Annotated in this window: 53 protein-coding genes and 2 riboswitches (2 of these 55 running past the window's edge); of the genes, 19 read left to right on the forward strand and 34 right to left on the reverse strand. The window is 66.4% G+C overall.

What is annotated here, in order from left to right:
* The 4 genes in view from ydiJ to F9K07_RS19220 are tightly spaced (at most 43 nt apart) and all read right to left on the reverse strand, a layout consistent with a single transcriptional unit that may run on beyond the window.
* On the reverse strand, positions 1-953 hold the start of the coding sequence (gene ydiJ / locus F9K07_RS19205; RefSeq protein WP_201451451.1) for a D-2-hydroxyglutarate dehydrogenase YdiJ. The gene continues 2,149 nt to the left of window position 1, outside the view; 953 of the gene's 3,102 nt are visible here — the first part of the coding sequence; it begins with the start codon at positions 951-953; the stop codon falls past the left edge of the window.
* Entirely contained in the window at positions 950-1,705 is a 756-nt protein-coding gene (locus tag F9K07_RS19210; RefSeq protein ID WP_236581341.1) for a transporter substrate-binding domain-containing protein, read from the reverse strand. Before F9K07_RS19210 ends, ydiJ begins: the two co-directional genes overlap by 4 nt.
* Positions 1,706-1,715: 10 nt before the next feature.
* Complete coding sequence (locus tag F9K07_RS19215) at positions 1,716-2,699, reverse strand: Bug family tripartite tricarboxylate transporter substrate binding protein (RefSeq protein WP_159594951.1); 984 nt, start codon at positions 2,697-2,699, stop codon at positions 1,716-1,718.
* A gap of 43 nt (positions 2,700-2,742) precedes the next feature.
* Positions 2,743-4,380, reverse strand: coding sequence for a GMC family oxidoreductase (locus tag F9K07_RS19220; RefSeq protein WP_159594952.1), 1,638 nt, complete (start codon positions 4,378-4,380; stop codon positions 2,743-2,745).
* Positions 4,381-4,604: 224 nt separating this feature from the next.
* Here F9K07_RS19220 and F9K07_RS19225 point away from each other — a divergent pair, with 224 nt between their 5' ends.
* Together F9K07_RS19225 and F9K07_RS19230 are read left to right on the forward strand one after the other, a co-directional pair.
* Positions 4,605-6,083, forward strand: coding sequence for an aldehyde dehydrogenase (locus F9K07_RS19225; protein WP_159594953.1), 1,479 nt, complete (start codon positions 4,605-4,607; stop codon positions 6,081-6,083).
* 20 nt (positions 6,084-6,103) lie between these two features.
* The gene (locus F9K07_RS19230) at positions 6,104-7,276 is read left to right on the forward strand and encodes a mandelate racemase/muconate lactonizing enzyme family protein (RefSeq protein ID WP_159594954.1); all 1,173 of its coding nucleotides are present in this window, start codon (positions 6,104-6,106) and stop codon (positions 7,274-7,276) included.
* Between the two features lie 20 nt (positions 7,277-7,296).
* Here F9K07_RS19230 and F9K07_RS19235 read toward each other — a convergent pair whose 3' ends face one another.
* From F9K07_RS19235 to F9K07_RS19260, 6 genes are read right to left on the reverse strand one after another with little or no spacing between them, the layout of a single operon-like run.
* Positions 7,297-8,475 (reverse strand): 2-methylaconitate cis-trans isomerase PrpF family protein, encoded by a 1,179-nt coding sequence (locus tag F9K07_RS19235; RefSeq protein WP_159594955.1) that lies wholly within the window; start codon positions 8,473-8,475, stop codon positions 7,297-7,299.
* A complete protein-coding gene (locus F9K07_RS19240; protein ID WP_159594956.1) occupies positions 8,475-9,458 on the reverse strand; it encodes a tripartite tricarboxylate transporter substrate binding protein in 984 nt (327 codons plus the stop codon). Before F9K07_RS19240 ends, F9K07_RS19235 begins: the two co-directional genes overlap by 1 nt.
* A complete protein-coding gene (locus tag F9K07_RS19245) occupies positions 9,455-9,976 on the reverse strand; it encodes a LeuD/DmdB family oxidoreductase small subunit (protein ID WP_159594957.1) in 522 nt (173 codons plus the stop codon). The genes F9K07_RS19240 and F9K07_RS19245 overlap by 4 nt, the downstream gene beginning before the upstream one ends.
* A gap of 25 nt (positions 9,977-10,001) precedes the next feature.
* Positions 10,002-11,270 carry a 3-isopropylmalate dehydratase large subunit gene (locus F9K07_RS19250; protein ID WP_159594958.1) on the reverse strand — a complete coding sequence of 423 codons (1,269 nt, stop codon included), beginning with the start codon at positions 11,268-11,270 and terminating at the stop codon, positions 10,002-10,004.
* Complete coding sequence (tcuA, locus tag F9K07_RS19255; protein WP_159594959.1) at positions 11,267-12,820, reverse strand: FAD-dependent tricarballylate dehydrogenase TcuA; 1,554 nt, start codon at positions 12,818-12,820, stop codon at positions 11,267-11,269. Before tcuA ends, F9K07_RS19250 begins: the two co-directional genes overlap by 4 nt.
* Positions 12,821-12,872: 52 nt before the next feature.
* A complete protein-coding gene (locus tag F9K07_RS19260) occupies positions 12,873-13,862 on the reverse strand; it encodes a Bug family tripartite tricarboxylate transporter substrate binding protein (RefSeq protein WP_159594960.1) in 990 nt (329 codons plus the stop codon).
* 133 nt (positions 13,863-13,995) lie between these two features.
* Here F9K07_RS19260 and F9K07_RS19265 point away from each other — a divergent pair, with 133 nt between their 5' ends.
* The 5 genes from F9K07_RS19265 to F9K07_RS19285 all read left to right on the forward strand — a co-directional run bounded on the left by F9K07_RS19265 (position 13,996) and on the right by F9K07_RS19285 (position 18,457).
* Complete coding sequence (locus tag F9K07_RS19265) at positions 13,996-14,934, forward strand: CysB family HTH-type transcriptional regulator (protein WP_159594961.1); 939 nt, start codon at positions 13,996-13,998, stop codon at positions 14,932-14,934.
* Positions 14,931-15,848, forward strand: a complete 918-nt coding sequence (locus F9K07_RS19270; protein WP_159594962.1) for a LysR family transcriptional regulator — start codon at positions 14,931-14,933, stop codon at positions 15,846-15,848. The genes F9K07_RS19265 and F9K07_RS19270 overlap by 4 nt, the downstream gene beginning before the upstream one ends.
* Before the next feature lie 118 nt (positions 15,849-15,966).
* The gene (locus F9K07_RS19275; RefSeq protein WP_159594963.1) at positions 15,967-16,869 is read left to right on the forward strand and encodes an NAD(P)-dependent oxidoreductase; all 903 of its coding nucleotides are present in this window, start codon (positions 15,967-15,969) and stop codon (positions 16,867-16,869) included.
* A 34-nt stretch (positions 16,870-16,903) separates the two neighbouring features.
* Positions 16,904-17,485, forward strand: coding sequence for an amino acid synthesis family protein (locus F9K07_RS19280; RefSeq protein ID WP_159594964.1), 582 nt, complete (start codon positions 16,904-16,906; stop codon positions 17,483-17,485).
* 18 nt (positions 17,486-17,503) lie between these two features.
* On the forward strand, positions 17,504-18,457 hold the full coding sequence (locus F9K07_RS19285) for a 2-hydroxyacid dehydrogenase (protein WP_159594965.1): 954 nt from the start codon (positions 17,504-17,506) through the stop codon (positions 18,455-18,457).
* Between the two features lie 46 nt (positions 18,458-18,503).
* Here the strand turns inward: F9K07_RS19285 and F9K07_RS19290 are convergent, their stop codons facing one another.
* Positions 18,504-19,487 (reverse strand): Bug family tripartite tricarboxylate transporter substrate binding protein, encoded by a 984-nt coding sequence (locus tag F9K07_RS19290; RefSeq protein WP_159594966.1) that lies wholly within the window; start codon positions 19,485-19,487, stop codon positions 18,504-18,506.
* Positions 19,488-19,496: 9 nt separating this feature from the next.
* Positions 19,497-20,600, reverse strand: a complete 1,104-nt coding sequence (locus F9K07_RS19295; protein ID WP_201451452.1) for an adenosine deaminase family protein — start codon at positions 20,598-20,600, stop codon at positions 19,497-19,499.
* Between the two features lie 83 nt (positions 20,601-20,683).
* Between F9K07_RS19295 and F9K07_RS19300 the strand changes: the two genes are divergently transcribed.
* A complete protein-coding gene (locus F9K07_RS19300; protein WP_159594968.1) occupies positions 20,684-21,661 on the forward strand; it encodes a LysR family transcriptional regulator in 978 nt (325 codons plus the stop codon).
* A gap of 37 nt (positions 21,662-21,698) precedes the next feature.
* On the opposite strand, the gene F9K07_RS19305 is transcribed toward F9K07_RS19300, so the two are convergent.
* Positions 21,699-23,327, reverse strand: a complete 1,629-nt coding sequence (locus F9K07_RS19305) for a DUF2130 domain-containing protein (RefSeq protein ID WP_159594969.1) — start codon at positions 23,325-23,327, stop codon at positions 21,699-21,701.
* Between the two features lie 256 nt (positions 23,328-23,583).
* Positions 23,584-24,216 carry a CDP-alcohol phosphatidyltransferase family protein gene (locus F9K07_RS19310; protein ID WP_159594970.1) on the reverse strand — a complete coding sequence of 211 codons (633 nt, stop codon included), beginning with the start codon at positions 24,214-24,216 and terminating at the stop codon, positions 23,584-23,586.
* A 381-nt stretch (positions 24,217-24,597) separates the two neighbouring features.
* Between F9K07_RS19310 and F9K07_RS19315 the strand changes: the two genes are divergently transcribed.
* Positions 24,598-24,777 (forward strand): hypothetical protein, encoded by a 180-nt coding sequence (locus F9K07_RS19315; protein WP_159594971.1) that lies wholly within the window; start codon positions 24,598-24,600, stop codon positions 24,775-24,777.
* 10 nt (positions 24,778-24,787) lie between these two features.
* Here F9K07_RS19315 and F9K07_RS19320 read toward each other — a convergent pair whose 3' ends face one another.
* The 7 genes from F9K07_RS19320 to F9K07_RS19350 all read right to left on the reverse strand — a co-directional run bounded on the left by F9K07_RS19320 (position 24,788) and on the right by F9K07_RS19350 (position 31,887).
* Positions 24,788-25,900: an amidohydrolase family protein gene (locus F9K07_RS19320; protein WP_159594972.1), complete on the reverse strand. Its 1,113-nt coding sequence runs from the start codon at positions 25,898-25,900 to the stop codon at positions 24,788-24,790.
* A 19-nt stretch (positions 25,901-25,919) separates the two neighbouring features.
* The gene (locus F9K07_RS19325; protein WP_159594973.1) at positions 25,920-26,654 is read right to left on the reverse strand and encodes an ABC transporter ATP-binding protein; all 735 of its coding nucleotides are present in this window, start codon (positions 26,652-26,654) and stop codon (positions 25,920-25,922) included.
* A 2-nt stretch (positions 26,655-26,656) separates the two neighbouring features.
* Positions 26,657-27,424, reverse strand: coding sequence for an ABC transporter ATP-binding protein (locus F9K07_RS19330; RefSeq protein WP_159594974.1), 768 nt, complete (start codon positions 27,422-27,424; stop codon positions 26,657-26,659).
* Entirely contained in the window at positions 27,421-28,488 is a 1,068-nt protein-coding gene (locus F9K07_RS19335; protein WP_159594975.1) for a branched-chain amino acid ABC transporter permease, read from the reverse strand. The genes F9K07_RS19330 and F9K07_RS19335 overlap by 4 nt, the downstream gene beginning before the upstream one ends.
* A complete protein-coding gene (locus F9K07_RS19340; protein WP_159594976.1) occupies positions 28,488-29,348 on the reverse strand; it encodes a branched-chain amino acid ABC transporter permease in 861 nt (286 codons plus the stop codon). The genes F9K07_RS19335 and F9K07_RS19340 overlap by 1 nt, the downstream gene beginning before the upstream one ends.
* 31 nt (positions 29,349-29,379) lie before the next feature.
* Positions 29,380-30,564, reverse strand: a complete 1,185-nt coding sequence (locus F9K07_RS19345; RefSeq protein WP_159594977.1) for an ABC transporter substrate-binding protein — start codon at positions 30,562-30,564, stop codon at positions 29,380-29,382.
* Positions 30,565-30,645: 81 nt separating this feature from the next.
* Entirely contained in the window at positions 30,646-31,887 is a 1,242-nt protein-coding gene (locus F9K07_RS19350; protein ID WP_159594978.1) for a LysR family transcriptional regulator, read from the reverse strand.
* 94 nt (positions 31,888-31,981) lie between these two features.
* Here F9K07_RS19350 and F9K07_RS19355 point away from each other — a divergent pair, with 94 nt between their 5' ends.
* Positions 31,982-32,737, forward strand: a complete 756-nt coding sequence (locus F9K07_RS19355; RefSeq protein ID WP_159594979.1) for a class II aldolase/adducin family protein — start codon at positions 31,982-31,984, stop codon at positions 32,735-32,737.
* Between the two features lie 45 nt (positions 32,738-32,782).
* Positions 32,783-33,796: a Bug family tripartite tricarboxylate transporter substrate binding protein gene (locus F9K07_RS19360; protein WP_159594980.1), complete on the forward strand. Its 1,014-nt coding sequence runs from the start codon at positions 32,783-32,785 to the stop codon at positions 33,794-33,796.
* A 23-nt stretch (positions 33,797-33,819) separates the two neighbouring features.
* Here F9K07_RS19360 and F9K07_RS19365 read toward each other — a convergent pair whose 3' ends face one another.
* Positions 33,820-34,602 (reverse strand): SDR family oxidoreductase, encoded by a 783-nt coding sequence (locus F9K07_RS19365; protein ID WP_159594981.1) that lies wholly within the window; start codon positions 34,600-34,602, stop codon positions 33,820-33,822.
* Positions 34,603-34,799: 197 nt separating this feature from the next.
* Here F9K07_RS19365 and F9K07_RS19370 point away from each other — a divergent pair, with 197 nt between their 5' ends.
* The gene (locus tag F9K07_RS19370) at positions 34,800-36,485 is read left to right on the forward strand and encodes an electron transfer flavoprotein-ubiquinone oxidoreductase (protein WP_159594982.1); all 1,686 of its coding nucleotides are present in this window, start codon (positions 34,800-34,802) and stop codon (positions 36,483-36,485) included.
* Between the two features lie 36 nt (positions 36,486-36,521).
* Here F9K07_RS19370 and F9K07_RS19375 read toward each other — a convergent pair whose 3' ends face one another.
* Positions 36,522-37,541 (reverse strand): zinc-binding alcohol dehydrogenase family protein, encoded by a 1,020-nt coding sequence (locus F9K07_RS19375; protein ID WP_159594983.1) that lies wholly within the window; start codon positions 37,539-37,541, stop codon positions 36,522-36,524.
* 287 nt (positions 37,542-37,828) lie between these two features.
* Here F9K07_RS19375 and F9K07_RS19380 point away from each other — a divergent pair, with 287 nt between their 5' ends.
* On the forward strand, positions 37,829-38,638 hold the full coding sequence (locus F9K07_RS19380) for a glutathione S-transferase family protein (protein WP_159594984.1): 810 nt from the start codon (positions 37,829-37,831) through the stop codon (positions 38,636-38,638).
* 39 nt (positions 38,639-38,677) lie between these two features.
* Here F9K07_RS19380 and F9K07_RS19385 read toward each other — a convergent pair whose 3' ends face one another.
* From F9K07_RS19385 to F9K07_RS31925, 4 genes are all read right to left on the reverse strand, one after another.
* Positions 38,678-38,995, reverse strand: a complete 318-nt coding sequence (locus tag F9K07_RS19385) for an NIPSNAP family protein (protein WP_201451453.1) — start codon at positions 38,993-38,995, stop codon at positions 38,678-38,680.
* A gap of 29 nt (positions 38,996-39,024) precedes the next feature.
* Entirely contained in the window at positions 39,025-39,954 is a 930-nt protein-coding gene (locus tag F9K07_RS19390; RefSeq protein WP_236582034.1) for a tripartite tricarboxylate transporter substrate binding protein, read from the reverse strand.
* Between the two features lie 153 nt (positions 39,955-40,107).
* A complete protein-coding gene (locus F9K07_RS19395; RefSeq protein WP_236581348.1) occupies positions 40,108-40,866 on the reverse strand; it encodes an enoyl-CoA hydratase/isomerase family protein in 759 nt (252 codons plus the stop codon).
* A gap of 34 nt (positions 40,867-40,900) precedes the next feature.
* On the reverse strand, positions 40,901-41,227 hold the full coding sequence (locus F9K07_RS31925) for a hypothetical protein (RefSeq protein WP_236581349.1): 327 nt from the start codon (positions 41,225-41,227) through the stop codon (positions 40,901-40,903).
* On the opposite strand from F9K07_RS31925, the gene F9K07_RS19400 reads away from it, so the two are divergent.
* Positions 41,127-42,026, forward strand: a complete 900-nt coding sequence (locus F9K07_RS19400; protein WP_442907446.1) for a LysR family transcriptional regulator — start codon at positions 41,127-41,129, stop codon at positions 42,024-42,026. The two genes, F9K07_RS31925 and F9K07_RS19400, sit on opposite strands and share 101 nt — an antisense overlap.
* Before the next feature lie 124 nt (positions 42,027-42,150).
* On the forward strand, positions 42,151-42,309 hold the full coding sequence (locus tag F9K07_RS19405) for a hypothetical protein (protein ID WP_159594988.1): 159 nt from the start codon (positions 42,151-42,153) through the stop codon (positions 42,307-42,309).
* 5 nt (positions 42,310-42,314) lie between these two features.
* Here the strand turns inward: F9K07_RS19405 and F9K07_RS19410 are convergent, their stop codons facing one another.
* Genes F9K07_RS19410 through F9K07_RS19435 form a run of 6 tightly spaced genes read right to left on the reverse strand, consistent with a single transcriptional unit; the run spans position 42,315 to position 48,037 of the window.
* On the reverse strand, positions 42,315-43,289 hold the full coding sequence (locus tag F9K07_RS19410) for a Bug family tripartite tricarboxylate transporter substrate binding protein (protein WP_159594989.1): 975 nt from the start codon (positions 43,287-43,289) through the stop codon (positions 42,315-42,317).
* A gap of 34 nt (positions 43,290-43,323) precedes the next feature.
* Positions 43,324-44,313 (reverse strand): Bug family tripartite tricarboxylate transporter substrate binding protein, encoded by a 990-nt coding sequence (locus F9K07_RS19415; protein WP_159594990.1) that lies wholly within the window; start codon positions 44,311-44,313, stop codon positions 43,324-43,326.
* Between the two features lie 46 nt (positions 44,314-44,359).
* Positions 44,360-45,007, reverse strand: coding sequence for a 2-dehydro-3-deoxy-6-phosphogalactonate aldolase (locus F9K07_RS19420; RefSeq protein WP_159594991.1), 648 nt, complete (start codon positions 45,005-45,007; stop codon positions 44,360-44,362).
* The gene (locus tag F9K07_RS19425) at positions 45,004-45,924 is read right to left on the reverse strand and encodes a 2-dehydro-3-deoxygalactonokinase (protein WP_159594992.1); all 921 of its coding nucleotides are present in this window, start codon (positions 45,922-45,924) and stop codon (positions 45,004-45,006) included. The genes F9K07_RS19420 and F9K07_RS19425 overlap by 4 nt, the downstream gene beginning before the upstream one ends.
* Positions 45,921-47,108: a mandelate racemase/muconate lactonizing enzyme family protein gene (locus tag F9K07_RS19430; RefSeq protein ID WP_159594993.1), complete on the reverse strand. Its 1,188-nt coding sequence runs from the start codon at positions 47,106-47,108 to the stop codon at positions 45,921-45,923. The genes F9K07_RS19425 and F9K07_RS19430 overlap by 4 nt, the downstream gene beginning before the upstream one ends.
* A complete protein-coding gene (locus F9K07_RS19435) occupies positions 47,105-48,037 on the reverse strand; it encodes a dihydrodipicolinate synthase family protein (protein WP_159594994.1) in 933 nt (310 codons plus the stop codon). Before F9K07_RS19435 ends, F9K07_RS19430 begins: the two co-directional genes overlap by 4 nt.
* 151 nt (positions 48,038-48,188) lie before the next feature.
* Between F9K07_RS19435 and F9K07_RS19440 the strand changes: the two genes are divergently transcribed.
* The 4 genes from F9K07_RS19440 (at position 48,189) to gcvP (ending at position 54,891) form a co-directional block, all read left to right on the forward strand.
* Positions 48,189-49,901, forward strand: a complete 1,713-nt coding sequence (locus tag F9K07_RS19440) for an SMP-30/gluconolactonase/LRE family protein (RefSeq protein WP_236581359.1) — start codon at positions 48,189-48,191, stop codon at positions 49,899-49,901.
* A 124-nt stretch (positions 49,902-50,025) separates the two neighbouring features.
* Positions 50,026-50,139, forward strand: a riboswitch (glycine riboswitch).
* Between the two features lie 12 nt (positions 50,140-50,151).
* Positions 50,152-50,256: riboswitch (glycine riboswitch) on the forward strand.
* Between the two features lie 49 nt (positions 50,257-50,305).
* Positions 50,306-51,442 carry a glycine cleavage system aminomethyltransferase GcvT gene (gcvT, locus tag F9K07_RS19445; protein ID WP_159594995.1) on the forward strand — a complete coding sequence of 379 codons (1,137 nt, stop codon included), beginning with the start codon at positions 50,306-50,308 and terminating at the stop codon, positions 51,440-51,442.
* A gap of 45 nt (positions 51,443-51,487) precedes the next feature.
* The gene (gene gcvH, locus F9K07_RS19450) at positions 51,488-51,859 is read left to right on the forward strand and encodes a glycine cleavage system protein GcvH (protein WP_159594996.1); all 372 of its coding nucleotides are present in this window, start codon (positions 51,488-51,490) and stop codon (positions 51,857-51,859) included.
* A gap of 122 nt (positions 51,860-51,981) precedes the next feature.
* Positions 51,982-54,891 carry an aminomethyl-transferring glycine dehydrogenase gene (gcvP, locus tag F9K07_RS19455; protein WP_159597010.1) on the forward strand — a complete coding sequence of 970 codons (2,910 nt, stop codon included), beginning with the start codon at positions 51,982-51,984 and terminating at the stop codon, positions 54,889-54,891.
* 19 nt (positions 54,892-54,910) lie between these two features.
* Here gcvP and F9K07_RS19460 read toward each other — a convergent pair whose 3' ends face one another.
* Positions 54,911-55,677, reverse strand: the 3' portion of a protein-coding gene (locus tag F9K07_RS19460; protein WP_159594997.1) for an Ivy family c-type lysozyme inhibitor. It continues 73 nt past the right edge of the window; the window shows 767 of its 840 coding nt (coding positions 74-840); its start codon lies beyond the right edge, outside the window; its stop codon occupies positions 54,911-54,913.

Here is a 55,677-nt window from a genome sequence, read left to right on the forward strand (position 1 = left end):
GGCCGGTGCGCCATCAAGACCTGCGCATCGCGCAAGGCGTCCATGAAGCTGGCGTAACGCACATTGACCAGCACGGCGTAGCGCGGAATCGGCAGCACGCCCAGCTCGGCTTCGACGATGAAGCCCAGCGAGCCTTCGGCGCCACACAGCACGCTGTTGAGGTTGAAACGGCCATCGGCTTCACGCAAGTGGGCCAGGTCGTAACCCGTGAGGCAGCGGTTGAGGGGCGGAAATTTCTCGGCGATGCGAGCGCCTTGCGTGTCGGCGATGTGGGCCGCGCTGCGGTACGCGTCGCCCACCCTGCCCGCTTGCGCCAGCCGCGCCTGGAAGTCGGCTTCGGGGAGCGCATGGCTTTCGAAGCGCTCGCCGCCGAGCAGCACGCAGTCGAGCGCGCGCACGTGGTCGCGTGTCTTGCCGTAGGCGCAGCTTCCCTGCCCACTGGCATCGGTGTTGACCATGCCACCGATGGTCGCGCGGTTGCTGGTGGAGAGCTCGGGCGCGAAGAACAGGCCGTGCGGTTTGAGCGCGGCGTTGAGCTGGTCTTTCACCACGCCGGCCTGCACGCGCACGCGCCGCGCGGCGGGGTTGATCGACAGGATGCGGTTCATGTGCCGCGAGAGATCGACCACGATGCCGTCCGTGAGCGACTGCCCGTTGGTGCCGGTGCCGCCCCCGCGCGCGGTCAGCACGATGCCGTGGTGCGCGGGCTCGTCGGCCAGGCGCGCCAGCCGCTGGACGTCCTCGGCGTGCCGTGGGAACACCACCGCCTGCGGCAGGCGCTGGTAGATCGAGTTGTCCGTGGCCAGCACCGTGCGGTCGGCGTACCGGCCACTGATCTCGCCCTCGAAGCCCGCAGCGCTCAGGGCCCCCAGGAACGCGCGGTAGCCCATGGCCGCGCCTGGTGGCAGGCGTATCGGGGCGATGGCGGGTCGTCGCGCGCGGGCCGTTGTCATGGAGCGACGGACGCGCCCTCGATGCCGTTGCGCTTCAAAGCCTCGCGCACGAAGCCCGTGGCCTTCATGCGCTCGACAAAGTCGCTGAGGTAGGCGGCAGCGGCGTCCCCTTTGCTCTGCGGGCAGCCCATGGCCTGGCGGATCACCATGAAGCTGCCGGGCAGCAGGCGCACGCCGCCCAGGCGGGCCGCATCCTGTTCCAGTTGCTGGCGCACGCCCGCGGCCACCGGATGGCCGTCGGCGAGCATGGTGTCCACCACCACCTGCGATGTGGCGGTGCGCACCAGCGTGGCGTGGCGCAACTCGCGCGTGAGGAACAGGTCGTAGGCGCTGCCCTGGGCCACCACGACGTGCGTGCCGGCGCGGTCCACCTCGTCGCCGGACACCCGCGCATCGCCGTCGCGCACCAGGTAACTGCCTTCGATCAACACATAGGGCGGCGTGAAACGGATGCCCTCGCTGCGCGCCGGATCGATGGCGAAGAAACCGATGTCCGCACGCTCCTCGCGCAGCGCTTGCACCGACTTGGCGGCGCCGTCGAACACGATGGTGTCCAGCTCCGCGCCGAGCTCGGCGGCGAAGGCGCGCGCCAGGTCCACCGAGACCCCGCCCGGCCCGTGCGGGTCGCGCCGCGCGAGCACAGCATTGCCGGCGTTGATGGAAGCGCACAAGCGCCCCTGGGGTGCGAAGGCAAGGCGCACGGCCTCGGGAGCGAGCATGGCGGGATGGGTGTGAGCAGGCGTGGTGTTCATCGGCGCATTGTCACTCGGCTTTCAGGCCCAGTTGCCGGACCAGGCCACCCCACTTCACGTTCTCTTCCGCAATGAAGCGGGTGAACTCGCTGGCCGAGTTGGGCACGATTTCAAAGCCCATCTTGGTGAACTGCTCGCGCACCTCGGGCTGCTTGAGCAAGGCCAGCGTTTCGCGGTTGATGCGCTCCACCACCGCTGGTGGCGTCTTGGCCACCGTGACCAGCCCGAACCAGGTGATGACCTCGAAGCCCGGGTAGCCGGACTCTGCGATGGTCGGGATGTCGGGCGCCATCGGCGAGCGCTGCAGGCCAGACACCGCGAGGGGCCGCAGCTTGCCCTGCTGCACCGACGGCAGAAGACCTGCAATGCTGGACATCATCATCTGCACCTGCCCGCCCAACAGATCGACCAGCGCCGCCGCGTCGCCCTTGTAGTGCACCGAGGTGAGATCCACGCCGGCAGCCTTGCGGAACAGCTCCATCGACATGTGCGGCGACGACCCGATGCCCCCGGTGGAGAAATTGATCTTGCCGGGATTCGCCTTGGCATAGGCCACCAGCTCGCCCAGGCTCTTCACCGGGAACGACGGGTTCACCACCATCAGCAGCGGGTTGTGCACCACGCGCACGATGCCGGTGAAGTCTTTCACCGCGTCGTAGCCCACGTTGGGGTACAGGTACGGCGCCACGGCGTGCGTGGTCTGCACCGCAAGGTACAGCGTGTAGCCATCGGCCGGTTGCTTGGCCGCATAGGCCGCACCGATCGAGCCGGCCGCACCGGGCCGCGCATCGACGATCACCGACTGCCCGAGCTTCTCGCCCAGGTGGTTGGCAATGATGCGCGCGACCTGATCGGTCGGCCCGCCGGCGGTGAAACCGACCACGATCTTCACCGGCTTGTTGGGGTAGTCACCGCTCTGCGCGCGAGCGGCGCCGGTGACGGTGATGGCGATGAGGCCGAGCGCTGTGCGGCGGTTCAAGGCGTTGTGTTCCATTGCGTGTCTCCTGCGCTCGGTGGCGCTTGGGGTTGAGGCCTTCTCAGGGGTGCGCGGCGAGCACCATCTCCGCACCCTTTTCTGCGATGGCCATGGTGGGCACGGCCGTGCCCGACGAGGGAAGCGTGGGGCAGATCGACGAATCGATCACGCGCAACCGGTGAATGCCGTGCACGCGCAGTTGCGGGTCGACCACCGCCAGGTCGTCCTGCCCCATCTTGCAGGTGCCCACCATGTGCCACGAGGTCTGCAGGGTCTCGCGGATGTAGGCCAGCAGGTCGGCGTCGTCGACCACGCCCGGGCCCGGCCGCGTCTCGCGCACCACCAGTGGCTGGATCGCCGGCATGGCGGCAATGCCGCGCGAGATGCGCATGCCGCGCAGGAACAGCTGCGCGTCGTCGTCGTGGGAGAGGTAGCGCGGGTCCATGCTGGCCTGCTCGCGCGGGTCGGTGGAACGGATATGCACCGTGCCGCGCGACTTGGGCTGCAAGGTGGTCACGCCGAAGGTGAACCCCGGGAACATGTCCATGCCGGTGCCGGGCGTGCGCGCGTAACGGTCGCCCCCGGAGAGCGGCTGCAGGCGCAGCACCAGATCGGCCTGTTTCTTGTCCGCGCTGCTGCGGTAGTTCATCTGTGCCGTGGACGATGAGATCGTCAGCAAGCCCTCGCGCTTGAAGATGAAGCGCAAGCCCTCGCGCATCTTGCGCAGCGGGCTGCGCAGCACGTCGTTGACGGTGATCTTTTCGCTGCACTCGAAGGTCAACCGCGTATTGGGATGGTCGCGCAGGTTTTCGCCCACGCCCGGCAGGTGGTGCAGCACCGGTACGCCGTGCTGGCGCAGCACCGCTTCCTGGCCGATGCCCGAGCGCTCCAGCAGCGGTGGCGTGGCCAGCGGGCCGGCCGACAGAATCACTTCCCGGCGCGCAAGCGCCGTGGACGTGGCGCCCGACGCGTGCAGCAATTCCACGCCCACCGCGGTACGCCCTTGCATCACCAGCCGCGACACCACGGTATTGGGCAGGATGGTGAGGTTGCGCCGCTTCTGCGCGGGTTTGAGGTAGCCCGCCGCCGAGTTGTTGCGAAAGCCCTTGCGGGTCGAGTACTGCAGGTAGAACGCGCCTTCGTAGCTGCCGTCGTTGTAGTCGGGCACTTCGCGGTAGCCAGCTTCGGTACAGGCTTTGACGAAGGCCCCGGAGAGTTTGTCGAACCGGTCCAGCCGCGTGCAATGGATCGGGCCGCCACGGCCGCGCAGCGCGGGGTCGCCCTGCGGAAAGTCTTCCATGCGTTTGAACACCGGCAGCATGTCGGCATAGCCCCAGCCCGGGCACCCGAGTTCGACCCAGTGGTCGTACTCCACCGGATCGCCCCGGGCGAACAGGTTGCCGTTGATGGAGCCCGAGCCGCCGATCACCCGGCCGCGCGTCCAGCGCTGTGGCTTGCCGTTGAGCGAGCGCTGCGGCTCGGTCATGTAGGGCCAGGTCACGTCGGGGTTGTTGATCAGGTTGACCACCAACAGCGGCACCTTGATGTTGATGTTGTTGTCGCGCCCACCCGCCTCGATCAGCAGCACCTCGTGCCGCCCGCTCTGGGACAGCCGCTCGGCCACGATGCAGCCGGCACTGCCGGCCCCACACACGATGAAATCAAACTGCGCATCCGCGGGCAGCGAATCGACGTACATCGGCTCGGTCTCCTTCGTTCTTGTGAATGGCAGCGCTCAAGGCGGCTGAACCGCTGCGCAGTCTGCCGCAAGAGGAGCATGACGAAAAATAATATTTGGGCATCGCTGCATCGTCAGATGGAATGCCCGCGTACCCCGGCTTTGTCTTTCAGAATGCCCTGCCCACATACTGGGATGCCAAAGGATTATTTGTAGCGATCCTGCGAGCGCTGTAGGGTGCTGTGATGACCGATCTCTACCGACTTTTCATCGATGGCCAGTGGCGCGAAGGCGCACAGTCGCGCTGCTTCGACGCAGTCAACCCCTTCAACCAGGCTGTATGGGCCCAGGTGTGCGAAGCCTCGGAGGCCGACGTGCGCGACGCAGTGGCCGCCGCGCGGCGCGCCTACGAGACCACCTGGCGCAAGACCAGCGGCACGCAGCGCGCGGCCCTGCTCCACCGCCTGGCCGACCTGCTGGAGCGCGACGCGCCGCGCATGGCGCAATTGGAGAGCACGGACAACGGCAAGACCATCCGCGAGACGCACGCCCAGATGCTGTACGTGGCGCGCATCTTCCGCTTCTTCGCGGGCTACGCCGACAAGATCTGGGGCGCGGTAATTCCGCTGGATTCGCGCGACGTGTTCGACTACACGGTGCGCGAGCCCTATGGCGTTGTGGGTGTCATCACCGCCTGGAACTCGCCCATTGCGCTGCTCGGCAACAAGTTGCCCGCCGCCCTCGCGGCGGGCAACTGCGTGGTGATCAAGCCGTCCGAGCACGCCTCGGTGACCACGCTGGCGTTCTGCAAGCTGGTCGAGGAAGCCGGGTTTGCGCCCGGTGTGGTGAACGTGGTGACCGGCGACGTGACCATCGGCCGCGCGCTGGTGGGCGGTGGCGGCATCGACAAGATCACCTTCACCGGCAGCGGCCATGCGGGCCGCGACATCGCGTCCATGGCCGGCAAACAACTCATTCCGGTCACGCTGGAGCTCGGCGGCAAATCGCCCAACATCGTCTTCGCCGACGCCGATGTCGAGAAAGCCCTGGTGGGCGCGCTCGCCGGCATCTTCGCCGCCGCCGGGCAGACCTGCATCGCCGGCTCGCGCCTGCTCGTGCAACGCCCGCTCTACGAAACCATGGCGCAACGCCTGGCCGAACGGGCGCAGCGCATCGTGCTCGGCAACCCGTTGGACAGGACCACCGAGATGGGCACGGCCGCCAACGAGCCGCATTTCAAGCGCATCCTGTCGGCCATCGAGCGCGGCCGCGAAGAAGGCGCGCGCCTGATCACCGGCGGCGGACCCAGCACCGATCCCGCGCTGGCACGCGGCTTCTTCGTGCAGCCCACGATCTTTGCCGACGTGGACAACCGCATGCGCCTGGCGCAGGACGAGATTTTTGGCCCGGTGCTGTCCATGATTCCCTTCGACACCGAAGAGGAAGCGCTCGCCATCGCCAACGACACCTGCTTCGGCCTTGCCTCGGCCGTGTGGACGCAGGACATTTCTCGTGCTATGCGCATGACGCGCGAACTGCGCGCGGGCGTGGTGTGGGTCAACACCTACCGCATGGTCTCGCCGCAAGGTCCGTTTGGCGGCGTGAAGGAAAGTGGCTATGGCCGCGAGCGCGGCGAAGCCGGCCTTCAGGAGTTCACCATCACCAAGAACGTGATGATCGATTTCTCCGACGAGGTGCGCGACCCTTTCGCCATCAAGGCCTGACCTTTCTGGAAGACCCCACCATGATCGACCGCATCGAGATTTTCGTCACCGAACTCCCCGTGCGCCTCAAGCGCATCTTCTCCAGTGGCAGCTACGACACCGGCCCGCTCGGGCGCGTGCTGGGCAAGCCGGTGCTGGTGCGCATCCATGCCGACGGCGTGGTCGGCTGCGCGCAGATCCGCCCGATCGCCCCCGGGCACTTCGTGGCCGACACGACGCACAGCGTGGTGGCCGCGATCCGCGAGATCTACGGGCCAGACTTGCTGGGCCGAGACATCTTCGACATCGAAGGCATCACCGAGCGCTTCGACCTGCGCCTGGCCGGCAACCCGGCCGCGCGCGCCGTGCTCGACATTGCGCTGCACGATGCCATGGGCAAGGCCGTGGGCTTGCCGGTGCACAAGCTGATCGGCGGCGCCTGCCAGCCGGTGATTCCACTGGAATGGTCGGTGAGCCTGGCCGACGACGTGGGCGTGATGGTGGCCGAGGCCACACGCGCGGTGGACGAGTTCGGCATCCAGGTGTTGTGCCTGAAGGCGGCCGATCGGCGCGGCTGGCGCCAGGACGTGCGCCATTTCGAGGCCGTGCGCAAGGCCGTGGGCGACGAGGTGGTGATCGGTGTGGACCCGAACACCGGGTGGTCGGTGGCCGATGCGATCGCGGCCACGCACGCGCTGCGGCCCTTTGATCTGGGCTACATCGAGCAACCTGTGGCACGGCGCAACCTGCGCGGCATGGCGGCGGTGCGGCGCGAAGCGGCGGGTGTGCCGGTGATGGCCGACGAAGGCCTGTTCACGCCGCAAGACGCCTACGCCCTGGCCGAGGCCGGCGCGGCCGACGCTTTGTGCATCAAGCTCTACAAGATCGGCGGCCTCACGCCCGCGCGCAAGATCGCGGCGGTGGCCGAGGCGGCGGACATCCAGCTCAACGTCGGCGGGCTGGCCACGCAGTCGCAATTGGAAGCTGCGGCCGCCGCGCATTTTTACGCCAGCGTGCCGCAACGGCGGATGATGGGCGCGGGCGAATTCGTGTTCGGACTGAACACCACGGCGCCAGACCCGCTGGTGCCGGAGACGGAGTTTGTGGTGCGCAATGGCAGCGTGGCGGTGCCGACTGGGCCGGGCCTGGGGGTGACCCTCGACGAGGACGCGCTGAAGAAGCACACCTTGTTGCACGAGGTGGTGAAGGCGTAAGGCTTCAGCCTGCGCGCCTCTTAGCGCCCTCCCCCACTGGGGGAGTGCAAGCCACGCACCAGCAGGCGGCCTTCGAACAAGCGCCGCTGCGTGCGGTAGAAGCCTCCGCTCTCCACATGCCAGGCGCCATCGGCGCGCTGGCGCACATCGGCGGCCACCTGCAACACGCCCGACGGCATGCCGATGCGCAGCGGCCCGCCGCCCGTCCGCGCAAGCGGTCTGCACACCCGGTTCACCACCGACCCCTCGATGCGCGCGGCCGCGGCCATGCACATCGACACGCCCAACGGCAGCGCGCGGTGCGGCTGGCCGTTGGACAGCGCGCGCGCCAGCAGGTCCATGGACGATGCCACCAAGGCGTCGCCCGACAGCGTCACGGCGTCGGTGGGTGGCGCCACCACCGCGATGAAGGGCACCGCACTGCGCCGCGCCGCCTCCTCGGCATTGGCCGCCAGGCCCATGCGTTGCGAAGCCTCCAGGCGAATGGCCAACAGCCGCTGCATCAGCGCCAGGTCGTCCTCCATCTGCGTGGGCGACTCGGTGCCGGTGAGCCCGACGTCGGCCGCACGCACGAACACGCAAGCGTTGCTGGCATCGACCAGCGAGGCGTCCACCCTGCCCACTCCGGGCACGTCCAGCGTGTCCACTGCGTTTCCGGTCGGCAGCAGGCGGCCGGTGGTCGCGCCACCGGGGTCGAGGAAATCCAGGCGCAACGGCGCACCGCTGCCGGCCACGCCCGGGATCTCCAGGTCGCCGTCCACCTCGGCCATACCGTCGCGCACCTCGAAGTGGGCCACGATGAGCTTGCCGGTGTTGGTGTTGTGGATGCGCACAGCCGCCGGCCCATCGGGCACGCGCACCAGGCCTTCATCCACCGCAAACGGGCCGATGGCCGCGGACATGTTGCCGCACAAGGGTTGCCAATCGATCTGTGCGGTCTTGATCAGCACCTGGCCGAAGGTGTAGTCCACATCCGCATCGGGTCGGCTGGCCGGGCCGATCACGCAGACCTTGGAGAGAGACGACAAGCCGCCCCCCATGCCATCGAGCTGTCGGCCATAAGGGTCGGGGCTGCCCATGGCGCCAAGCATCAGAGCGTCCCACTGCGCACGATCGGCCGGCAGGTCGCGGGTGTGGAACAACAGACCCTTGCTGGTGCCCGCGCGCACGAACACGGCGGGCAATGGGATCTGCCGCATCAGTCCACCTTCGCGCCCGCGTCCGCCACCGCTTTGCGCCACTTGGCGATGTCGCTCTCGAGAAAACGGGCGAACTCCGCCGGCGTGCCGGCCACCACCTCGTTGCCATCGGCCGCCAGGCTTTGGCGAAACGCCGGCTCGCGCGCGAAGCGGGCGACATCGCGCTGGATCTTCGCCACGATCGCATCGGGCGTGCCCGCCGGGGCCAGCAGGCCGTACCAGGCCGAGACGTCGTAACCCGGCACGCCGGACTCGATGGCGGTCGGCACCTCGGGCAACACCGGCGAGCGCCGCGTGCCGGTCACCGCGATCGGCTTGAGCCGCCCGGCCTTGATCTGCGGCACCACCGAACCCAGCGCGCCGAGGTAGACCTGCACTTGTCCGGCCATCACGTCGGCCAGCGCCGCCAGCGCACCCTTGTACGGGACGTGCGCCATCTCGATGCCGGCCGCCTTCTTGAACATCTCGGGCGCCAGGTGGTTGAGCGTGCCATTGCCGGCCGAGGCGTACATCAGCGCACCCGGTTTCGCCTTGGCCAGCGCGATCAGCTCGCGCACGTTGTTCGCCGGCACCGACGGGTTGACCACCAGGATGTCGTCCACGGTATTGAGCAGCGTGATCGGTGCGAAGTCGCGCAGCGTGTCGTAGGGCAGGCTCTTGTACAAGCCTGGCGCAATGGCGAAGCTCACATCCGTCATCAGCACCGTGTAGCCGTCGGCCGGGGCCTTGGCGACCACGCCCGCGCCCAGCGTGGTGCCGGCACCGGGCCGGTTCTCCACCACCACCGGCACGCGCCAGAGTTCCGAGAGCTGCTGGGCCAGGTTGCGTGCGATCAGGTCGATGCCGCCGCCCGGCGGGTACACCACGACGAAGCGCACCGGCCGCCTCGGCCACTCCGTGCCCGCAGGCGCTGCGCTCTGCGCGTGCGCGATCGCGGCACCACCGAGCGCGGCCGCGGCCAGCAGCAGGCGACGGCGTTTCATGCCGAGGCTCCCGAGGGCTGTGCGGCCGCACGGCGCGCCAGCTCCTGCTTGACCCAATCGGTCACGCCCCCCATGTCGATGATCTGCTGGATGAAGGCCGGCAGCGGTTCGGCGCGGAACTCGCGGCCATCGAGCAGCACGCGGCCGCTCACCGTGTCGACTTCGATGGCCTGGCCCTGGCTCGCGGCTTCGGCCACTTCGGGGCTGATGAGGATAGGCAAACCAAGATCGATCGACATGCGGTAGAAGGTGCGCGAAAAACTTGCCGCGACGATGCAACTGATGCCCAGCGCCTTCAAGCCGAACGGGGCCTGCTCGCGGCCCGAGCCGCAGCCGAAGTTGCGGCCCGCCACGATCACATCCCCCGGCTTCACACGGCCCACGAAGCCGGGGTCGACCTCTTCGAAGATGTGTTTGGCGATGTCCGCCGGGTTCATCAGCGAGAGGTAGCGGCCCGGCACCATCACGTCCGTGTCCACGCTGTCGCCCAGTTTCTGCACGTTGCCTTTGAATTGCATGGCGTCGATGTCCTTGTGCGTGCGCTCAGAGAAGCGCCGGGTCGATGATTTCACCGGCCACGGCGGTGGCGGCGGCCACGTAGGAGTTGCCGAGATAGACCTGCGCGCCCGCGTGCCCACCACGGCCCTTGAAGTTGCGGTTGATGGTGGCAAAGCCCACTTCGCCATCGTCCAGCGCGCCGTTGTGGCCCCCGAAGCAGGCCCCGCAGGTGGGCGTGCTCACGGCCGCGCCGGCCTCGATGAAGATGTCGATCAAGCCTTCGGCCATGGCCTCGCGGTAGATCTTCTGCGTGGCCGGCACGATCATGGCGCGCGTGCCCTTGGCCACCTTGCGGCCCTTGAGCACACTGGCGATCTGGCGCAGGTCGGTCATGGTGCCATTGGCGCAGTTGCCCATGTAGACCTGGTCCACATGCACGTGGCGAATGTCGTCCACCGCCACCACGTTCTCGGGCGAATACGGCTTGGCCACCATGGGACGCATGCGGGCCAGGTCGATGTCGTGGCGCGAGTGGTACTGCGCATCGGCATCGGCCACGGTGGCGGTCCAGGGCCGCTTGCAGGTGGCTTCGGCCCAGGCGCGGGTGATGTCGTCGAACTCGACGATGCCGGTCTTGGCGCCCGCCTCCACCACCATGTTGCAGATGCCCATGCGCTCGTCCATGTTGATGTCGGCCAGGCCCGGGCCGGCGAACTCCATGGAGCGGTAGAGCGCGCCGTCCACGCCGATGTCCTGCAGGATCTGCAGGATCACGTCCTTGCCGGTCACGTGCGCGGCCTTCTTGCCGCGCAGGGTGAAGCGCATCGATTCGGGCACGCGGAACCAGGTCTCGTCGATCTGCATGATCGCGGCCATGCCGGACCAGCTCATGCCCGTGCCAAAGGCGTTGAAGGCCCCCGCGGTGCCGGTGTGCGAGTCGCCCCCGGCGATGAGATCGCCCGGGCCGCACAAACCCACCTCGGGCATGAGCGTGTGTTCGATGCCGCCCTTGCCCACGTCGTAGAAGTGCTCGATGCCCTTGGACGTGGCGAAGCGGCGCATGTCACCCAACATGCGCGCGCCCGCCGCGCTCGGTGCCGGCGCGAAGTGGTCGCAGACCATCATCACCTTGTCGGGGTTCACCACCTTGCCGCCGCCCATGTTGGCGAAGTGGCGGAACGCCACCGGGCCATTGGCATCGTTGAGCAACACCAGGTCCACCCGGGCGCGCACCACGTCGCCGGGTTCGACGCGGTCGCGCTCGTCGAGGCGGTGGGCTTCCAGGATCTTTTCTGCGATGGTCTGTCGGGTCATGAGAGGGCTTGCGGTGCGGTGGTGGGAGAAGCAGCAGCGGATCCCGGCGCGCTCGCGTGGCTGCGGGCATGGGCGCCCGCGCTGGCGCCCGCCAGGCGGCCGAACACGGCCCCGCTCGTGAGCCCGCTGGCCCCGGGGTAGTTGAAGTAGAAGATGCCACCCACCATTTCCCCGGCGGCGTACAGGCCCGCGATCGGCTCGTGGTTGGTGTTGACCACCTGCGCTTCCCGGGTGATCTTCAAACCGCCGAAGGTGAAAGTCACGCCGCAGGTGATGGCGAACGCCTGGTAGGGCGGCTTGTCGATCTTCAGCGCCCAGTTGGACTTGGGCACCGGCAAGCCGCGCGTGCCCTTGCCGTCCTTGATGTTGGGATCGAAGGCCACGCCCTCGTCCACCGCCGCGTTGAACGCGTGAATGGTCTTGAGGCATTGCTCGGGGTCCACGTCGTCGAGCTTTTGCACCAGCTCTTCCAGCGTGTCGGCCTTCACCTTGGTCACGCTCTTGGTGCGGTACTCGTCGAGCAACAGGTGCGCCACCTTGTCGTCGTAGATCTGCCAGGCGAACTGCCCCGGCTGCTCCAGGATCAGGTGGCCGTACTTGGCGTAGGTGAAGTTGCGGATGTCCGCGCCCTCGTCGAGAAAGCGTCTGCCCTCGCCGTTGACCATGATGCTGAAGGTGTAGCTGTGGCGCTGGAAATGCGGCGTCACATCGAGGTCGCCGAAGTCGGTCGCATAGCGCTCCCAGCCCACCGCATGGCAGCCGGACCAGTGGCCGTAGGGTTGCGCGCCGATGTTCAGCGCCATCGCCAGGCCGTCGCCGGTGTTGAAGCGTGTGCCCCGCACCTTGGCCAGGTCCCAGCCCTTGCCCAGGTAGCGCGTGCGCCATTCGCTGTTGGCTTCAAAGCCACCGCACGCCAGCACCACGGCGCTGGCGGCAATGCGCTGCATGCGCCCGTCGATGCGCGCCACCACGCCGTGCACACCGTCCACGTCGTGGATCAGTTCCTTCACCCAGGCGTCATAGCAGATCTGCACGCCCACCTTCTCGGCTTGCTTGTACAGCGCCTCCACAAGGCCCGGGCCACCGCCGTAAGTGGCCAGCGGCGCGCCACCCCAGAACTTGAAGCGCCCGTTGGTCTTGTAGGCCTGGCGGCCGTAGTTGGGCTGGAACTTCACGCCATTGGCGTTCATCCAGCGCATGACCGCGTTGCTGTTGCGCACCAGGATTTCGCACAGGTCCGGATCGGTGCGGTGCATGGTCACGCGCGCCATGTCGTCGAAGAAATCGGACTCGGGGTACGCGCCGAAATCGGTGTTGGCGATCTCGTCCTCGGTGAGGTCGCCCGACAACGCGATGATGTCATCCACACCGTCGTAGGCGAAGCGCATCTTGCCGTCGGTGTAGGCGGTGTTGCCACCGCGTTCGGCGAACGGCGCTCGCTCCAGCAGCAGCACGCTGGCACCTTGTTCGCGCGCGGAGATCGCGGCGCACAGTGCGGCGTTGCCTCCTCCCACCACCACCACGTCGTGTTGTTTCTCGTCAAAGTTCATGGATTCCATCCCGTGCGCAACAGCATCCTGGGTTGATTGATGCAAGCCCCATTCACTCCGCGCGGATGTTGGCGCGCGCAATGATCTGGGCCCATTTGTCGATCTCCGTCTGGAGAAAGCGGCCGAATTCCTCGGACCCCATTTCCATCGGGTCCATGCCTTGCGACAGCATCTTTTCGCGCACCTCGGGCCGCTTGATGCCGGCGCGAATGGCCTGGTCGATCCGGTCCACCACTGCCTTGGGCGTGCCCGCCGCCGTGACCACGCCATACCAGGAAGTGGCTTCGTAACCGGCCACGCCAGCCTCGGCAATCGTCGGCACGTCGGGCAGCGCTTGCGTGCGGGCGCGTCCGCTCACGCCCAGCGGCACCAGCGTTCCGGCCTTGATGTGGGCCATGGTGCCGGCCGCCGCCGCCATCAGCACCTGCACCTCACCCGCGACGGCGGCGGTGGTCGAGGGCGCGCCACCTTTGTAGGGCACGTGTTTGATGTCCACCTTGGCCATGTAGTTGAACAACTCCATGGACATGTGGGTGATGTTGCCGATACCACCGGAGCCGAAGTCCAGCTTGCCCGGGTTCTGCTGCGCATAGGCGATGAGCTCGCGCACCGAGCGCACGGGCAGCTTGGGGTTGACCGCGAGCACCGAAGGGCCGGAGGCGATCATGGACACGGGCACCAGATCCTTCTTCACGTCGAAGGTGATCTTGGGAAACATCGACGGCATGGCCAGCGTCGCGTTGGCGAGGTACAACGTGTGGCCGTCGGCCGGCTGCCGCGCCACGAAGTCGGCGGCGATGTTGCCGGCCGCGCCGGGCTTGTTGTCCACCACCACCGATTGACCCAGGGTGTCGGACAGGCTCTGCGCGATCAACCGCGCGACCACATCGGTGGCGCCGCCCGGTGCAAAGCCCGAGACCAGCCGGATCGGCCGGTTGGGAAACGGCGCTTGCGCGAACGCGCTGCCCGCCATGAAAACCAAGCCCGCCGCCAAGGCGGTTCGGCCCAGCCACCGCCGGGTGTGCCACATCGCATCGCTCATTGCAGTCTCCTTCGTTGTCGGGGCAACACCTATTGCCCGTTGTCATCACGTGGCGGCACGATAGCGCTCCTCGCAATTCACTGCCAGAATATTGCGTTATCACATCATTCGATTCGTTCATGCTGGGAACACGATGAAACTGCTGCAACTGCGTTATGTGCTGGAAGTTCACAGGCACGGCAACCACATCTCCAACACCGCCGAGGCCTTGCACACGTCGCAGCCCGGCATCAGCAAGCACATCCAGCAGATCGAGGCCGAGCTGGGGTTCGAGATCTTTGCCCGCAAGCGCAACCGCATCGTCGGCCTGACGGAAGCCGGCCGCGAAGTGGTGACGATCGCCAAACGCGTCATCGGCGACATCGACAACCTCAAGCGCCTGGGCGAAGAAATTTCGGCGCGCGACACGGGCAGCCTGTCCATCGCCACCACCCACACGCAGGCGCGCTACGTGCTGCCCAAGGTGATCGAGCGCTTCATCCAGCGCCACCCCAACGTGCGGCTCCACCTGCGCCAAGGCAACCCGACGCAGATCTGCGAAATGGTGGAATCCGGCGAGACCGATATCGCCATCGGCACCGAGACCATGCGCAAGTTTCCGGCGCTGGTGCGGCTGGAATGCTTCGAGCTGGAGCGCATCGTCATCGTGAAAGCCGGGCATCCCTTGCTCAAGATCCGCAAACCCACGCTGCACGACGTGGCGGCCTACCCCATCATCACCCACGACCCCGCGTTCAGCGGCCGCTGGAAGGTGATGGAGGCGTTTCAGAAAGTGGGGATCGAGCCCAACATCGTCTTCGGCGCGGTCGATGCCGACGTCAGCAAGACCTACGTGGAGCTGGGCATGGGCATCGCCGTCATGACGGCCATCTCCTACGACCGCCGCAAAGACCAGGGCCTGCGCGCGATCGACGCCAGCCACCTCTTCAAGTCCAGCATGCTGTCGATCTCGCTGCGCGCCAACAGCTACCTGCGCAACCACACCTACGACTTCCTGCGCATGTTCACGCCCAGGCTCACCAAGGACTACGTGCGCGATGCGCTGGAGCAGCAGGCGGAGACCACGCGATGAAATTCCGCCTGCGGCAGATGGAGGTCTTCCGCGCGGTGATGCTCACCGGCTCGATCAACGGCGCGTCCAAGCTGCTGTTCATTTCCCAGCCCGCCGTCAGCCGCATCGTGGCGCACACCGAGCAAACCCTGGGCCTGGCGCTCTTCACCCGCGCCAAGGGCAAGCTGGTGCCCACGCCCGAGGGCGAGGCGCTGTTTCGCGAGGTGGATGGCTTCTATCAGCAGGCGCTGCGGGTCGACGAGTTCGCGCGCAACCTCGCGCACGGCTCCACCGGCACGCTCATGCTCTGCTCCAGCCCCTGCCTGAGCCGTGGCCTGATGGCCCGCGCCATCACCCGCTTCGTGCAGCGCTACCCGCAGATCCGGGTGAACTACCACGTCACCCTGCTGGCCGACATGGCGGCAGAGGTGCTGGGGCACAAGGTCGATCTGGCGGTCTCGGTGATGCCCTTGCAGCACCCCAACCTGCAGACCGCGGCTCTGATGGAGGGCCGCATGGTCTGCGTGATGCCGCGCGGGCATGAGCTGAGCCAACGGCCGGCGGTCGCCGTCGCCGATCTGGCGCGCTACCCGCTGATTGCCCACGACCGCGGCATCGCGTTCGGCCAACTCGTCACGGCGGCGTTTCGCAAGGCCGGCGTGGAACTGGTCTCTCGCATCGACATCCAGCAGACCGAGGTGGCCTGCTCGCTGGTGCGCACGGGGGCTGGCCTGGCGCTGGTGGACGAGTTCACCGTGGACGGCATGGACTGGCCCGATCTGCAAGTGCTGCCCTTGGTGGAAGACATCGTGCTCACGCCCAGCGTGGTGCGCTCGGTGTTCGACCAGCGCACCACCCACGCCGACAAGTTCGTGGAGGTGCTGCAGCAGCAGGTGGCCGACGACGCGCGGCGCCCGTTGCAGACGGGCACTTGACGCTTAACCCGAAGCTATACCCCACGCTCGAATTGGCATTGGCGTTGTGAGCGCCGCGCTCCTAGGATGCACGCCACCAACCCCGACCCGGGGTTGCGCTGACAAGGACGACGACACCATGAAAATCGGACTGATAGGACTGGGCAACATCGGGGTGCACTTCGGCACCCGCCTGCTGGCGGCAGGCCACGAACTGGTGGTGCATGACCGCAGCGCCGCCGCACAACAACGCCTGGCCGACAAGGGCGCCCAGGTGGCCGGCAGCGCACACGAACTCGCCTCGCAGGTCGAGACCGTGCTGCTGTGCCTGCCCATGCCGGCCATCGTCAAGGACGTGGCCATCGGCGCTGGCAACGTGATCGACGGTAGCCGAGTGCGTCTGGTGCTCGATCTCTCCACCACGGGCCCGTCGGTGACGGGCGAAATCGCCAAGGCCTTGGCCGAGCGGAACATCGCCTTCGTGAGCGCGCCCGTGAGCGGCGGCACGGTTGCGGCCGAAAAAGGCACGCTGGCGGTGATGCCGGCCGGCGCCGAAGCGGCGTACCAGGAAGTCGAACCCCTGCTGCGCGTGCTGGGCAAGAACATCTTCTACCTCGGTGCCGACCCGACGCTGGGCCAGACCATGAAGATCATCAACAACACGCTCTACGCCACCAGCATGGTGGCCAGTTGCGAGGCGCTGGTCTATGGCGTGAAGGCCGGCCTGGACGCCAAGACCATGCTCGACGTGCTCAACGCCTCCAGCGGCCGCTCGTTCGCCACACTGGAGCGCATCCCGCAATGCGTGCTCGATCGCAGCTTCCCGGTGCGCTTCACCACCGAGCTGCTGCACAAAGACATCAAGATGTGCATCGACGAGGCCGAGAAGCTCGGCGTGCCCATGCTGGTGAGCCCGGCCGCGCGGCAGTTCCTCGCCTTTGCCATCACGCAAGGCGACGGGCCGCGCGACAACGTGTTCCCCATTCGCCATTTCGAGCAATGGGCGGGCGTGCAGTTCGGCAGCGCGCCGGACGCCGCGTGACATCCTCCCATTCCACTTTCCGGAGCGCTCCACCATGTCCCTGATCCACGTTCGCAAAAAACTGCTGACCCTCGAAACCATCTACCACGAAGGTGGCCCTGCCCGCGCCGATCCCATACTCATGGGCTCCATCGTGGCGGTGGTGAACAACCCGTATGCGGGCCGCTACGTCGAAGACCTCACCGAACTGGTGGAGGCGGCGAAGGTACTGGCCAAGGAACTGGTGCCCGAACTGCTGAACGCGATGGGCGGAGCCGAGCGCATCCAGGCCTACGGCAAGGGCGCCATCGTGGGGGTGAACGGCGAACTGGAACACGGCGCCATCTGGCACGAAGCGGGTGGTTGGTCGATGCGCGCGAACCTGCCCAAAGCCAAGTCCATCGTGCCGACCTCGAAGGTCGTTGCGGCGGCCGGCATGCGTTTGCCGATCCCCATGCACAACATCGAAGCCGCGTACGTGCGCAGCCATTTCAGCACCATGGACGTGGGCGTGATCGACGGCCCGCGCCCCAACGAATGCCTGTATGCGCTGGTCATGTCCACCGGCGGCCGGGTGCACGAACGGCTGGGCGGCTTGCGGGTCGACCAGATCTCGGTGGGTGACGGTCAGCGTTAGGGCCTAAGCTTCATCGCCATGAAACCCAAGCTGCTCGTCCTGGTCTACCTGTCCGAAGAACACCGCGCCCTGGTGACGCAATCGTTCGACATGGTCTACGCGCCCATCGAAAAGCCCCGCGTGGACCGCTCGGAGGCGGCGGCGCTCATCGCCGCGCAGGGCAGCGACTTCCGCGTCGTCCTCACCAATGGTGCCACCGGGCTCACCGCCGACGAGTTCGCCGGCCTGAGCGCGCTGGAGATCGTGTGCAGCCTGGGCGTGGGTTACGAGCACATTCCCGTGGAAGTGGCGACCGCGCGCGGTATCCGCGTGTGCAACGCCGCCGGCACCAACGACGCGGCCGTGGCCGACCACGCCATGGCCATCCTGCTCGCGGCCATTCGCCGAATTCCGTTTCTGCACAACGGCGTGCGCAAGGGCCTGTGGCGCGACGACATCCCGCGCCCGCCGCACGTCTCGGGCCGCAAGCTCGGCATCTTCGGCCTGGGCGCGATCGGCCGGCAGATGGCGCGGCGCGCGGCCGGCTTCGACATGGAGATCGGCTACTGCAGCCGCACGCGGCGCGACGACAGCGGCTTTCGCTGGTTCGACGACCTCCATGCGCTGGCTACCTGGTGCGACTACTTGCTCATCAGCGCGCCGGCCGGCCCGGACACCCACCACATCGTCAATGCGCAAGTGCTCGACGCACTCGGGCCCAGCGGCGTGCTGGTGAACGTGGCGCGCGGCTCGCTGGTGGACACGGCGGCCCTGGCCGACGCCTTGCGCGACCAGCGCATCTTCGCGGCGGCGCTGGACGTGTACGAAGGCGAACCGCTGCCACCGGCCGCGCTGCTGGAATTCGACAACGCCATCCTCACGCCGCACATCGCCGGCATCTCGCCGCAGGCCATCCACGCCTCGGTCGTGCGCTTCATCGACAACGCCACCCGGCACTTCGCGGGCGAGCCTTTGCTGACGCCGGTGAATTGAGGATCGCCCACGGCAACCGCGCGATCGATCGGCTGGCCGCGGGCGCTCAGTCCTTGAGGCTCAAGGTGGGCACGAGCTTCTGGTTGCGCGCGAATTCGGCCTGGGCAAAGCGGCCCAGGGCATCGGCCGAGCCGCTGCCCGGCGACGCGCCCTGCTCGGCCAGCCGCGCTTTCACTTCGCTGTCGTTCAAGGCGTCGTTGAGCGCCGCGTTCAGCTTGTCCACGATGGCGCTGGGCGTGCCCTTGGGTGCGAAGATGCCCGTCCAGCTGAGCACGTCGTAGCCTTTGAGGCCAGGCATCTCGTCAAACGTCGGCACGTCGGGCAACGAGGCCAGGCGCTGCTTGCCCGTCACACCGAGTGCCTTGAGCGTGCCGCTGCGCACATGGGGAACGGCGCTGGCACTCACCAGCATGGCCAGGTCCACCTGCTTGCCCATCACGTCGTTGGCGATCTGCGCGCCACCGCGGTACGGCACGTGCGTCACGAAGATGCCCGAGCGTTGCTTGAGCTGTTCCATCGCCAGGTGCAGCACCGTGCCCACGCCCGACGTGGCGTAGGTCTGCTGGCCCGGATGGGCCTTGGCCAGTTTCACGAAGTCGGCATACGTCTTCACCGGCAAGTCGGTGCGCGAGACCAACACCATCGGTGCGGTGTTGAGCATGCCCACCGGCACCAGATCCTTCAGCGGGTCGAAGCGGTAGGCGGCCGGGCTCACGAGCTTGCCGATGGCGATGGCGCTGTCCGGTCCGGCCACCAGCGTGTAGCCATCGGGCGCCGCGTTCACCGCTTTCTGCAATCCCACGGCACCGCCCGCGCCGGCCACGTTCTCGATCACCACCGTCTGGCCGATGCGCGCGCTCAATTTGCCACCAACCAGGCGGGCGATGAAGTCGACGCTGCCACCGGCGGTGAACGGCACGATCAGCGTCACCGGTTTGGCGCTGGGCCAGGCAGGGCCCTGCGCATGGGCGGCGCAGGCCAGCAGCAAGGGGGCGACAACAAGAGCAAGGCGTGAGCGTGGGATGGCCATGGCAGACTTTCAGGACGGTTGCAAAGGGGAGGAGAACGCGGACGGCTTGGACATGGCGCCGCGCAGCACATTGAACGCCGTGCTCCACTCGGCATGCCAGCGGCGGCGCTGCGTGTCGTCGATCCAGGCGCCGTCCAGGCCGTTGTGCATGAAGCTGCGCAGGTCGTCCAGGCCGTAGCCGAAGTCGCGCACCATCATGTGCCAGGCACCGGTCGGCGTGACGTGGTGCAGCGTGGGATCGTCGGTGTTGGGATGGATGCGCAAACCCTGGCCCGGCATGCGCCGGATCGGGTGGTCCAGCGCCCAGCGTTCAGGCGGCAAGGTGCGCAGGTAATAGGAGTTCGTGGGCACCACGGTGAACAGCACCCCGCGCTCGGCGCATTCCTGCGCGAAGGCCGGGTTGTCCACCACCGTGTAGCCATGGTCGATGCGGTCGACTTGCAGCAAGTCCAAAGCGGTGCGCACATGGGTCCAGGGCATGCCGAACTCGCCCGCGTGAGCGGTGGTCTTCAGGCCCGCGCGGCGCGCGTCCTGGTAGGCCCGCGCGAACAGCTCGGGCGGGCGGTCGTTCTCACGGTAGTCGATGCCGATGCCGATCACCTCGTCGCAGCGGTTCTCGCACACCCATTGCACCATCTCGGTGGCGGCCTGCGGACTCGCCTCGCGGTCCACCGCCGCGATCAGGCGGCCCACGATGCCGCAAGGGCGTTCGGCATCGCGAATCGCCTGCACGATCGCGTCCTGCGCGGCCGCATAGGGAATGCCAGACACCTGCACGGTCCCGGTCGGGTTCCAGAAGAACTCGCTGTAGCGCACGTTGTGAGCCGCCGCGTCTTCCAGGTATTCGGTGGTGAGCCGGTACAGATCGTGCGCCGAGCGCACCAGTTGGGCGTCCAGCGCCCGCAACACCCGCAGCACGCCCACGGGCTTCTCGCCACGGGTGTAGAAGCCGATCACCTCCTCTTCGCTCAAAGGCAGGCCGGCCTCGCGGTTCAACGCCGCAAACGTCTCGCGCCGCACGGTGCCAAAGAGATGGCAGTGCAACTCCATCTTCGGCATCGCCCGCAGAAAGGACAGCAAAGTCGGGGCGCCAGGATGTTCGGAAGATGTCATGGCGATCAGTCTAGGCAGCACCATTTGATAAGAGAAGTTTTATATTTCTATAATTTCATTCATCCAAGTTATTGCCATCGGCCATGGAAGACCCCGCCATCCGGGCGCTCACACTGCGCCATCTGCAGTTCTTCTCCGTGCTCGTGCAAGAAGGCCACTTCGGCCGCGCCGCACAGCGCCTGTCGATCACGCAGCCGGCCTTGAGCAACGCCATCAAGCAGATGGAAAAGCTGCTCGGCGCCCAACTGCTCACGCGCAACACCCACCGCCTGGAGATCACGCCGCTGGGCACCGAAGTGCTGGCGCGCACCGACTTCCTCGTCAACACCGTGGACCTGGCCCTGCAGGACATCCAGCAGGTGGTGCAGCGTGGCCGCTCGCTGGTGCGTGTGGGCGTCATCCCCTCGGCCAGCACGCGCGTGGCCATGGCGGCAGCGGCTTTCCAGCCGGCTGGTGCGCCACAGGTCGAGTTCACCTGGCGCGATGCGCCCTCCACCGTGCTGCTGCAGGAGGTGCGCGAAGGCCGGCTGGACCTGGCACTGGCCGCCATCACACAACCACCCGACGGGCTGACCTGCATCGACCTCTTCCACGACCCCTTGGTGCTCGTCGTACCGGCGGACCACGCGCTGGCCCGCGCCGGCAAGGCCAGTTGGAAATCGATTGGCCACGAACGGCTGGTCCTGTTCGAGAGCGGCAGCATGCCGGCGCTTGGCGAGCCCGCGCGTGCGCAGTTCGGCCTGAGCGCGCAAGCCGCGTACCGCGTGCAGTACTCGGAGACCTTGTACGCCCTGGTGCGCGGCGGCCTGGCGCTGGGCCTCATGCCTCACCTCTACACCACCGCCTTGCACGACCCGGCGCTGGCCGTGCTCGAATTGCAGGAGCCGCGCATCGAACGCCGCGTGGTGCTGGTCTACCGGCAAGGCCCCATGCGCAACGCCGTTGCGCGCGAATTCATCGACTTCCTGCGCGAGTACCTGACGTCGTCCACGAAGCTCAACGTGCGGCGCATGACGCGGAGCAGCAGGCAGGGCAAGGCCGGCGCGACGCGCAACCGATGAAGAATGCTCCGGTGCGGCGCGGTGTTGATCACTGTATTTAGGCGGTGCCCTCGTTCTTCAGTTCCGCAAACTTGGCGGCCATGGTGGGGTTGCCACGGATGAGCTTCTTGACGGTGAGATCTTCGGCCTTGTCGTTGGCCAGGCGCAGGTTGTTGGCCGACTTGTAGAGCGCGTCTTTGGTCTTTTCCAGGTCCTTGATGGCTTCGTCGATGCGCTTGACGGCTTCCTCAAAGCCTTCGGAGGCAAGACGCCAGTTACGGCCAAACGCGGTCTTGAAGTCGTCGAGTTGGTCCTCGAAGCGCGTGATGTCCACGTTCTGCGCTTTCACCAGGGCCAACTCGGACTTGTAGTGCAGCGAGTTCAGCGCCGCATTGCGCAGCAACGTGATCATGGGAATGAAAAACTGCGGCCGCACGACGTACATCTTGGGGTAGCGGTGCGAGACATCGACGATGCCGCTGTTGTAGAGCTCGCTGTCGGGCTCGAGCAGCGAGACCAGCACCGCGTATTCACAGCCCTTCTCCGTACGGTCCTTGTCGAGCTCCTTCAAGAAGTCTTCGTTCTTCTTCCTGGTGGCCGTCTGGTCGTTCCCGTTCTTCATCTCGAACATGATCGAGACGATCTCGGTTTGCGCGTCGTCGCTGTCACGAAAGATGAAGTCGCCCTTGCTGCCGCTGCTGGCGTTGTTGTCCTTCTCGAAATAGGCTCGCGGAAAGGCACTGGCGCGAATGCGGTTGAACTCGATTTCGCAATGTTGCTCCAGCGTCTCGCCCACCATCTTGGTCGACAGCTTGGCCTTCATGTCGCGCAAGCGCTCGATCGCTTCGTCACGGTCCTTGAGCTGGGTTTCGTACTTGTCCTTGAGCGATTGTTCGGCCAATTGCTTTTCCAGCGCGGCGCGGTCCACGTCGTTCTTGAACGCGTCGCGCTCTTGCTGCACCTTGCCCACGGCCTCGGCGATCGCCAATTGGTGACTGACCGACGTCGCATCCAGTTGAGATTTCAGCGTTTGCAATGCGAGCTCTTTGCTGGTGGTGGCTTTTTGCAGCTCGCTTTCCAGCCGCGCCTGCGCCAGTTCGGCCTGGGCTTTTTGCTCCAACTGGGTCTGGCGCAGCTGCTGCGCCAACTCGTCGCGCTGCCGGTGCGCATCGCTGATGGCGTTGTTCACGGCCAGCTGACGCGCCACAGTTTCACCGTCCAGCAGGGCTTTGAGTCTCTGGATTTCCGCATCCTTGGCCGCAGCGGTTTTGTCCAGCTCGGCTTGCAGCCGCGCGGCAGCCAGTTGTTCGGCGCCATGCTGCGCGCTCTGTGCTTGAGCCAGTTGGTTGAGCAGCGCGTCACGCTCTTTTTCGATCCCGCTCAGGGCTTGGGTCACGGCCAGCTGGCGGGCCAGCGAAGCCGCCTCCAGTTGGTTTTTGAGCTCTTGGATTTCAGCATTCTTGTTGGCGGCACTGCTCGTCAGTTCGCTGGCCATCCTGGCTTTTTCCAGCGCAACGGCATTGCGCTTTTCCTGCTCAGCCAGATGCAGCCGCTCGTGCAACTGCTTCTCCAGCTCTTCGCGCTGCTTGTCGAACTCGCTGTCACGAACCTGCTTCTGAATATCGGCGTAGCCCGCTTCATCGATCTTGAACGCCTTTTTGCAATGGGGGCAGATGATTTCGTGCATGGAGGGTTTGGGGTTGAGACCGTATGGCGAGTGGATCTGGGGAGGATGAGCGCGGGGCCACTGCATCGCGACGAAAACGGTCTCGGTAGATGCGTTTTCGAGTTGTCTGGATCTCGTCGGGATCGGGCCCGCAGGCGCTGCTTACTGTACCGGTGAAATGACCGTCACCGTGTTCCCTTGTGTCACGAGACCAGCCGGCATTCCACCCGCTTCACCAGGAACGCCTACAACACCGGTCGCTTACAGCTGCACCCCATCAGAACTTGGGAATGCGCAAGGTCTTGCTGATCATGGCAGTGCCTGACAACGCAAACAGCAGGCTTATGGGATGCAATTGCCAAGGCCCGAGTTGCCAGACTCCGCCCCATAGCTGCGCGCCCAGTGCTCCCTGCCAGGCGGCCCATGACAGCACCGCAGTGAGGAGCACGCTGGTGGGGATCGGCGTGCCTTCAAAGTAAGCCACCTTGCCCGAGTCGGTTGTCAGTTGTTCGGACGTGACGTTGAAGCGCGCCAACCGGCTGACGCCGCAGCAGACGAAGTAACACAGGATGAGCATGTCCCAGGCTCCCTGCAGCCCCGCAGCAAAGCCCAGCGCGGCCGGGCCGACGCCAAAGGAGATGACGTCGGCCAGTGAATCAAGTTCGCGTCCAAGCGGCGAGTGCTGGTGACGCCAGCGCGCCACTTTGCCGTCGAAGACGTCAAAGACGAAGGCCAGCGGCGTCATTGCCGCAGACAGCAGAAAGTGCGTGAGCGAGCCGCTGGCCATATACATCATCGCCAGGAAAACCGACAAGACGCCGCATGCGGCATTGCCCAGTGTGATGAAGTCGGCCAGATGAAACCCGCGGATCATCGAGAACCGAAGTGGCTTGGGGGTATGGGGCGTCATGTCGAAGTCTCCGTGGTCGATGGAGATGATTAAACATGGAGTGCCACGCTCGAACCTCACGGTCATGGCAACAACCACACGCATGCGTCTAACGTGCCATGGCCCTGCCCTGCGTGGCTATACTGCCCCCGTCAAGCAAACAAAGCTTGATCGGGATTGGAGTCCCGCCGAAGCGTCTGTAGCGAAAGCCGCAGAACTCATGAACCGCAGAGACTGCGGCTTCTTCGCTTGAGCCCCTTTTGGCGGCCCGGGCGCGGAGCCTGACGGCTCGCCGGTTCCTGCAGAGGCTTCCCGGTACTCCAACTCGTTCGGGCCGCCGCCCCTCATCAAAAAGGGGCGGCGGTTTTTACCAACGGGAAGTCTTTCAGGGAGCCGCACAGCATGGCAACGAGCAATCTCACCGTCTCCGCCGGCAGCGCCTGCGACCGGCGCGCACAGTTGGGCGCGCTGTTGCACACGCTCAACACGGACATGCAGCGGCGCATCGGCGCACTCGCGCACATCACAGCCGCCTTGCAGACGGAAGCGCAAGCCCGACCGGATGGCGGCGGGGCGTGTTAGCAACTCGCGCTCAGCGCCCGCTTGCAAACCGTTCCAAGCGATAGACGCGACTGGCCGTTCCGCGGAAGAGATCGTCGCGTTCGCTGGCGGAGAGCGAAGCCGTGACCCGCTTGAAGGCGTTCCACAGCGCGGTGTACCCGCACGACTGTTTGTCGACGGGGAAGTTGGCTTCGAACATGCAACGCCGGGTGCCAAACGCTTCGATGCAGGTCTCGATCAGTGGCCACCAGGCTACGGCCAATTCCTCCGAAGCCGGGGGCCGGTCGGCATGCTCGAAACCGAAGCCGAACACCGGCATGCCCAGCCCACCGATCTTGATCGACACATTGGGCAGCTGCGCCAGTCGACGCAAGCCGCTGCGCCACTGCGCAAGGTGCGCAGCCCGGTGGGCGCGGTAGCCGTCTTCGGCCACGCCGATCAGCCCGCCTACGTGGTTGACGACGATGGGCGTGTCGGGCAACGCGGCCGCGAAGTCGCACAGCTCGTGCAGTTGCGGGTGGTACACCCAGGCATCGAAGCTCAGGCCCCAGCGCGCGAGTTGCGCGGCGCCCTGGCGAAAGGCCGGCTCCATCAACACATGCGCGCGCGGCGATCCCTTGATGTGGCGGCCCACCACGCCAGCCTCGTACGGTGTCACGTGGCGAATGCCGCGCAAGCGCCCTTCTGCGACCGCAGCGTGCGCGGCCAGCACCTCGGCCACCGCAGCGCCAAGCGTCAGATCGGCATGCGCGACGATGCCAGCGGCCACCTGGCATCCTGAGCGCGTGGGCGTGCGCGTGAGGGCCACGATGCGCTCGACTTCGCCCACCGGCCGCAACGCCTGCGGCCCTCCGGTGCGCCAGCCGGGTTCGTAGGCTTCCACGTACACCGTGGCCAGCACGCGGTGCGCGCCCGAAAGATCCCGTTCCAGGTCTTCCAAGCGGTAGTGGTGTGCGTCGGCCTCGTTGCCGTAGAGGTGGTGGTGCGCATCGACGATGGGCAGCTCGGGTTCGAGCGCCTCTTCGTGCGGTGCGCCTTCGTGCCAGGCGAGCAGTTCGCGCGTGGTGCGGTGCAGCGTGCCCCGGTAGGCGGGGAACGCTCCCTCGGGGCCACCGCCGCCCTGGCCCTGCGCGGTCTTTGCCATCGTGCGCCGTCACATCTTCTCAGTGCCCGCCGCCGAGGTACACGCGCTGCAGCAGATCGCCTTCGTGCAGCTCGCGCGGGTAGGCGCCCGCGGCGATGCGCCCGGTCTCGAACAGATAGGCATAGGTGGCGTGCCGCAGGGCTTTCTCCACCAGTTGCTCCACCAGCAGAATGGCCAGGCCGCTCTTGCACAGGTCGGCCGCCACTTCAAGAATGCGGTCGATCACCAGCGGCGCGAGGCCACCCGAAGGCTCGTCGAGGATGAGCAGCTTGGGGTCGCCGATCACGCCCTGCCCCACCGCCAGAATCTGCTGCTGCCCGCCCGAGAGGCGCGAGGCCATCTGGTGTCGGCGCTCTGCCAATTCGGGAAACAGCGCGTAGATGCGGTCGAGCTTGCGGCGATCGCCACGCGGGTTGGCGGCGTAGGTGCCCAGCAGCAGGTTGTCTTCGACCGACAGCGTGTGGAACACGCGGTGGCCTTCGAGCACCTGCACGATGCCAGCCTTGACGATGTCGCGCGGCGTGGCGCGGCTGATGTCGACGCCTTGGAAACGCACGGTGCCCGAGCGCATCGGCACCAGGCCCGAGATGGCGTGCAGCAGCGTGCTCTTGCCCGCGCCATTGCGGCCCAGCATCACCACGAATTCGCCGGCGCGCACGTCCATGGAAACACCGTGCACGACTTCGGCCTTGCCGTAGGCCACGTGCACGTCGCGCACGTCCAGAAGCACCTCGCCAGGACGTGTGTTCTCCATGTTCATGCCCCCAGGTAGACGCGGATGACTTCCGGGTCGTTGCGCACGTCATCGGGTGTGCCGTGCCGGATCATCTTGCCCACGTTGAGCGTGGTCACGCGGTCGCAGATGCGGAAGACAAAGTCGGTGTGGTGCTCGACCAGCAGCACACCGATGCCCGCGTTGCGGATGGTGTGGAGCAAGGCGCCGAGGTGGTGGATCTCGTGCGAAGTGAGGCCGCCGGCGGGTTCGTCGAGCAGGATGAAACGGGGCCGCAGCATGAGGCCTCGCGCGATCTCCAGGAAGCGCTGCTCCGCGTGCCCCAGCAGATTGGCGCGCCGATGCGCCGCGTGGCCCAGGCCCACCCCGTGCAACAGTTCCAGCGCGCGGTCTCGCAGCGCCCGGGCTTCGCGCCGCACGCCAGGCAGGCCGAACGCCGTGGCCAGGAAGCCCGAGCCCGCGTGCGTCCAGGCACCGAGCATGGCGTTGTCGAGCACGGTGAGCGTGGGCATCAGCCTGGGTTTCTGGAAGGTGCGCGCCACGCCGATACGCGCGCGGTGTTGCACCGACGCCTGGGACAGCTCCTCACCCTCGTGCGCAATGGAGCCGTGCGTGGGCTCGTAGTAGCCCGAGAGCATGTTGAGCATGGTGGTCTTGCCACTGCCGTTGGGGCCGATGAGGCCATGCACCTCGCCGCGGCGCAAGGTGAGCGAAACGGCGTCCACGGCCTTCAAGCCACCAAAGTCCTTGGTGAGTCCATCGGCCACGAGAGATCCGTTCGTCTCGCTCATGCCTGCTCTCCCAAGGCCGGTTTTCTGAGCGCGGTGGCGGGCGGCGCGGCCCCGCTGGCGCCGGGCTCGGCCAGTGCGCGTTGCAGCCGCACCAGATCGGGCTGTACGGTTTCGTTCGCCACCTTGCGCGGCTTCCAGCGCTCTTGCAGCACCTCGAACACGCGGCCGATGCCTTCGGGCACCACCAGCACCACGACGAGCAACAACAGGCCATAGAAGAAGTTGCCCAGCTTGGCCAGCGGCGCCACCAGCTCGGGCAAGGCGGTGAGCACGGCGGTGCCGAGCAAAGGGCCGACGATGCTGCCCCGCCCGCCGATGATGATGCTGACGAAGAAGAACAGGCTCAACTCGAAGACGAAGGTGTCGGGTGTGATGTAGCTCTGCAGGCTGGCGAACAGCGCGCCCGAGACGCCCGCTGCGATGCCGCTGAACACGAAGATCGTCAGCTTGACGCGAAAGATCGGCACGCCCACGGCTTGGGCCGTGACCTCGGTGTCGCGGATGGACACGAGTCCCAGACCCCACATGTGCCGCACCACATTCCAGGTGAGCAGCGTCACCGCGAGGGCCACCATCACCACCAGGTAGTAGTAGCCCACCGGCGTGTCGAACGGCGCGGGAAAGATGTCCACCGGCATGCCGATGCCGCCGCCGGTCCAGCCGTCGTTGGCGAGCACCAGTTCGTTGACGATGAGCGCGAAGGCCATGGTGGCCATGGCGAAGTAGAAGCCCGGCAGGCGCAGCGACGGCAGGCCCAGGGCCAGGCCGCACAGGCCGCACACGGCGCCCGCGACGAGCACCGCCAGGCCCGGGTGCCACTCGAGCTTGCCGGTGAGGATGGTGAAGCTATAGGCGCCGATGGCCAGAAGACCGACGTGGCCGATGGAAATTTGCCCCGTGTAGCCGATGACCAGGTTGAGGCCAGCCACCAGAATCCAGTACACCGCGATCAAGGCCGCCAGGTGCAGCTGGTACTGGTCGCCCGCCAGCCACGGCAAGGCCACCACCAGCAGCGCGCCGACGGCAAGCGCATAGGGCTTGAGTCCAGACGTGGGGGCGTTCATCACACCGGCCTCACGTTGCGCGAACCGAACATGCCTTCGGGCTTCACGAGCAACACCAGCAACAAGATGCCCACCGCGATGGTCTGCTGGTATTCGCCGCCAAACCAGTAGCTCGCGAAGGCGTTGAGCAAGCCCAGGATGGCCCCGCCGAGCAATGCGCCCAGATTGCTGCCCAGTCCGCCCACCGCCAGGGCGATGAAGCCGTTGAGCGTGAGCAGGTGGCCCAGCGCGAAGAACGCGAATGTGAGCTGACCGGCCGCGAAGCCCGCCAGGCCGCCGAGCGCGCCCGAGAGCACGTACGACAGCATGCGGATGCGGTCGGTGGAGATGCCCCGGGCCCGCGCCGCGAACGCGTCTTCGGACATGGCCACGAACAGCTTGCCGTACATGGTCCGGCGGTAGAACAGGCTCAGGCCGATGGCCATGACGATGGTCGCGCCGATGGGCAGCCAGAACTTCTGGTCGAGCACGCCCACGCCGAAGTCCTGCGCGAAGAGGCGCGGAAAAGGCTTGGGCTCCGTGCCCCACCACAGGGCCACGCCCTGCTGCACCATGGTGGCCACGGCCAGCGTGCTCAGCAGCCACAGGTGTTCGTCGCTCTTGTTGAGCACGCGGCGGATCGCCAGCAGTTCGGTGACGAGCCCGAACAGGGCGCCGACGGCCACCGAGCCGAGCATGGCCAGCCACCACGGCATCTGCCACGCCTGGATGAACCAGGCCCCGAAAACCCCACCCAACATGGCCAGGTGGCCGGTGGTCAGAGACAGCACTTTGGATGTCGAGAACATCACGTTGTAGGCCAAGGCGATGGCTGCATACAGCATGCCCACCGCGAGCCCGGTGACAAAAACCGTGAGCACGCTGGTGTCCCTTTCGTTCGATCGGGGCGCTTCAGCGCGGGGCCATCTGGAAGCTACCGTCCTTGAAGGTATTGGCCGCGTTCATCACCATGTTGCTGTCGGGAAAACCGTTGCGTTCGTTCGGCCCCCAGGTGTAGTTGGCGTACACGCCTTGCAGGTTGCGCGTGTTCTCCAGTGCCTTCTGGATCGCCGCGGGCTCGAACGAGCCGGCGGTTTTCACGGCGTGTTCGATCACCTTCACGGTGTCGTAGCCCATGGTCACCCACCAGAAGGTCAGGTCGATCTCACCGCCGCCGAACTTGGGCCGCATGCGGTCGATCAAGGCCTTGGTGCGCTCGGGCACTTTGCCATCGGGCCCGTAGGTGGTACTGGCGTAGCCGGGTGCGAAGGTGTTGGCCCAGTACGCCGGCTTGTTGAGCAGCTTGCGGATCTGCGTGGCCATGAGCGAGGGGTGGCCGATGATGGGCACGTTCCAGCCCATGTCGCCGCGCGCGTTGAGCAGGCGTGCCAGCAGGCCGGTGGACGAGGTCCAGGTCATCACGATCTCGGCACCGGCCGCCTTGGCCTTGTTCATCTCGTCGGTGACGTCGGTCTTGTTGGGGTCGACCAGCGCGGTGTACACCGCTTCGCCGCCGGACTTCTTCAGGATGTCGGCCGCTTGCTTGCTGCTGTGCGTGCCGAAGCCCGAGGTGTCCGCGATGATGGCGATCTTGTTCTTCTTCAGCGTCTTCACCGCGTAATCGTTGGCGGTGGTGAGCCACTGCTGGCTGGTGCTGACCACGCGGAACGCGAGCGGGTACTTCTTCGGATCGGCCAGTTCATCGACCACGCTGATCACGATGCTGGGCACGCCTGCGCGCGCCAGGATGGGCGTGGTGGCCAGACCCTCGCCCGAGTTCACCGGGCCGATGACCGCATGCACCTTCTCGCTGTACGCCAGTTGCTGCGCGAAGTTGACGGCCTTGGTGGGATCGCCCGCCGTATCGCGCGTGATCAGCTCGATCTGGCGTCCCAGCACGCCGCCACTCTTGTTGATTTCTTCGACGGCCTGCTTCACGCCTTCGTTCTCGGCCAACGCCGCGGCCGACAACGCTCCGGTAAGAGAAGACAGCCAACCGATCTTGAGGGTCTGCTGCGCGAAGGCGCCGACCGAAAATCCGAACAAACCCGCCGCCAGGGCGCAGCGAAGCGCAAACGTCGCGAAGTGACTTCTCATGATTGCCTCGATGTAGGTGTTGGTCTTGCACGCCGAACCTTCGACCGCGGCAGTTTGCGGGAGATGCCTCATAACGCCGAATTATTCTTTTTCATAGTGCGATCGAGGAATGGCATGCTGGCTCAGCGTGATGGCCAGCGCGTGAATGTCGTCCATCAGCAGGCGGCAGGGTGTGGAGGGCTGCGCATCCTTGCGCAGCACGAATCCCACCTCGCGCTCGCTGCCGGGCAGGTCCATGTCGAGCACCACCAGGGTTCCGGCCTGCAGTTCGTGCAAGAGGTGCTCCGGCGACACGGCGCTCAGCAAGTCACTTTGCATCAGCAAGCCACGCAGCAAGCCGAGGTCGCCGGCCTGCACGGCCACGCGCGGCGATGCGAGCCCGATGCGCGCGAACACCTGGTCCAGCAACTGGCGCGAAGGCGCGCTGGGATCGCGCAGCACCCATGGGTACCGGGCCAGATCGCTCGCGGTCAGCTTCGCGCGGCGCGCCAAGGGATGCCCCGCGCGGGCCACCAGCACCAGTCCATCCCTCGACACGGGTTCGACCCGCAGCTCGCGCCGTTGGTATTCGGGTCCGATGCCGGTGTAGATGACATCGATCTCGCCCGACTGCAGACCCGCGAACAGCACGTCGAAAGGCGCATCGACCACCGTGACCTGCACGTCGGGATGGCGCTCGACGAAGTGGGCGATCGCCTGTGGCATCAGTGCGGTGCGCGACGAGGGCAGCATGGAGAGGGTGACGCGGCCACGGACCGAACCGAGCGCGCTGCCGACGTCGGCCCGCAGGTGCTCGATTTCGCTGCGCACGCGGCGCAAGCGAAACACCAGCAACGCCCCCGCCGGCGTGGGCACCATGCGCCGCAGGCCCCGTTCGAACAAGGGCACTTGCAACGACTGCTCCAGCTCGCGCAGCGCACTGCTGATGGCGGGCTGCGACATACCCAAGGCCTCGGCCACCAAGGGCATGCGCCCGAGCTCCGCGAGTTTGAGCAGCATCTCGATCTGGCGCGCGCTCATCATCATGGCGAACAGGGGTGCATGCCGTACCACGCCGAGATCGACAAGGTCCCGGTGGGCCGCGAGGAACTCGCCTTCCATGCGTTTGGCCCGCCGATAGGCCACTTCGGCGGCCGGGGTGGGCAGCATGCCGGCGGTCATCCGCTCGAACAAGGGCGTGCCCAAGGCCCATTCAAGTTCCTGCACGCTCCGAGACACCGCCGACGGCGCACGCAGCAGCACCTGGGCCGCCCCGGCGACAGTGGATGCCTCGTAGACCGCGATCAGAACCCGCAGGTTGCGCGGCGACAATTTGTCGATCATGGGCCCATCGTAGCCCGAAGCGATTCAATTTTTCGATGCCATCGGGGCCCGATTGAAATGGGCATATCGCCACGCGATCGCTACAGTCGTTCGCATGCATCCCGATGAACTTATGGACCCCGAACTGCAGTCGCAACTGGACAAGCTGGCACAAGGTTGCCGCATCCTGGAGATGGAAGGCCATGGCGACATGACGCTGGGCCATCTCTCGCTGCGCGACCCCGCCCACCGCGGCTTCTGGCTCAAGCGCAACGCGTTCGGCCTGGGTGAAATACAGGACGCCCGCGACTTCGTGCTGGTCGACCACGAAGGCCGGCAGCGTGCGGGCGAAGGTGGGCGCCATTCGGAATGGCCGATCCACTCCAAGATCCTGCTGGCGCGGCCGGACGTGCAGGTGGTGGCCCACACGCATCCGCCGCACGCCAGCGTGCTGTCGGCCTTTCGCGGTGCGCCATTGCCTTACACGCTGGACGCCGACTACTTCGCGCACGTACCCCGGTTCGAGGGCGACAGCGCCCTGCTGAAGACAGCCGACCAAGGCGCGGCGCTGGCCGATGCCCTCGGCCCGCATTTCGCCGTGCTCATGGCCAACCACGGCGTGACCTTCTGCGGCACCAGCATCGAACATGCCGTGTGCGTGGGCGTGTTTCTGGAGCGCGCGGCGCGCCTGCATGTGCTGGGTGCGGCGGCCACGGCCGATCGCGCGCCCACGTTTCCGGCGCAGCCTGCGCGCGGTCAGAGGCATGGGCAGATCATGAGCCCCGTCCACATCGACCATTGCTGGACCTACTTCTGCCGCAAGCTGGCGCACCGCGCCCGGACCCAGGGGGACCCTCGGGTCTTTTCCTGACGTCGCGCCGCCCCTTTTTTCCCCCACCCCTTCCGGAGCCCCACGATGCGCGCTGACCTGACCAAGACCCTTCCCCTGATGACCGCGTCCGCACTGGCCTTGGCCGGGGGCGCGGCCCAGGCCGACAACTTCCCGAGCAAGCCCATCCGCGTGATCGTCTCGACCTCGCCCGGCGGCCTCACCGATCTGGTGGCCCGCACGGTGGGCAAGCTGATGGGCGAAGGGCTCGGCCAGTCGCTGGTGATCGACAACCGGCCTGGCGCCGGCACCTTGATCGGCATGTCGGCCTGCGCCAAGGCACCGGCCGATGGCTACACGCTGTGCCTCACGGACAACCAGTCGCTGGTGTTCAACCCGCTGCTGTTCACGAAGCTGCCGTACGACGCGAAGACCGGCTTCATGGCCATCGGTGGCGTGGTGCGCACGCCCAACGACGTGATCGTGGCCCACCCCTCGGTGCCGGCAGAGACCTTCCGCGGCCTGATGGCGCACGCCAAGGCCAAACCCGAGGCGGTCAGTTTCGCGACCTGGGGTCCGGGCAGCGTCCCGGCCATCTACTACGCGTGGATCGCCCGCCAGAATGGCGTGCAGATGACCCCCGTGCCCTACAAGGGCTCGGCCCCCTCGTTCCTGGCGGTGAACAGCGGTGAAGTGAACCTGGCCTTCAGCAGCCTGGCCCTGGCCAAGCCGGCGGTGGAAGCGGGCAAGCTGAAGATGGTGGCCGTCACGGGCACGCAGCGCGCGCCCGCGTTCCCGCAGGTACCGAGCCTGGGTGAATTCAACAGCGACCCCGGAATGGGCACGTTCTGGGGCTTGTATGCACCGGCGAACACGCCGGCCGCGGTAGTCTCGCGCCTCAACGCCGAGTTGAACAAGGCCGTGACCAGCCCAGCGTTCAAGGCGTTCGCGGCGCAGAACTACATGGAACCGCTGCCCGGCACGCCGGCGCAGTACGCCAGCCACCTGACGCAGGCCCAGGAGCAGGCCGCGCGCACGTTCAAGGAGATTGGCATCCAGCCGTCGGACGCGCCGAGCGACACCCCCGCGGCAGGCCGGTAAGGAAGCCGCCCAGCTCTCTGGATCTAGGCGCCAAAGCCGTCGTCGGCCGCGATCACCGCGCCGTTGATGAAATGGCTTTCGGTGGAACACAGCATCACCAGCAGCGCATCCAGATCCTTGGGCGAGCCCAGGCGCTTGCGCGGCGTCATGTGGATGAGCTTCTGGCCCTGCTCCGTCTTCCAGTGGTGGTGGTTCAACTCGGTGTCGATATAGCCCGGGCAGATCGCGTTGACGTTGATGCCGAAGCGCCCCCACTCCTGCGCCATGGCCTTGGTCATCTGCACCACGGCGGCCTTGCTCATGGCATACACCCCGATCTGCGGCAACACCTTGAGCCCGGCCATGGAGGCGATGTTGACGATGCGCCCGCCCACATAGGTGCCCGGTGCCGCGCCGTTGGCGCGCGCCAGCATGCGCCGCCCCACTTCCTGTGCCACGAAGAAGGCGCCCTTGGTGTTGGTGTCGAAGATGAAGTCGTAGTCTTCCTCGCTCACGTCCTGCAGGCGCTGCGTGGTGCTCACGCCCGAGTTGTTGACGAGAATGTCGATCGCCCCCACTTCGGTTTCCGCATGGGCCACGGCCGCCTTGATCGAAGCCCGGTCGGTCACGTCCATGGCCACCACGTGCGCATCCCCACCTTCGGCCTCGATGCGCGCGCGCAGGGCCATGAGGCGGTCGGTGCGGCGGCTGGCCAATACGACGGCCGCTCCCGCGTTCGCAAGCGTCTTGGCGAACTGTTCGCCCAAGCCGCCCGAAGCGCCGGTGATCAGCGCCACGCGCCCCGACAGGTCGATGCTGTATGCCATGGAAAAGCCTCCTCTTGTGGATGTGGAATGGGGGGTGGCCCGGTGTAACACAGCGCTGCGGCCGGCCACCCAACATCATTGTGCGTCATGGCCCATTAAAATCCGCGATGACCACGACATCGGCATCCCCCCCACGGGCTGCCGCCATGAACATCCTGCGGGGACATTTCGCCCCCGCCCGAACGAGACCATTTCACATGACATCCGAAGAAATCCTGAGCACCTACGGACCCCGCGAAGCCATGGAGTACGACGTGGTCGTGGTCGGTGGCGGCCCGGGCGGCCTGGCCACGGCGATCCGCCTCAAGCAGATCGCCGCCGAGAAGGGCACCGAGATCAACGTCTGCTTGCTGGAAAAAGGCTCCGAGCCCGGCGCGCACATTCTCAGCGGCGCGGTGATGGACCCCAAGGCCATCACCGAACTGCTGCCCCAGTGGAAGGAAGACGGCGCGCCGCTGAACCAGCCTGTAACGGACGACAAGCTGCTGTGGCTGACCGAAAACGGCGCCATCGACACGCCCAAGTTCCTGATCCCGAACAACTTCCACAACGAAGGCAACTACGTGGTGGGCCTGGGCAATGTGGTGAAGTGGATGGCGGCGCAAGCCGAAGCCCTGGGCGTGGAAATCTTCCCCGGTTTTGCCGCCGCCGAAGTGCTCTACAACGACGACGGCTCGGTCAAGGGCGTGGCCACCGGCAACCTGGGCATCGGCAAGGACGGCGAACCCAACGACAGCTTCCAGCTCGGCATGGAGCTGCACGCGAAATACACCGTGTTCGCCGAAGGCGCACGCGGCCACCTGGGCAAGCGCTTGATCGCCAAGTTCCATCTCGACGAAGGCAAGGACCCGCAGGCCTACGCCATCGGCGTGAAGGAACTCTGGGAGATCGACCCGGCCAAGCACAAGGCCGGCCTGGTGATCCACACCGCTGGCTGGCCGATGAAGAACGACACCTACGGCGGCGGCTTCCTCTACCACCTGGAAGACAACAAGGTCACGCTCGGCCTGGTCACCGGCCTGAACTACAGCAACCCCTGGCTCAGCCCGTTCGAGGAAATGCAGCGCTGGAAGACGCACCCGCGCATCAAGGAATTCCTCGAAGGCGGCAAGCGCATCAGCTATGGCGCGCGCGCCATCACCACCGGCGGCATCATGGCCTTGCCGCAGACCACCTTCCCCGGCGGCGCGCTGGTGGGTTGCGACGCGGGTTACCTCAACGGCGCGCGCATCAAGGGCAGCCACGCGGCCATCAAGAGCGGCATGCTCTGCGCCGAGGCGGCCTATGAAGCCGTGCAAGGCGGCCGCCAGCACGACGAGCTCAAAGCCTACCCTGCCGCGTTCGACAAGAGCTGGCTGAAGGACGAGCTGGAAGCCTCGCGCAACTTCAAGTCGTGGTTCAAGTACGGCAACATCGTCGGCGGGCTCATGGTGGGCATCGAACACTGGCTGCTGCCGCGCCTGGGTTTCAAGGCGCCGCCCTGGTCGCTGCACCGCGAGAAGGCCGACCACCTCTACCTCAAGCCCGCGGCCGAGTGCGAGAAGATCGTGTATCCCAAGCCCGACGGCAAGCTCACCTTCGACAAGCTGGGCAGCGTGTTCGTGAGCAACACCAACCACGAAGAGCACCAGCCGGCCCACCTTACGCTCAAAGACGCGAGCGTGCCGGTGAAGATCAACCTGGCCAAGTACGCCGGCCCCGAAGCGCGCTACTGCCCGGCCGGCGTGTACGAGTTCGTGAAGAACGAAGACAACACCGATCGCCTGCAGATCAACGCGCAGAACTGCGTGCACTGCAAGACCTGCGACATCAAGGACCCGACGCAGAACATCGTGTGGGTCACGCCCGAGGGCGGTGGCGGCCCGAACTACGCGGGCATGTAAGCAAAGCAAGAGCGCGCCACGGCGCGCTTTTTTCTTTCAGTTCCAGCCTTCCAGCACCACCTTGCCCCGCGCCTTGCCCGACTCGATCAGGGCGTGCGCGCGCTGCAGGTTGGCCGCGTTGATGGCGCCGAAGCGCTCGGCCAGCGTGGTGCGCACCAGGCCCGCGTCGACCAGGGCGGCCACTTCGTTGAGCAGCCGGTGCTGGCCGATCATGTCGTCCGTGCCGAACAGCGCGCGGGTGAACATCAGTTCCCAGTGGATGGAGACGGACTTGCGCTTGAAAACACCGATATCCAGCGATTGGGGGTCGTCGATCAGGGCGAACTTGCCCTGCGGTGCGATCGCTTCGGCGATCTGCGCGAGGTGCGTATCGGTCTGGGTCAGGCTCGCCACGTAGTCCATGGTGGGCATGCCGATGCGTTTGAGTTCGCCCGCGATCGGCTGGCTGTGGTCGATGACGTGGTGTGCGCCAAGCGCCTTCACCCAGACCTGCGTCTCGGGCCGCGAGGCGGTGCCGATCACGGTGAGGCTGGTGAGGCGGCTGGCCAGTTGGGTCATGATCGAGCCCACGCCGCCCGAGGCGCCGATGATCAGCAGCGACTTGCCCGTGGGCTGCTTGCCCGGTGCGATGCCAAAGCGGTCGAACAACATTTCCCAGGCCGTGATGGCGGTCAGCGGCAAGGCTGCGGCCTGGGCGAAGTCCAGCGTCTGCGGCGCATGGCCGACGATGCGTTCGTCCACCAGATGCAACTCGCTGTTGGTGCCCGCCCGCGCGATCGAGCCGGCGTACCAGACGCGGTCCCCGGGTTTGAACAGCGTCACCGCGGGCCCTACCGCCTTGACGATGCCGCTGGCGTCCCAGCCCAGCACCTTGTGGGTCTGGCCTTCAGCCGGCGAGGCGCTCTTGCGCACCTTGGTGTCCACCGGGTTGACCGACACGGCCTTGACCTCGACCAGGAGGTCGCGACCCGTGGCCACGGGCTCGGGCAAGGTGATGTCGACCAAGGCTTCGGGATGGGTGATGGCTTGGGGCTGGGTATAACCAACGGCTTTCATGGGCGTCCTCCTATGGGGTGTCGGGGTGGTGAGCCGCGATGATCCCGTAAAACTCTTTTCGGAGAAAGCCGGGTAGCTATGTGCAGGCGCTCCAGCAGGCCAGCGAGCCGCGGCGCCCGCCCAGTCGCCACATGCCTTTTGAACATGGGCTCCAGAAGAATCTGGGATTGGACGCTCCTCTGCACGGCTTCTATCGTCACAACTCCTGGCTTTACCGGCGATGCCGGCAAAGTGTGTTGAACCCGTCTGGTGCTCGCTCGAACCAGACTCCATCGGAGATGACTTTCATGAATGCCCTTACATCGATCGATCAAAGCCAAGGCACAGGCTCCACCGTGCTCTACAACGGACCCCACTCCACATGCAGCCAGAAAGTGCGGCTGGCGCTGTGGGAGAAGTCGATTGCCTTTGTCGATCGCCGAATGAACCTGGCGCAAAACGAACATCTGGAGGACTGGTACCTCCAACTCAATCCCAATGGCGTCGTGCCGACGCTGGTGCACGAAAGCGAGGTCGTGACGGACTCGTCTGTCATCAACGAGTATCTTGAAGAAGTCTTCCCGCAAGTGCCGCTGATGCCTCGCACGGCCATCGAACGGGCGCGCATGCGCGCCTGGCGCCAATACATCGACGAAGTGCCCACGCCGGCGATCCGAGTGCCGTCGTTCAACGCCTACATCCTGAAGATGTGGAACAACGTGCCGGACGCGGAGTTTCAGGCCTTGGTCGAGAAGCGCACGGTGCGCAAGCACCTCTACCAGAAGATTGGGCGCAAAGGTTTCGCGGAGCACGAAGTGCGTGAGGCGCTGGAGCGTTTGCGCCAGACCTTGCTGCGCATGGAGTCGTCGCTGCGCTCGGGTCCGTGGCTGTGCGGAGAACCGTTCACGCTCGCCGACATCAGCATCGTGCCGACGGTCGTTCGTCTGGAGACACTGGGCTATACGCACATGTGGCGCGACCTGCCCGGCGTTGCATCCTGGTATGAGGCCGTGAAGCGCCGGCCTTCGTTCTCGGCCACTTACCACGAAGCCTCACGACCGCCCCTGCCAACGGCGCAAAACACCCACGCACAGGATGCGTCGCAGGGCTTTTGCTGACAGGGCTTTGCCCAAGCGCTGGCTCACCAGCCCCGCGCGTCAAACCGGTGAAAACGAAGCCGGCTTCAGGATCTTGCTGTCCTGCATCTGGATGGCGTCCAGTTCCCGGTAATGGGCGCGGTACACCGCCCAGGCCGGATCGGCCTCCAGGGTCTGGCGGCGCTGTTCGCGATCGGCCAGGCTCGCGTAGCGCCACAGGTGCACGATCTGGTTCAGTGGCCCGAGTTCGGTGACGTAGAACCCCACGAGTCCGCCCAGATGCTTCTGCTGCAAAGCCAGGGCCTCGTCTTCGTAGAGCTTCAGGAAATCGGCCGTGCGGCCAGGCTTGGCGGTATAGGTGCGCAGTTCAAAAATCATGTGATGCCTGTCGAGAAGGCGAACCACTGCTATTGGCTCAGATCGAGATGGGCATCCTTGATCACCTTGGCCCACTTGTCGTGTTCGGCCCGGATGAACTGCCCGAATTCGGCCGAGCCCGACGCGTTGAGTTCAACCGCCTGTTCTCCGAGGCTCTTGACCATCGCGGAGTCTTTCACGGCCTTGGCAATAGCGGCACGCAACTGGCCCACGATCGGCTCCGGTGTCCCTGCGGGTGCGAGGATGCCCATCCAGGCACCCGAGTTCAGTTGCGCGAAGCCGGCTTCGGTCGTGGTTGGAACATCAGGAAGCACCTTGGCCCTGCGCGAGCCGGTGACCGCGAGCGCTGTGAGCCTGCCGGCATGCACATGGGGCACTGCGGTGCCTGCCGCGAACACCACCAGCTGGATCTGCTCGCCCATCAGCGCGTTGAGCGCCGGCGCGCCTCCCTTGAAGGGAATGTGCAGCATGTTGGCGCCTGTCAGCACTTTGAATTGCTCCGCGAGCAGGTGGCCTGAACTTCCCGCGCCCACCGATCCGTACGACAAACCCGCCGGGTTCGCCTTGGACTGCTGCACCAGTTCTGCGAGGTTCTTCGCAGGAAAACCAGGCGTGCTCGCAAATATCAATGGGATCGTACCAACGCTCGACACGGGTGCGAAATCCTTGAACGTGTCAAATGGCAGGTTCTTGTAGATGAGTGGATTGACCGCGTGGGTATCAAAAGCCATCAGCAATGTGTAGCCATCGGCCGGCGATTTGGCCACGAATTGGGTGCCCACCGATCCACCTGCGCCGGGGCGGTTGTCAATCACCACCGACTGTCCCAATGTTTCGCCCATCTTTTGGCCCAATTGGCGAGCCGTCACATCGACAATGCCGCCTGCGGGAAATGGCACAACCAATCGCAATGGTCGATTGGGATAACTTTGAGCCGCCGCCGCCATCGTGCACAGCACGCCGATCAACAATGCCGCCCCGCGCACCAGAATGGCGGACGCACTGACGGCGCCATGGGTGCTCAATAGGGAGGAAGGAGCGCTTGGGTCGCGTCGATTTTTTTTCATCTCATGTCTCCGAAATGGGGTTGGAAGGGCAAGTCGTTCTCGGGTCTATCGGCCGAGATAGTGAGCGGTTCTCTGCTCCACATGCGCAGCGATCGCCTCATCGACGTCGCTGCTGTATTCCAGAGCACGGCGCAGATCCCAGGACAGCCTGTGCGCGGCATTCGGTCCCTGCAGCACGCTCGCTTGCGCGACGCGTTTGGCGCCTCTGATGCCCAGAGGCCCTTGGCTGGCGATCTTCTCGGCCATCGCGGCGACCGAGGCGCGGAATGTATCGGCCGGCAGGACGTGGCTCACCAGGCCCATGCGCAGCATCTCGTCGGCGTCGATCTCGCGTCCCGTGGCCATCAGTTCCACCGCCCGCCCCGCACCCACCACCGCAGGCAAACGCACGGGCGCGCCCGCACCTGGAAAACAGGCATAACTGGTCTCATGGAAGGCCATCGTCGCGTGATGCGCGCACACGCGAAAGTCACACGCCAGTGCAAGTTCACCACCCCCAGCGCGCACGGTGCCGTTCAGCGCCCCTACCACCACTTGCGGCAGGGCCTCGATGGCGTCGAAGGCATCATTGGCCAACCGAACGATGTCGAGTGCATCTTCCTTCGAGTAAGCGGCGCGCAACTGGATATTGAAGATGCCCGCCGAAAAATGCGCGGCGCCAGCGCCGCTGATCACCACGCAACTGGTCCGGGCATCTTTGGCGAGTGCGGTGGCGGTGTCGCGCAGGTGGGCCAGGGAAGCGGGCGTGAGCCGGTTCCCTTGCTCCTCGCGGTCGATGGTGATCCATGCGGTGTGGTTGCGCACCTCAACCAGCAGGTCTGACGATTGCCTCAGATCATCACTCAATGTGCGTGCTTGATTTATCATGGTCCGCGCTGAATAGGAAGACGGCAACCATAATTTTTTCGCTGCGCTGGGTCCAATCGCTTTTTACTCTGGACTCCATGCCACAAAGGCATCGCCAACACGCCTGGTTTTTTTGATTGTCGATGGCCGTGAAATAAATCAGACCGCGCACCATGACTCCGAGGCAACTGAAGTACTTTATTGAGATCGCGCGCCAACTGAGCTTCACCAAGGCATCGGCCGTCTTGCACATTACGCAGCCCGCGTTATCGCGCCAAATCCAGGAGCTCGAAACCACCTTGGGGGTCAAGCTGTTCACGCGCTCGGATCTGGGCGTGAGCCTGACAGCCGCCGGACAATTGTTGAAGGAGCGCGCGCCCAAATTGATCGAAGCGTATCGGCAGGTGAGCATGGACGTCGCGGCCCTGGCAGAGACACCCGCTGGCAGCTTGCGATTTGGCGCGCCACCCTCTCTCTGCGATCTCGTCACGCTTCCCAGTGCGCGGGAATACAAAAGCGCTTACCCCGGGGTAAAGCTCAGCATCATCGAAGCATCGAGCACCGAATTGACCGAACACATTTCGTCCGGATCGCTCGATTTCGCCATCGTCGCATTGAGCGGGCCCACGCACGTCTTTTCCTGCACGCCCTTGCTGCGCGAGCAGATGTACCTGGCGTCGCGCCCGGGCAGTCTCACGGCGCCGGCACGCGTCGATCCGACATTTCTGAAACCGCTTCCGCTGGTGGCTTCACGCCAACCCAATGCCCTGCGACGGCTCCTCGATGAAACGATGCTGGAAGTGGGCGGAAAGCCGCAAGTCGTTCTGGAAGCCAATGCCGTGCGCATCCTGACGAAAGCTTCCGCGGAAGGCCTGGGGCATTGCGTGCTGCCCTATTCCGCCATCGCCGAACCTGTTTCTCAGAGGCAGCTCGAAGCGCGCGCAGTCAACAAGCTGTTCGTCACCTGGGCGCTGTTGCACGTGCGCAATGTCGAACCAACGCCCAGTGTGGTGGCGCTCATCAACACCATCATCGCGGTCGCCAGAAAGGCCTGTTCGGACCAACGTTGGGAAGGCCTGGAGTTCCTCGCGGAGTCGATGCCCGAGACGCGCCGGTAAGCACCATACGGCCAGCGGACGTCCCGTGCCGCAACACCACGATGTCACGGCCCGAATTCAAGCCTGATGCGCGGCACTTCACCGCCACGTCGTCGCGAACTGGCGCGGACAAGGTGAGGCTCGCATGCGCATGTTTTCTCCAAGCCGTGGACAGAAGAAAACATTGGAACGTTTGTTTTTTATTGATGCCATGTGCGGGAGAATGACGGCGCAAAAAAAAGCGCATCAAGATGCGCTTTTTTGCGGGCCACGGCCAAGCCACCGCCAGGCCGTGGCCTTGTGATGGCCTCACTCCAGCTTGATGCCCCGGCTCTTCACCACGTCGGCCCAGCGCGCCATTTCAGCCGCCACGTACTCGCGCGTTTGCGCCGGCGTGGCGATCTCGGGTGTCACGCCGAAGCCGTCGAAGCGCTCGCGCACGCTCTCCTGCTGCAAGGCGGCGCGCAGTTGCGTGGCAAAACGCTCCACGCCGGCGGCGGGCACGTTGCGCGCGGCAAACAGCGCGGCCCAGCCGGAGATCACGAACTCGGGGCCCAGGGTGTTGAGCGTCTTCACACCGGGCAAGGACGCCACCGGCGCCTTGGAGGTGACGGTGACGGCACGCAAGCGGCCGTCCTTGATCAGCGGCAGGGCCACCGGCAGGTTCATCACGGCCATCTGGATCGTGCCCGCCACGACATCGGGGATGAGCTGCGCGTCGCCCTTGTACGGCACGGCCATCAGCTTCAGGCCCAGCTTGCGGTTGAGCAGTTCGGTGGTCAGGTGCGAGAGCGTGCCCACGCCGCTGTTGCCCGTCGTGACATCGCCGCTCTTGGCGCGTGCCACGAGGTCATCGAGCGACTTGATGGGCGAGCTCGCGGGCACGGCGAACACCACCGGCTGTGAAGAAATCATGCCGACGGCCTGCAGGTCTTTCTGCACGTCGTAGCCGAGGTCGTTGCGCAGCGCCGGCAGGATGGTCATGGACGTGCTGCCCATCAGCAGCATGTGGTCGTCCTTGCTGTTGGTCACGTATTGCGTGCCGGGAATGCCGCCGCCACCGGCGCGGTTTTCCACCACAAGCGGCTGGCCCAGGGTCGGGCCGATGATGTCGGCAAGAATGCGCACCGAACCATTGCCCGCGCCGCCAGGCGCAAAGGGCACGATGACGGTGACGGGTTTGGTGGGCCAGCTGGTCTGCGCAAAGGCGCTGGGCAAGAAGCCCGTGGCGGCAGCGGCCGCAGAGGCTGCGAGCAGGGTGCGTCGTTGGATGGATGGGTTCATTGCGTTCTATCTCCGGGTAAAAAAATCTTCGGGCTCAGTCCGCCTTGACGCCGGCGTCCTTCACCACTTTCGTGTAGAGGTCGAAGTCGGCCTGCATGGCCTGCTGGAAGTCCTTGGCCGAGCTGCCCACGCGCACCACGCCCGCGTCACGCAGTTTGGCTTCGGTGTCGGGCTGGCGCAAGAAGGCCTGGATCTCGGTCGAGAGCTTGTCGACGATCGCTTGCGGCGTGCCGGCCGGCGCGACCACGCCGTGCCACGGACTCACGTCGAAGCCGGGCACGGTGTCGGCGATGGGCGGCACCTCGGGCGCGAAGAAGGCGCGCTCCTTGGTCGACACGCCCAGTGCGCGAAACTTGCCCGCCTTCACCTGCGGCAGCGAGGTGGTGGCCGCGTCGATGGAGGCCTCGATCTGGCCGCCGATCAGTTCGGCCACCATGGGCGCCGAGCCTTTGTAGGGCACGTGGATCATGGAGGTACCGGTGCGCATCAGGAACAGTTCCATCGCCAGGTGCAGCGACGAGCCCACGCCCGAGGAACCGTAGCTCAGCTTGCCCGGGTTGGCCTTGAGGAAGGTGATGAAGCTGGCCAGGTTGGTGGCCTGCACTTTTTCGGCGTTGACCACGAACACGAGCGGCGTGACGCCGACCATGGAGATGGCGGCGAAGTCCTTCACCGGCTGGTACGGGAATGCGGCCGGCCTGACCGCCGGGTTGATCGCGTTGGCCGCGATGTTGCCCATGCCGATGGTGTAGCCATCGGGCGCGGCCTTGGCCACCACGTCCATGCCCAGGCTGGAACCCGCGCCGGGGCGGTTCTCGACCACGAAGGGTTGGCCGAGCTTGGCCTGCAGGTGGGCCGCGATCAGGCGCGACATCATGTCGGCCGCACCGCCCGCGGGCACCGGCACGATGAACTTCACGGCCCGCGAAGGGTAGCTCTGTGCGTGGGCGGCGGCGCTCGCGAACACGGCGGCGCCGAGCGCGAGTGCCACGGCAAGTGCGCGGCGGGTGATCCTGGCTGTCATGGCATGTCTCCTAAGGTTGTTGTCGCACGAAAAAAACTGAAGGCATTCAGCCGTGCCAGCGCGTGATGAACTCGCGTGCGCGGTGGGCCGTGTCGGTGGCCGAGCGGCCCGGTGTGTACAGCGCGGAACCAATGCCCGCACCGCTGGCACCCGCGGCCTTGAAGGCCGGCAGGTTGTCCAGGCTCACGCCGCCCACGCTGAACATCGGCGTCGTGCGCGCGAACACCGCGCGCCAGGCCTTGATGACGGCAGGGCCGAGCAACTCACCCGGAAACAGCTTGAGCGCGTCCGCGCCCTCGTCCAGCGCGTCGAAGCCTTCGCTCGGCGTGGCCACGCCTGGCATCGAATACAGCCCGTGCGCCTTCGTGCACCGCACAACCGGTGCCTTGAAATTGGGCGAGAGCACCAGTTGCGCGCCCGCCGCGGCCACGGCATCGACGTCGCGCTCGCGCAGCACCGTGCCCGCGCCCACGATGGCCTTGCCCTTGAGCGCATCGGCCAGCAGGCGGATGCTCACCAACGGCTGGGGCGAGTTCAGCGGCACTTCAATCACGCCAATGCCCGCGCCGTGCAACGCGAGACCGACCTCCACCGCCTCGGCCGGCGTGATGCCACGCAGGATGGCCACCAGCGGGCAGGCCACCAGCGCCTGCGCCACCCCATCGCTCACATCGTCTTCGTGTTTCAGATTCATGGCTGGCGCTCCACCAAGCCAGCGGCTTGCGCCACGCGCCATTGGCCGCGCGTGGTCGCGCCATCGGCGGCACGTGTGCTCGCGATGCCCGCCAGCTCCAGCGCCTTCGCATAGCGGCTGCACAGCCCATCGTCGCCCAGCAACACCACAGCACGCGGGCGCTCGGTGCGCGTGGCACTGGCGATTTCGATGCCCATGAGAATGCCCGAGAGGTAGTCGGGCAAGCCTTCTGCGGGCACGCGGCCCATCAGGCCGGCGGTGCGAGCGGCAAAGATCACGTGCGTGGCGTTGTCGTGCTGCTCCAGCCCCAGGCGCACACCGGCCTCGAAGGCTTCGGGCGACGACTGGCCGAAGGTCATGAGTCGGCCCAGGATGCCGTGTTGCGTGAGAAGACCGTAGAGCTCGCCGGTCATGTAGGTGGCAAAGCGGGTGACCTGACCCGCCTCACCGATCCAGGCCCATTTGGCGTGCGTGCCGGGCAGCATGCAGATGCTGCCCGGCGCGAGATCGGCGCCCCACATCTGCGTCTCTTCGCCGCGCATCACATCGTCTTCGCCGTCCGGGCTGCGGCAGGTGAGGCCAGGCACGATGTGCAGCGGCACGTCGGGCAACACGTCCACGCGCGTGAGCTGCGCGGCGGCCTCGGCCAGCCCCGCCGGGCAGTCCAGGTAGGCCGCTTCCTTCCAGCCCTGGCGACTGCCGACCATGCCGCTGGCGATGAGCGCGTCCGCGCGGCGTTCGATCCAGTCGCCACACAGCGCGAGCAGGGCCTCGCCGAAGGCGCCGTTCTTTACGGCCATCACGCCACCGGGCGTGGCGCGCGTTTCGATTTCGGCGCCGCTGGCATCGAGCAGGCTCGCGCGCAGGTTGGAGGTACCCCAGTCGATGGCGATGAGGGCGGAGGCAGGAGACGTCATGAAACTTGGGCTTTCTTGCGCAGGAAGAACCAGAGCGAGGCGTTGGGCTCGATGCCCAGGCCCGGTCCTTCGGGAAGGTGGAACGCGCCGCTTTCGCAGCGCATGGTGGTGTCGACGTATTGCAGATTGCGGTCGAACACCGAGTGCTGGTATTCGTGCATGGGCACGTTGGGCAGCGCGGCCGAGGCGTGCAGGCTGGCGGCCTGGAAGATGCCCACGCCGATGCTGGCGTGCGGGATCACGCGCATGTGGAAGGCGTGCGCCATGCGGCCGATCTGCAGGAACTGGCTGATGCCGGTGTGGCCCATCTCGGGCTGCACGATGGACATGGCGCGGCGCTCGAAGCGCGGCAGAGCCTCGTGCACCGAACGCCACTCTTCACCCAGCGCCACCGGCACGCGCGCGGCAGCGGCCACGCGCGCCTGGCCTTCCAAGTCTTCGGAGGCGCACGGCGCTTCGACGAAATACGGGTTGAAAGGTGCGAGCTGGTCGATGAGCTGGACCGCCTCGCCCGCGTCGAACTTCCAATGCAGGTCGACCATCAGCCTGGCCTGCGGGCCGAGGGCCTCGCGCAGCGCGCGCATCTCGTCGACGATGCCTTCGAACGACACGGCGGCGGCGTACTTGAACGCGGTGAAACCGCGCGCCGCGAAGTCGCGCGCGATCTTCACCTTGTCCTCCAGCGTCTTGCCCGGCAGGCCCGAGATGTAGGCCGGCACCCGCGAGGTGCGCTGGCCGCCCAGCAGCTTGGCCACCGGCAGGCCGGTGAGCTTGCCGGCCAGGTCCCACAGCGCGATGTCGATGCCGGCGATGGCGTCGCCCCAATAGCCGCCCGAAGCTCCGCGCACGCGCATGAGGTCGTACAGGTCTTCGTGGATGGCCGTCGCGTCGCGCGGATCGCGCCCGACGATCACCGGGCCGAGCACGTCGTCGATGATGGCGGTGACCGCATCGGGTGCGACGATGCCGTAGGTCTCGCCCCAGCCCACCGTGCCATCTTCGGCCATGACCTTGATCAGCACCGACATGTCGGTGCTCGGGTAGATCGTGCGGTTGCCCTGGCGCACCAGGTAGCCGCGCTCGCTCACCCGCTCGCCTTCGCCCAGGGGACCCAGGTAGGGGGTGTCGCGGGGCAGCGAGACGATCAGTGTCTCGACCGCGGCGATGCGGGGCGGCGCACTCATCTGGCGTTCCGACGCAGCGGATGCGCCGGCAGCAGGAGGTCTTGCACATCCGCCAGGAAGGCGTCCACATCGGCCTTGTCCAGCGCGTCCAGGCGCGGACCGGCCGCGCGCTGGTTCTCGCTGCTCAGCAGGCCGCGCGCGCTCAGCACGTACTTGGTGAGCGACCAGCGGAACACCGCCTGCACGTTGAGGATGGGCAACATGCGCGTGAACAGTTCGCGCACGCGCGCCTCGTCGCCAGCCCGGTGGGCCTTGAACAGCGCCACGTGCACCTCGGCGAGTTCGATCGCCGGCATGGTGCCGGCCGCGCCGCGGCGCAGCTCGTCGGTGATATAGCGCCCGCCCGCGCCGCCGAACACGCCGGCCAGCGTGGCCGGACCGTGTTCGCGCAGCACCGTCAGGCGCTGGCCGCTGGGCAGGGTTTCTTCCTTCACGTAGCGGATCGAGGGCACGGCCTGGGCCACCTCCACGATCGCTTCGGGATCGAGCCCGGCGCCCACGGGCATGGGCACGTTCTGCAGCACGATCACCGCGCTGGGCACCGCCGCAGCGACTTCGCGGAAATAGTCGATCTGTTGCGCGGCGCTGGGGCGGTCCGGCGGCACGGCCACCATCAGGCCGACCGCGCCCTGCCCGATCGCCGCCTTGGCCAACTCGATCGTGGTGGCTGCCTGCGCGCTGGAGACGCCCGCCACCACCGGCACGCGACCCGCCACCTCGTCCAGCACGGCAGCCGTCAACGACAGGCGCTCGGCCACGCTGAGTTGCCCCACTTCGCTGGCCACGCCCGGGTAGGTGATGCCGTCCACGCCCGCCTCCAGCAGGTAGCGCACCAGACCGCGCAAGGCCTTTTCATCGGCTTGCCCAGCGGCATCGAAAGGGGTGGGAAGCACAGGGAAGACCCCGGAGAGGGAAGCAGGAGATGTCACGTCGTCGGTCCAGTTTGTGGTGTGGGGGTTGGCTTGTTTGTTCCGTTGAATGGAACTTTTATTGTAGACCAGCCACAACCATCCACACAAGTTCCATTCATTGGTACTTACCCGGATGGCGCCGTCCCCTAGAATTCCGCCTCATTCCGCCATGTCCGACGCTGCACCGACCTCCATCCCCGCCCCATCCACCGCCCCTGGCATGGGCGTGCTGGAAAAAGCCATGTCGGTGTTGAACCTGGTGTCGGCCGCTCGCGCGCCCATGACCTTCACCCAGTTGCAGCGCGCTTCCTCCCTACCCAAGGCGACGCTGCACCGCATGCTGGGCACGTTGGTGCACGAAGGCCTGTTGCGCCACGACAGCTACAACAAGACCTTCCAGCTCGGTTTCCGCTTGTTGGAACTCGCACACGAGGTCTGGAGCGACTTCGACCTGCGCGTGGCCGCCCAGGACGAGCTGGTGCGCCTGCGCAATGCGTTCGATGAGAGCGTGCAGCTGGTGGTGCTCAGCGGCCAGCAGATGGTGGTGGTGGCGGGCGAAGACGCCAGCCGCGAACCGCAAGCCGCTTCCAAGGTGGGCCTGCGCCTGCCCATGCACGCCAGCGCGGCGGGCAAGGCGATCGCCGCCCATCTCGCGCCCGCGCAGCAGGCGCAGTTGCTGGCGGCATCGCTGCTGGAGCGCTTCACCGAACACAGCATCGCCGACGAGCAGGCCCTGCGCGCCGAGCTCGACCTCACCCGCGCCCGCGGCTATGCGCTCGAAGTCGGCGAATACGACGACCAGCGGGTGAGCGTGGCGGCACCGGTGTTCGACTACGAAGGCCGGGCCATCGGCGCGGTCGCCGTCACCGCCAACGCCGCGCGGCTGGATGCGCGGCGCGCACACAGCCTATCGGCCGAGCTGATCGGCGCGGCGCGCGCCATCACGCACAGCGCGGGCGGCCAGCCCATGTCCCTGCTGGAGCACCCCGAACCGCCGAACGCGCCCACGCCGGAGGTGCGTGCCATCGGCGAAGCGCATGCCTTGCTGGGCGAAGGCCCGGTCTGGTCGCCGCGCGACAACGCGCTGTACTGGGTCGACATCCTGGCGCCGGCCATCCACCAGCTCGACGCCGCCAGCGGCGCGCTGCGAGAGACCCGGCTGGGCGCGATGGTGAGCATGGTCGTGCCCATGGCCTCCGGCGGCCTGCTCGCGGCCACCCCGGCGGGCCTGATGGCGATGGCGTCGGACACCAGCCGCATGGTGCTGTTCGCCCACCCCGAATCGACACGCCCGGGCAACCGCTACAACGACGGCAAGTGCGACCGGCGCGGGCGCCTGTGGATCAGCTCGATGGACATGGGCGCCATGGCCAACCGGGGCAACCTGTTCCGCGTCGACCCCGACGGCAGTTGGGAGAAGGTCGACAGCGGCTTCACCGTGCCCAACGGCCTGGGCTTCAGCCCGGACAACACGCGGATGTACTTCACCGACACCTTCCGCAAGACCATCTACGAATACGACTTCGACCTCGCGGCCGGCAGCATCTCGAACCGCCGCCCGCTCGTCGTGTTCGGTGCGGGCGAAGGCAAGCCGGACGGTCTGACGGTGGACGCGGAGGGCTGCCTCTGGGTCGCGGTGTGGGACGGCTGGGAAATCGCGCGCTTCGCGCCCGATGGCCGCGAACTGCTGCGCGTGCGCCTGCCGGTACCGCGCCCCACCAGTTGCTGCTTCGGCGGTGCCGATCTCGCCACGCTCTACGTCACCAGCGCCTCGGTGCGGCTGGGCGCCCAGGCCCTGGCCAGCGCGCCGCTCTCGGGCGCCTTGTTCGCGCTGGAAATCCCCGGCGTGCGGGGTTTGCCGGAAACCACGTTCGCCGGCTGATCGCGCGCTCCCGCGTTCATAGCAACGTCATACAAGCGGGCCACAGTGCGGGTTCCCGTGAACGACGCCGTGGACCCATGCCCAACAAGACCGACAAGGCCCGCGCCGACACCGTGCGATACACTCGCCCGGGTCAGGAGAGAAGCCCTTCATTTCGATGACACGGCTCGCCGAAGGCGCAGGCGGCACCGCACACCGGGTGCTCTGAACGCTCAGGCAAAAGGACTGGCAAACATGGACTGCAAAGCCCATGTACCCCCCTGGAGAGAGACCGTTCCTCGAAGCGGTCCACCGAAGGAGCAAGCGCAGCATCGCCCGCGTGAATCTCTCAGGTAAAGCGGACAGCGGGGCAGCGCACGGATGCACCGTGTCCCGCCCATCCGGGCCTGCCCTCTTGAATCGCCATGTCCAAAGCCAAGCCCGCCGCCGACCTCCTCCAGACCCCGCTGCACGCCCTGCACCTCGAACTTGGCGCCCGCATGGTGCCCTTCGCCGGCTATTCGATGCCGGTGCAGTACCCCACCGGCCTGATGGCCGAACACCTGCACACGCGCAAGGCCGCCGGCCTGTTCGACGTCTCGCACATGGGCCAGCTCAAGCTGGTCGGGCCCGATGCCCCGGCCGCCCTGGAGACCCTCATGCCGGTGGACGTGATCGGCCTGGGCGTGGGCAAGCAGCGCTACGGCCTGCTGCTCAACGACGAGGGGGGCATCCTCGACGACCTGATGTTCGTCAACCGCGGGCACGACCTGTTCCTCATCGTCAACGGCGCCTGCAAGGCCGCCGACATCGCGCACATCCAGTCGCGCATCGGCTCGCGCTGCGACGTCACCCCCCTGCCCGACCGCGCCCTGCTCGCCCTGCAAGGACCGCTGGCCGTGAACGTGATGCAGCGCCTCGTGCCCGGTGTGGAAAAGCTCGTTTTCATGACCGGTTCTCCTTTCCAGTGGAACGGCGTCGACCTGTACATCACCCGCAGTGGCTACACCGGTGAAGACGGCTTCGAGATCTCCGTGGCGGCCGACCGCATCGACGCCTTCGTCCGCACGCTGCTCGCGCAACCCGAGGTCTGGCCCATCGGCCTGGGCGCGCGCAACTCGCTGCGCCTCGAAGCCGGTCTTTGCCTCTATGGCAACGATCTGGACACCACCACCACGCCCGTGGAAGCCGGGCTCAACTGGGCCATGCAGAAGGCGCGCCGCGCTGGCGGCGAACGCGCGGGCGGCTTCCCGGGCGCAGCCCGCGTGCTCGCCCAGCTCGACGGCAGCGAGCCCTTGACACGCAAGCGCGTTGGCCTGGTCGCCAAGGAATGGGTGCCGGTGCGTGAAGACGTGGAACTGCAGACACCCGATGGCGAGGTCATCGGAAAGACCTCCAGCGGCCTCATCGGCCCCAGCGCCAACAAGCCCGTGGCCATCGGCTACGTCAAGCCCGAACACGCCGCCATCGGCACCGCCGTGGTGGCCATGGTGCGTGGCAAGCCCGTGCCCATGGAAGTGAGCACCATGCCCTTCGTGCCCAACCGCTACTACCGCGGCTGATCCTTCTTTTTTGCCCCCCGTTCAACCCACCGAGGAGAAAACACCATGACCACCAAGTACACCGAAGACCACGAATGGCTCACCGTGGAAGGCGGCATCGCCACCGTCGGCATCACCGTGCACGCGCAGGACGCGCTGGGCGACGTGGTGTTCGTCGACCTGCCCGAAGTCGGCAAGACCTTCGCGCAGAAGGACGTGGCCGGCGTGGTCGAGTCCGTGAAAGCCGCGGCCGATGTCTACATGCCCGTGAGCGGCGAGATCACCGAAGTCAACGAAGCCCTGCGCGACGACCCCTCGCTGGCCAACACCGACCCTCTCAAGGCCGGCTGGTTCTTCAAGGTCAAGCTGTCGGATCCGGCGCAGGTGGACGCGCTGCTCGACGAGACCGCCTACAACGCCTTCGCAGCGAACGCCTGAGTTCTCTTTCAAACCAAGTCACAACCCTTTTCCGTTCGGGCTGAGCCTGTCGAAGCCCTCTCACATTGTCTCGTTCGCTGCCCTTCGACAGGCTCAGGGCGAACGGTGTCCAGGTCATGACCATGCTGATGCCCGCCGTCAAACCCCTCGGTGAACTAGAGAACCCGTCCGAATTCGTGGCGCGCCACATCGGCATCGAAGAAGCCGACGAAGCGCTCATGCTCTCGGTCATCGGCGAGGCTTCGCGCCGCGCCCTGATCGAAGGCATCGTGCCGCGCAGCATCGCGCGCAGCCAGGGCATGCAACTGCCGCCGGCGGTCACCGAAGCGGCGGCGCTGGCCGAGCTCAAGGCGCTGGCGCAGAAAAACCGCGTGTTCAAAAGCTTCATCGGCCAGGGCTACCACGGCACGCACACGCCTGGCGTGATCCTGCGCAACATCCTCGAAAACCCGGCGTGGTACACGGCGTACACGCCCTACCAGGCCGAGATTTCGCAAGGCCGCATGGAAGCCCTGGTCAACTTCCAGACCATGGTGACCGACCTCACCGGCATGGCGATCGCCAACGCGTCCATGCTCGACGAGGCCACCGCCGCCGCCGAAGCCATGACCCTGGCCAAGCGCTCGGTCAAAGCCAAGGGCAACGCCCTCGTGGTCTCGGGCGACATGCACCCGCAGATCATCGAAGTGGTGCAGACGCGCGCAAAACCCCTGGGCCTCACGGTGAAGGTGGCCATGTCGGGCGAAGAATGGGATGGCCTGCTCGCCGCCGACGACTACTTCGCCGCTCTCACGCAGTACCCGGCGTCCAGCGGCTGGCTGCACGACTGGACGCAAGACGCGGCCACGGTGCACGGCAAGCACGCCGCCTTCATCGTGGCTGCCGACCTGCTCGCGCTCACGCTGCTCAAGCCACCTGGCGAGATGGGCGCAGACATCGTGGTCGGCACCACCCAGCGTTTCGGCATGCCCATGGGCGCCGGTGGCCCGCACGCTGGCTACATGGCCTGCCGCGACGAGTTCAAACGCTCGCTGCCCGGGCGTCTCGTGGGCGTGAGCGTGGACGTGCACGGCAAACCAGCCTACCGGCTCGCGCTGCAAACGCGCGAGCAGCACATCCGCCGCGAGAAGGCCACCAGCAACATCTGCACCGCACAGGTGCTGCCCGCCGTGGTGGCGAGCATGTACGCCGTGTACCACGGCCCGCAGGGCTTGAAGCGCATCGCGCAGCGCGTCGCCGCCTACGCCGCCATCCTGTCCAAAGGGCTGGCGCAACTCGGCTACAACGACACGCACCACAACGAGCGCGGTGTGTTCGACACGATCAGCCTGCACACTAGGGAACACACCGACGCCCTCCTGGCACGCGCCGTGGCCGAAGGCGTCAACCTGCGCAAGGCCTGGGACGAGTACCTCATCATCTCGCTGGACGAGACCACCACGCGCGACGACATCGTGCAGCTGTGGCAGATCTTCGCGCCCTATGGCCACCAGTTGCCAACGTTCGACGCCTTCGAAAAAGGCGTGGAGCCTCTCATCCCCACCGAACTGCGCCGCACCAGCGACTTCCTCACGCACCCGGTGTTCAACAGCCACCACAGCGAAACCGGCATGCTGCGCTACATCCGCGCGCTGTCCGACAAGGACCTCGCGCTGGACCGCAGCATGATCCCGCTGGGCTCGTGCACCATGAAGCTCAACGCCACGAGCGAGATGATCCCCATCACCTGGCCCGAGTTCGCGAACGTGCACCCGTTCGCACCGGCCGACCAGTTGCAGGGCTACCAGTTGCTCGACGAGCAGTTGCGCGCCTGGCTCTGCCAGGCCACGGGCTACGCCGGCATCAGCCTGCAGCCCAACGCGGGTTCACAAGGCGAATACGCCGGCCTGCTCGTCATCCAGGCCTACCACGCCTCGCGCGGCGAGAGCCACCGCAACATCTGTCTCATTCCCAGCAGCGCGCACGGCACCAACCCCGCCAGCGCGCAGATGGTGGGCATGCAGGTGGTGGTGACCAAGTGCGACGACAACGGCAACGTCGACCTGGCCGACCTCAAGGCCAAATGCGAACAGCACAGCGCCAACCTGGCCGCGGTGATGATCACCTACCCCAGCACGCACGGCGTGTTCGAAACGCAGGTCAAGGAACTCTGCGCGCTGGTGCACCAGCACGGCGGGCGCGTATACGTGGACGGCGCGAACATGAATGCACTGGTGGGCGTGGCAGCACCCGGTGAATTCGGCGGCGACGTGAGCCACTTGAATCTGCACAAGACCTTCTGCATTCCGCATGGCGGCGGCGGCCCGGGCGTGGGCCCGGTGTGCGTGGTGGAAGACCTCGTGCCCTTCCTGCCCGGCCATGCGGCGGGCGGCCTGGCGGTCAACGGCGTGGGCGCCATCAGCGCAGCCCCTTTGGGCAACGCCGCCGTGCTGCCGATCAGCTGGATGTACATCCGCATGATGGGCGCCGACGGCCTGCAGCACGCGACCGAAGCCGCCATCCTCGCGGCCAACTACATCAGCAAGCGCCTGGCGCCGCACTACCCGACGCTCTACGCCAGCGCCAACGGCCATGTGGCGCACGAGTGCATCCTGGACCTGCGCCACTTCAAGGACACCAGCGGCGTGATGGCCGAAGACGTGGCCAAGCGCCTGATGGACTACGGCTTCCACGCGCCCACGCTGTCGTTCCCGGTGGCCAACACCTTGATGGTGGAGCCCACCGAGAGCGAGACGCTGGAAGAGCTGGACCGCTTCATCGACGCGATGATCGCCATCCGCGAAGAAATCCGTCTCGTCGAACAAGGCCAATGGCCGCAGGACGACAACCCGCTGAAGAACGCGCCGCACACCGCCGACAGCCTGATGAGGGCCGACTGGCCACACCCTTATGGGCGCGACGTGGGCGCGGCCAGCGCATCGACCCGGGCACACGCCAAGTACTGGCCGCCCGTGGGCCGCGTGGACAACGTCTACGGCGACCGCAACCTGTTCTGCAGCTGCGTGCCGTTGAGCGATTACGCGGGGGATTGAGCGCCGCCGTGGCGGCGGCTCACTTGCCGCCCGCACGCCACTGCTTGCGCCAGATGGCGTTCAGATCGATCAACATCGGACCGGGCGGCTGGCCGAAGCTCTGCTCCCGGTTGTTCTGGTGCACCAGCCCGTACACGCGGCCCTGAGCCGCGTCGTATAGCAGCACCGCGTTGTTGTCGCCGCAGTCGTGCGGCTTGCAGAACGCGGCGACGGTGTAGTCCACGCCACCGATGCGCACCCGGGTGAGATCCGGCGCGGGGCCGTTCATCTCGGCCATCCAGGGCAGGCGTGCCAGCGGCCCGAGCGCCTTCTGGTAAGCGGGCTTGAACGCCGGGTCGCGGATCAGCTCCGAAGGGTGCCTGGCCGTGCCGGACGCGACGGGCGCACGCGCCGCCGCCGCGGCCTGCTTCGCCTCCTGCTGCTGCGCCACCGCCTGTTGGTTGGCGGCCGCGTTGCAGTGGCGGAACCTCGCCTTGCCCAAGGCGCCCAGGTTTTTCATCACGGTCGGGTCGCCATCGAGCTGGATGTACTGGCCCCGGCCATCGGCATTCACCGAGGCGATCACGTCGAACTTGCCTTGCACCTGGCCCAGCAGCGCCACCCGGAATTCCGGCGGCGGGTTGTTGCCGAAGTAGCTGAAGGCCGAGTCCAGGTTGGCCACCGTCATGCGCTGGTTGCCCTGCTCGATCAGCATCTGCCGCTCCTGCACCAGCACCCTGGGAGAATCCGGCCTCGCGCAATCGACCGCGTAACGCCCGCCAAAGCCGGTCATCAAGTCGGGCCGCA

It is taken from the genome of Hydrogenophaga sp. BPS33 (genome assembly GCF_009859475.1).
Taxonomy (GTDB): Bacteria; Pseudomonadota; Gammaproteobacteria; order Burkholderiales; family Burkholderiaceae_C; genus Hydrogenophaga.

Coding starts and splice junctions, on each gene's coding strand:
- F9K07_RS19210 (WP_236581341.1), bottom strand. CDS start 1,705: ATGAACACCACGCCTGCTCACACCCATCCCGCCATGCTCGCTCCCGAG.
- F9K07_RS19215 (WP_159594951.1), bottom strand. CDS start 2,699: ATGGAACACAACGCCTTGAACCGCCGCACAGCGCTCGGCCTCATCGCC.
- F9K07_RS19220 (WP_159594952.1), bottom strand. CDS start 4,380: ATGTACGTCGATTCGCTGCCCGCGGATGCGCAGTTTGATTTCATCGTG.
- F9K07_RS19225 (WP_159594953.1), top strand. CDS start 4,605: ATGACCGATCTCTACCGACTTTTCATCGATGGCCAGTGGCGCGAAGGC.
- F9K07_RS19230 (WP_159594954.1), top strand. CDS start 6,104: ATGATCGACCGCATCGAGATTTTCGTCACCGAACTCCCCGTGCGCCTC.
- F9K07_RS19235 (WP_159594955.1), bottom strand. CDS start 8,475: ATGCGGCAGATCCCATTGCCCGCCGTGTTCGTGCGCGCGGGCACCAGC.
- F9K07_RS19240 (WP_159594956.1), bottom strand. CDS start 9,458: ATGAAACGCCGTCGCCTGCTGCTGGCCGCGGCCGCGCTCGGTGGTGCC.
- F9K07_RS19245 (WP_159594957.1), bottom strand. CDS start 9,976: ATGCAATTCAAAGGCAACGTGCAGAAACTGGGCGACAGCGTGGACACG.
- F9K07_RS19250 (WP_159594958.1), bottom strand. CDS start 11,270: ATGACCCGACAGACCATCGCAGAAAAGATCCTGGAAGCCCACCGCCTC.
- tcuA (WP_159594959.1), bottom strand. CDS start 12,820: ATGAACTTTGACGAGAAACAACACGACGTGGTGGTGGTGGGAGGAGGC.
- F9K07_RS19260 (WP_159594960.1), bottom strand. CDS start 13,862: ATGAGCGATGCGATGTGGCACACCCGGCGGTGGCTGGGCCGAACCGCC.
- F9K07_RS19265 (WP_159594961.1), top strand. CDS start 13,996: ATGAAACTGCTGCAACTGCGTTATGTGCTGGAAGTTCACAGGCACGGC.
- F9K07_RS19270 (WP_159594962.1), top strand. CDS start 14,931: ATGAAATTCCGCCTGCGGCAGATGGAGGTCTTCCGCGCGGTGATGCTC.
- F9K07_RS19275 (WP_159594963.1), top strand. CDS start 15,967: ATGAAAATCGGACTGATAGGACTGGGCAACATCGGGGTGCACTTCGGC.
- F9K07_RS19280 (WP_159594964.1), top strand. CDS start 16,904: ATGTCCCTGATCCACGTTCGCAAAAAACTGCTGACCCTCGAAACCATC.
- F9K07_RS19285 (WP_159594965.1), top strand. CDS start 17,504: ATGAAACCCAAGCTGCTCGTCCTGGTCTACCTGTCCGAAGAACACCGC.
- F9K07_RS19290 (WP_159594966.1), bottom strand. CDS start 19,487: ATGGCCATCCCACGCTCACGCCTTGCTCTTGTTGTCGCCCCCTTGCTG.
- F9K07_RS19295 (WP_201451452.1), bottom strand. CDS start 20,600: ATGACATCTTCCGAACATCCTGGCGCCCCGACTTTGCTGTCCTTTCTG.
- F9K07_RS19300 (WP_159594968.1), top strand. CDS start 20,684: ATGGAAGACCCCGCCATCCGGGCGCTCACACTGCGCCATCTGCAGTTC.
- F9K07_RS19305 (WP_159594969.1), bottom strand. CDS start 23,327: ATGCACGAAATCATCTGCCCCCATTGCAAAAAGGCGTTCAAGATCGAT.
- F9K07_RS19310 (WP_159594970.1), bottom strand. CDS start 24,216: ATGACGCCCCATACCCCCAAGCCACTTCGGTTCTCGATGATCCGCGGG.
- F9K07_RS19315 (WP_159594971.1), top strand. CDS start 24,598: ATGGCAACGAGCAATCTCACCGTCTCCGCCGGCAGCGCCTGCGACCGG.
- F9K07_RS19320 (WP_159594972.1), bottom strand. CDS start 25,900: ATGGCAAAGACCGCGCAGGGCCAGGGCGGCGGTGGCCCCGAGGGAGCG.
- F9K07_RS19325 (WP_159594973.1), bottom strand. CDS start 26,654: ATGGAGAACACACGTCCTGGCGAGGTGCTTCTGGACGTGCGCGACGTG.
- F9K07_RS19330 (WP_159594974.1), bottom strand. CDS start 27,424: ATGAGCGAGACGAACGGATCTCTCGTGGCCGATGGACTCACCAAGGAC.
- F9K07_RS19335 (WP_159594975.1), bottom strand. CDS start 28,488: ATGAACGCCCCCACGTCTGGACTCAAGCCCTATGCGCTTGCCGTCGGC.
- F9K07_RS19345 (WP_159594977.1), bottom strand. CDS start 30,564: ATGAGAAGTCACTTCGCGACGTTTGCGCTTCGCTGCGCCCTGGCGGCG.
- F9K07_RS19350 (WP_159594978.1), bottom strand. CDS start 31,887: ATGATCGACAAATTGTCGCCGCGCAACCTGCGGGTTCTGATCGCGGTC.
- F9K07_RS19355 (WP_159594979.1), top strand. CDS start 31,982: ATGCATCCCGATGAACTTATGGACCCCGAACTGCAGTCGCAACTGGAC.
- F9K07_RS19360 (WP_159594980.1), top strand. CDS start 32,783: ATGCGCGCTGACCTGACCAAGACCCTTCCCCTGATGACCGCGTCCGCA.
- F9K07_RS19365 (WP_159594981.1), bottom strand. CDS start 34,602: ATGGCATACAGCATCGACCTGTCGGGGCGCGTGGCGCTGATCACCGGC.
- F9K07_RS19370 (WP_159594982.1), top strand. CDS start 34,800: ATGACATCCGAAGAAATCCTGAGCACCTACGGACCCCGCGAAGCCATG.
- F9K07_RS19375 (WP_159594983.1), bottom strand. CDS start 37,541: ATGAAAGCCGTTGGTTATACCCAGCCCCAAGCCATCACCCATCCCGAA.
- F9K07_RS19380 (WP_159594984.1), top strand. CDS start 37,829: ATGAATGCCCTTACATCGATCGATCAAAGCCAAGGCACAGGCTCCACC.
- F9K07_RS19385 (WP_201451453.1), bottom strand. CDS start 38,995: ATGATTTTTGAACTGCGCACCTATACCGCCAAGCCTGGCCGCACGGCC.
- F9K07_RS19405 (WP_159594988.1), top strand. CDS start 42,151: ATGCGCATGTTTTCTCCAAGCCGTGGACAGAAGAAAACATTGGAACGT.
- F9K07_RS19410 (WP_159594989.1), bottom strand. CDS start 43,289: ATGAACCCATCCATCCAACGACGCACCCTGCTCGCAGCCTCTGCGGCC.
- F9K07_RS19415 (WP_159594990.1), bottom strand. CDS start 44,313: ATGACAGCCAGGATCACCCGCCGCGCACTTGCCGTGGCACTCGCGCTC.
- F9K07_RS19420 (WP_159594991.1), bottom strand. CDS start 45,007: ATGAATCTGAAACACGAAGACGATGTGAGCGATGGGGTGGCGCAGGCG.
- F9K07_RS19425 (WP_159594992.1), bottom strand. CDS start 45,924: ATGACGTCTCCTGCCTCCGCCCTCATCGCCATCGACTGGGGTACCTCC.
- F9K07_RS19430 (WP_159594993.1), bottom strand. CDS start 47,108: ATGAGTGCGCCGCCCCGCATCGCCGCGGTCGAGACACTGATCGTCTCG.
- F9K07_RS19440 (WP_236581359.1), top strand. CDS start 48,189: ATGTCCGACGCTGCACCGACCTCCATCCCCGCCCCATCCACCGCCCCT.
- gcvT (WP_159594995.1), top strand. CDS start 50,306: ATGTCCAAAGCCAAGCCCGCCGCCGACCTCCTCCAGACCCCGCTGCAC.
- gcvH (WP_159594996.1), top strand. CDS start 51,488: ATGACCACCAAGTACACCGAAGACCACGAATGGCTCACCGTGGAAGGC.
- gcvP (WP_159597010.1), top strand. CDS start 51,982: ATGCTGATGCCCGCCGTCAAACCCCTCGGTGAACTAGAGAACCCGTCC.